Source organism: Pseudomonas sp. AU12215, assembly GCF_001675465.2.
GTDB classification, from domain to species: Bacteria; Pseudomonadota; Gammaproteobacteria; order Pseudomonadales; family Pseudomonadaceae; genus Pseudomonas; species Pseudomonas nitroreducens.
Genome location: NZ_MACM02000186.1, coordinates 114,650 through 170,609 on the forward strand (window position 1 = coordinate 114,650; position 55,960 = coordinate 170,609).

The window sequence follows — 55,960 nt, forward strand, 5'->3', positions numbered from 1 at the left end:
CCTGGAAGTAATCCAGCGCCTTCACCACCCGTGAGCGCTCGGCGCCATGGCGGCTGTAGAGTGTGTCGAAGTCCAGGGTCGCCCAGGTTCGCGCGCGGGCCGAAGTGGTGAGGATGGCTTCGACGAACTGCCGCCGCTCGCCCTCAAAGTGGCTCAGCAGCGCGGAGGAATCGATCAGCAGCTTGTAGCGATATTCGGCGAAATAGGCGAAGCGTGGCGCGATGATGCCGCGTAGCTCCAGCTGCACCAGCAGCGTCTTGAGTGGCAGCTGGCGGATGTTCGACTGGTCCGACAACGGCACCAGCATGGTCTCCCACTGGCCATTCGGCGCCTGGCGGATGTCCTCCATTACGCTGCGGATGCCTTCACGCTCGGGTGTGTCGCCGTAGACGAAGTTCTCCAGCACGTTGAGGCTGTCGCGGTTGGCCAGCACCAGGCATTCCGAGCGCTGGCCGTCGCGCCCGGCGCGGCCGATTTCCTGGCTGTAGTTCTCCAGCGACTTGGGCAGGTCGTAGTGCACTACCTGGCGGATGTCGCTCTTGTCGATGCCCATGCCGAAGGCGATGGTGGCGACGATGCAGTTCAGCCGGCCCTCCATGAAGCGGCGCTGGATACTCTCGCGCTCCGGGTGTTCCATCCCGGCGTGGTAGGCACAGGCGGGAATACCGCGCTCGGCCAGATGCGCGGCGATCTCCTCGGCGGTCTTCTGCTGGGTGACGTAGACGATGGCCGGCCTGCCCGGACGCTCGCGCAGCCACTCCACCAGCCGGGCACGGCGAGCGGCGCTGGAGATCGGCTCTACCTGCAGGTCGAGGTTGGCTCGGTAGAAACCGGTGGTGACCACGTCGCTCTCGGCGATGGCGAACTTGCTGCGCATGTCGGCGATCACCGCGGGCGTCGCCGTGGCGGTGAGCAGCAGCACCTGGGGAATGCGGAACTGCTTCTGATAGTCCGGCAACTTCAGGTAGTCGGGGCGGAAGTTGTGGCCCCACTCCGAGATGCAGTGCGCCTCGTCCACCACCAACAGGGAAATCGGCACCTCGCTGATGAAGTGGCGGAAGCGCTCGTTCTTCAGGCGTTCGACCGAAATCATCAGCACCTTCAGCTCGCCGCTACGCGCGCGGGCCATGGTCTGCGCGGTCTGCTCGCGGCTCTGCGCCGAATCGATGCTCGCGGCGGCGATGCCGTGGCGGGCGAGGAAGGCGAGCTGGTCCTGCATCAACGCCAGCAGCGGCGAGACCACCAGCGTCAGGTGCGGCAGCAGTAGCGCAGGCAACTGGTAGCACAACGACTTGCCCGAGCCGGTAGGAAAGATCGCGGCAGCCGAGCGCCCGGCCAGCACTGCGCTGACCGCCGCCTCCTGGCCGGGGCGGAACTGGCGGAAACCGAAGACGCGTTCGAGGGTGTCGCGCATGTGGATAACTCCCTTGCCTGTCATGGACGATGACTTGAGCCTAAGGATGTCTGTTGTAGGAGCGAGCTTGCTCGCGAACAGCCAAACGCCGGTTGCCGAGGCCGAATCCATTCCTCATGGATAACGGCATTGCCCCACACCCTTGTTGGGCACAGGCTCGCTCGTACGCAGAGCACCAGGAGCATGACCGATCCCAGGCACCAATGAAAAAGCCGCCCGAAGGCGGCTCTTTCCAGAACAGGCTCGCTTACAGCTGCGGGCCGGCGTTCTTGATGGCGTCGCTCACGTCGAACTTCTTGAAGTTCTCGATGAACTTGCTGGCCAGGCCCTTGGCAGCTTCGTCGTAGGCAGCCTTGTCTTCCCAGGTGTTGCGCGGGTTGAGCAGGTTGGTCTCGACGCCCGGAACGACCTTCGGTACGTCCAGGTTGATGATGTCCAGGTGCTCGGTCTCGGCGCCGACCAGAGCGCCGCTCTGGATGGCGGCGATCACGCCACGGGTGGTCGGGATGTTGAAGCGCTTGCCGACGCCGTAGCCACCGCCGGTCCAGCCGGTGTTGACCAGGTAGACCTTGGAACCGAAGGCCTGGATGCGCTTGATCAGCAGCTCGGCGTAAACGCCAGCCGGACGCGGGAAGAACGGTGCGCCGAAGCAGGTGGAGAAGGTCGACTTGATGCCGCCGCCCGAACCCATTTCGGTGGAACCCACCAGCGCGGTGTAGCCGGACAGGAAGTGGTAGGCCGCCTGCTCGTTGTTCAGGATCGACACCGGCGGCAGAACGCCGGTCAGGTCGCAGGTCAGGAAGATCACGGCATTCGGCTCGCCGCCGAGGTTCTTCTCGGAACGCTTCTCGACGTTTTCCAGCGGGTAGGCCGCGCGGGAGTTCTGGGTCAGGCTGTCATCGGCGTAGTTCGGGGTGCGGTTTTCGTCGAGGACGACGTTTTCCAGCACGGCGCCGAACTTGATGGCTTTCCAGATGACCGGCTCGTTCTTCTCGGACAGGTCGATGCACTTGGCGTAGCAGCCGCCTTCGATGTTGAAGACAACGCCTTCGCCCCAGCCGTGCTCGTCGTCGCCGATCAGGTAGCGGCTTTCGTCGGCGGACAGGGTGGTCTTGCCGGTGCCGGACAGGCCGAAGAACAGGGTCACGTCGCCGGCTTCACCGATGTTGGCGGCGCAGTGCATCGGCAGCACGTCTTTTTCCGGCAGCAGGTAGTTCTGCACGCCGAACATGGCCTTCTTCATTTCACCGGCGTAGCGCATGCCGGCGATCAGCACTTTCTTCTGGGCGAAGTTGAGGATCACGCAGCCATCGGAGTTGGTGCCGTCACGCTCGGGCACGCACTCGAAGTTGGCGACGTTGAGCACCTGCCACTCTTCGCGGCCGGCCGGGTTGTACTGCTCGGGCTCAATGAACAGTGCGCGGCCGAACAGGTTCTGCCAGGCAGTGGCGGTGGTCATCTTGACGGCCAGGTAGTGATCCGCGGCGGAACCTACATGAACGTGGGAGACGAAGTGTTCCTGGGCGTTATTGAACGCCTGGACACGGTCCCACAGGGCATCGAACTTGTCGGCCGGGAACGGACGGTTGATGGCGCCCCATGCGATGGAATCCTTGCTGCCCGGCTCTTCGACGATGAAACGGTCGGCAGGCGAGCGGCCGGTGCGGTGGCCGGTTTTCACGACCAGCGAGCCGTTGTCGGCGAGTTCGCCTTCGCCGCGGCGAATGGCTTCTTCAACCAGTTGGGCAACGCTGATATCGGTGTAAACGGCTTTGTTGGCTTGCGTCATGTGGGTCCCCGTCGGCCGAAGCCGAGTCCTCCAAACATTGCGTAGTGACTTCTGATTCCCACTACCGCGGAAAAAAGTCGCGGGATTATGCCAGAAAAGAACTGTTCTCGTGCAGCCTCTGATCTGGCGAGAGCGCCATTGGTTCGGCTATCGGACAAATCGAAGCGGTCAATGGCGGGTTTCTGACGGCGTCTGGCTTCCGCCACCCGAGAACAGCTGGGCAACGTCGGAGCCGTCGAAACGGTAGCGCTGGTTGCAGAACTGGCAGTCGATGACGATTTCGCCGTCCTCTTCGGCCAGCAGACGCTCGGCGTCGTCCTGCCCAAGACTGACCAGCGCATTGGCCGAGCGTTCCCGGGAACAGCTGCAACGGAATACCAGCGGCTGCGGCTCGAACAGGCGCACGTCGTCTTCGTGGTACAGGCGATGCAGCACGGTGGGATTGTCCAGGCCCAGCAGTTCCTCGGCGGTGAGGGTATCGGCCAGGGTGGTGACGTGCTGCCAGCTGGCTTCCCGCGACTCGATGTCGCGCTGGCGGTCCGCTGGCAATTGCTGCAACAGCAGGCCGCGGGCGCGGCGGCTGTCGGCGTTGAGCCAGAAGCGGGTCGGCAACTGCTCGGAGGTGGCGAAGTAGGTCGACAGGCACTCGGCCAGGGTCGCGCCCTCCAGCGGCACGATGCCCTGGTAGCGTTTGCCGTTCTTCGGATCGACGGTGAGCGTCAGCACGCCATGGGGCATCAGCTCGGCAAGGCCGGCGGCGTCACCGATGGCCTCGGCGTCGTAGCGGGCCAGGCCACGCACTTCACGAGCACTGGAACACTCCACCATCAGCAGCGGAACGGCGCCGGCGGAGCGCGCCTGCAGCACCAGCAGACCGTCGAATTTGAGAGTGCCGCAAAGTAGCGCGGCCGCGGCTAGCATTTCTCCCAGCAGTTGGGCGACCGGCTGCGGATAGGGGTGCTTGGCCAACACTTCGGCATAACTGCGGTCGAGCTCCACCAGCTCACCGCGAACATCGGTGTTGTCGAACAGGAAACGCTGACTTTGATCGATCTGAGACATGCTGGGCACAACGCTGCGATAGGCACAAATAAATGACAAGTTGATGGCAAAGGCCTATAAAGCGCGCTTTGTCGTATCCGGCAACCCGGAACCGTTGTCAGAAGGGGGAATCGATTTTATGGACAAAACCACGCCGTTCCAAGCCACCTGGTCCTGGAAGCCCTTCATCGCCTGTCACCTGATGGCCCTCGCCCTGCTTCTGCTGTGGCTCTGGGAGCCTACTCGCAGTGCGATGGACCTGTTCGATTTCAGCCTGTTCAGCCTGCTCAACCAGCCGCTGGCGACCAACGAAGCCTGGCGCCTGACCTGGGCCGTGGCCAGCACCCGGCCGTTCGACCTGCTGGTCGGGGTGATCCTGCTGCTTCTGCTGATCCGTGGTGACTGGATCTTCAAGGCCAGCCAGGCCCGCGCCGCGACTTTCGGCTTTTTATGCGCAGCCGTGGTTCTGGTGGTGGTCCGCATCCTTTACGCGAAGATTGCCCACAAGCTGGGCTGGCAGCATGCAAGCATTTCCAGCATTGCGCCGGATGCCGTGCGCCTGGAGCACTTCTTCCCGCAGTGGGAAGACACGCCCTTCGAGGTGAAGGACGAGTCGGCCCGCAGTTTCCCTGGCGACCACGCCTCGGTGTTGCTGATCTGGGCGCTGTTCCTCACCCTGTTCGCCCGCACCGCCCTGCAATGGGTGGTGATCTGGGGCCTCGCGCTGCTGTTCATGCTGCCGCGCCTGGTAGCCGGCGCCCACTGGGGCCAGGATGACTACATCGGCGGCGTGCAGATGGCGCTGGTGGCCCTGGCCTGGAGCTGCTTCACGCCCTTCGCCGCCGTGGCCAGCGCCGCGCTGGTTCGCTGGACCGATCCGCTGTTCCGCCTGGCGGCGAAAATACCGCTGCTCAAGCGCCTGAGCGTCGTCGCGGCCTGAGGGCCGTTCACCCCCGGCGAGGCGCCTGCGGCCCTCGCCGGCTGCTCACTCCTGATCGCGGAAGCTGAACAGCTGGCGACGCTGCTTCTTGGTCGGCCGCCCGTCGGTCTGCACGCCCAGCGCGCCGGCCTTGCGCATGGCAGAAGCATCCTCGCGGCGCTTCACGCTGTCGGCGGTCTCTTCGTAGAGCAACTGCGCCTCAGGTGCGCCACGACGCACCATCGACAGCGCCTTCACCACGACCGTGCGCTCGTCGAAGCCGGTGCGGATCACGTATTCGTCGCCAACCTTGGGTTCCTTACCCGGCTTGCAGCGCTCGCCCCGGCAATGCACCTTGCCACCGTCGATGGCTTCCTTGGCCAGGGAGCGGGTCTTGTAGAAGCGCGCCGCCCACAGCCACTTGTCCAGGCGGACCTTGTCGTCGTCTTTCTCGCTCACGTCACAACCTCGTCATGCGGGCCTGCGAGTGTACCGTGCACCCCGCTGGCGGGGCACAACCGGCCTGACTAGAATGCCGGCAAACGCCGGGGACGCCTGCCTTGAAGACTTTCGACCAGCTGTCGGTAATTGGTCTGCGCGAATGGATCGCCCTGCCCGAACTGGGCATGGTGGGCCTGCGCGCGAAGATCGATACCGGCGCCAGCACCTCCACCCTGCATGCCAGTGACATCGTGCCGTTCCAGCGTGGCGGCCAGGACTGGGTACGCTTCATCGCCCACCTGGGTACCCAGGTGCAGCGCCGCCACCGCTGCGAAGCGCCGGTGGTGACGATGAAGACCATCAAGAGCTCCAACGGCCAGGCCCAGACCCGCTACGTGATCCGCACGTTGCTGGCCCTCGGCGATCGCGCCTGGTCAGTGGAATTCACCCTGGCGTGCCGCAAGACCATGCGCTACCGCGTGCTGCTAGGCTCCAAGGCGCTGGTTCAGGGCCAGCTCGTGGTCAACCCCGGCCTCACCTACGTACAAGACAAACCCCTCATCATGGTTCCCGCCACCCTTCCAGGTGATCAATGAAAATTGCTGTGCTGTCGCGCAATCCGCGTCTGTATTCCACCCGTCGGCTGGTGGAGGCCGGGCAGCAACGCGGCCACGAGATGGTGGTGATCGACACCCTCCGCGCCTACATGAACATCGCCAGCCACAAGCCGCAGATCCACTACCGCGGCAAGCCGCTGGAAGGTTTCGACGCGGTGATCCCGCGCATCGGCGCCTCGGTGACCTTCTATGGCTGCGCCGTGCTGCGCCAATTCGAGATGATGGGGGTATTCCCGCTCAACGAATCGGTGGCCATCGCCCGCTCCCGCGACAAGCTGCGCTCGCTGCAACTGCTGTCGCGCAAGGGCATCGGCCTGCCGGTGACGGGCTTCGCCCATTCCCCCGATGACGTACCGGACCTGATCGAGATGGTCGGCGGCGCGCCGCTGGTGATCAAGCTGCTGGAAGGCACCCAGGGCATCGGCGTGGTGCTCTGCGAGACGGAGAAGGCCGCCGAATCCGTGCTTGAGGCGTTCATGGGGCTCAAGCACAACATCATGGTGCAGGAGTACATCAAGGAAGCCGGTGGCGCCGATATCCGCTGCTTCGTGGTCGGCGACAAGGTGATCGCATCGATGAAGCGCCAGGCCGCAGCCGGCGAGTTCCGCTCCAACCTGCACCGCGGCGGCAGCGCCAGCCTGATCAAGATCACCCCCGAGGAGCGCATGACCGCCATCCGCGCCGCCAAGGTGATGGGCCTGCACGTCGCCGGCGTCGACATCCTGCGCTCCAACCATGGGCCGTTGGTGATGGAAGTGAACTCCTCGCCGGGCCTGGAGGGCATCGAGACCACCACCGGCAAGGACATCGCCGGGGTGATCATCGAGTACCTGGAGAAGAATGGCGGGCCGCACCTGGCGCGGACCAAGGGCAAGGGGTGAGCCGGGGCGCATGCGTCATCCCGGCGAACAACTGGCCAGGGATGGTCAGGCCGGGGATTCCGACGGGCACAATGTCTCGGCAGGGATGTCCACTCAGACGCCTCATAAAGCACCCCGACCCTCAAACTGAACCACTGCACGCCTTTGAATGCCCCTATGCCCAAATCACCGCGCTTCTCCGAACTCCAATGGTCGCCCATCGAACGCCGTGTCGCCCTGGTAGCGCCAGCCTCGGCCATCGCAGAAGAGGTGCTGGAAGCCACGCTGCGTCAACTTGAAGTGCTGGGCGTGGACTACCACCTGGGCACCCACGCCGACGCACGCTATCGCTACCTGGCCGGCACGCCTGAGCAACGCCTGGAAGACTTCCACACCGCCTTCGAGCTGGACGGCGTCAGCGCCGTCTGGTGCCTGCGTGGCGGCTACGGCTGTGGACAACTCATCCCGCAACTGGACTGGCAACGCCTCAAGGCAGCCTCACCGCGCCCGCTGATCGGCTTCTCGGACATCTCCATTTTGCTCAGCGCTTTCCACCGCCAGAGCCTGCCAGCGATCCACGGCATGGTCGCCACCGGGCTGGGCCTGCAACCGCTGAGCGCGCCCAGCGAGCAGCGTGAGCGCCTGGCTTCCCTGGCCTCGATCAGCCACGTACTGGCCGGCGGCCCCGGCAAGCTGGCGACACAGCATCTGGCGGGGCCGAAGACAGCGGTGGAAGGCGAATTGATCGGCGGCAACCTCACCGCACTGGCCTGCATGGCCGGCACCGCCGGTGCGCTGTATGTGCCTGATGGCGCGATCCTGATCCTCGAGGACGTCGGCGAGCCCTACTACCGAATCGAACGCAGCCTCTGGCAGCTGCTCAACAGCCTGAACGGCGCGCGCCTGGGCGCGATCTGCCTCGGCACCTTCACCGATTGCCCGCGCAAGGGCGTGGCCCACAGCCTGGAAGAAATCTTCGCCGAGTACGCTGCGCGGTTGGGCGCCCCGCTCTACCACGGCCTGCCCAGCGGCCACGGTGCGCACAACCGCGCCTGGCCCTACGGGCGCAGGGCGGTGCTGGAAGGAAAATCCCTGCGCTGGGATTAGAGTCTGTTTACGATCTCGCGAGCTAGAGCAGAACAAGGCGAGGACAGCTGAGAAAGCGGAGTTGACTGCAGTCAATGAGCACTTCTCGGCTGGCCTCAACACAGTTATGCCGACGCGCAGCAGATCGCAAGCAGGCTCTCAATGCGCGTCGCGCGGCAGCAGCAGGCCCAGCGGCAGGCAGACGCGCGCTTCCACGCCACCACCCTCGCGGTTGCGCAGCTCGATGCTGCCGCCGTGCTGTTCGGCGATACGCTTGACGATCGCCAGCCCCAGGCCGGTGCCCTTGCCGCCGCGCGCTTTGTCGCCACGGAAGAAGGGGTTGAAGATGTTGTCCAACTCCTGCGGATCGACGCCCGCGCCACGGTCCAGCACGCTGAGCACCACGTAGGGCGCACCGCCGCCACCGGCGACGTGGGCCGCCACTTCGACCTTGCCACCGCCGTGGTTGAGGCCGTTCTCGATCAGGTTGCCGAGCAGACGCTTGATCGATACGCGACGGAAGCGGAACAGCGGCAGCGTCTCCAGGCACAGGCGCACACGATTGCCGGTCTGGTTGAACGCGTCGGCCACTTCGCGGATCAGGTCGGCGAGGTCGCCCTCCTCCACCGGCTCGTCGCGGCCATCGCGGATGAAGGCGAGGAACTGGTCGAGGATGGCATCCATGTCCTCGATGTCACGCACCATGTCCTCGACCATCTCGCGGTCGCTTTCGGGCATCAGCTCCAGCGACAGGCGCAGACGCGTCAACGGCGTGCGCAAGTCGTGAGAGACGCCGGCCAACATCAGCTCGCGCTCACGCCCGGCCTGCTCGACATCGTCGGCCATCTGGTTGAAGGCGCGGTACACCTCGGCCATCTCGCTGGGTGTTTCCTGCCCCAGCGGCAGGCGCACGCTGCGCCCCTTGCCGAACTCGCGGGAGGCGAAGACCAGGCGCTTGAGCGGCTGGCTGAGCTGCCGCACGAAGATCCACGCCGCCGCGGTGGACAACAGGCCGATGCCGAGGAACCAGCCCAGCACGCTCCAGATCTGCTGGCCGCGCAGTGGGTGCGGGTAGAGCGGTACGCCGATCCAGCCATCGCCCAGGGTCGGCGCGCGCACCCAGAGCATCGACGGATGATGGATGCGCAGGCGCGTCTCGGTGTCGATGCCCAGCTCCATGCGCATCTGCCGCTGGAAGATTTCCGTGTACGGCCAGTGCACTTCCTCCGGCTGCCCCTGCTCGTGGGGTGCCCACTTCAGCCCGGCAGACTGGGCGATCGCTTCGCGCGATTTCTCGTCGGCCGCCCAGTAGGCGCGCACGGTCAGCGCTGCGCCGTGGCTGTACTGGCGGTCGACCAGCATGTCTTCGTTCATCAGCAGGTAGACCAGGGTCAGAGCCTTGGAGAACAGCACGACAATGAGCACCAGCCAGAGGGTGCGGGCGAAGAAGCTTTGCGGGAACCAGAGGGGTGTCTTCAAGAAGGCGTTACCAGGGAAACACAAACGGCCGGGGCGAAGGGCTTCGCCCCGGCGAGGTCGATCACTTGCGAGCGGCGCCGTCCGGTACGAATACGTAGCCCACGCCCCAGACGGTCTGGATGTAGCGCGGCTTCGACGGATCGGGCTCGATCAGCCGGCGCAGGCGGGAAATCTGCACGTCGATGGAGCGCTCCAGGGCATCCCACTCGCGGCCGCGGGCCAGGTTCATCAGCTTGTCGCGGGTCAGCGGCTCGCGGGCGTGCTGTACCAGGGCCTTGAGCACGGCGAACTCACCGGTGGTGAGCATGTGCACTTCCTCGCCCTTCTTCAGTTCGCGGGTCGCCAGGTGCAGTTCATAGTCGCCGAAGGTGACGATCTCGTCTTCGCCCGCCGGCGCGCCCGGTACCAGCGGCGCCTGGCGGCGCAGCACGGCCTTGATCCGCGCCAGCAATTCGCGCGGATTGAAGGGTTTGGCCAGGTAGTCGTCAGCGCCCTGTTCCAGGCCGGAGATGCGGCTGGATTCGTCGCCCTTGGCGGTGAGCATGATGATCGGGATCTGGTTGTTCGACTCGCGCAGGCGCTTGCACGCCGAGAGACCATCCTCGCCGGGCATCATCAGGTCGAGCACCACCAGCTGGAACAGTTCGCGGGCCAGCAGGCGGTCCATCTGCTCGGTGTTTTCGACGGCGCGGACGCGATAACCCTGCTCGTCGAGGAAGCGTTCGAGCAGACGGCGCAGGCGCGCGTCGTCATCGACCACGAGGATCTTTTCGCCTTCGGGCAGGGTGGCAGCGTTGCTCATGGAAACTCCCAGAATCTGATTCGGCGGGCATTATCGCCCAGCAGCCGCGCATCACGGCTTGTCCATTGTTAGCAGATTTTTCCCCGACCAGCCGCCCACCCGGTGAAATTGTCGTGGGTATAATGCGGCGCTTTTGCGGCGGGGCGTTGTCACAGAGCCTGTCGTGAGGCCGGAACTCCGGTCCTGACGTCCCGTAATTCGATTGTTTTGTCAGGTGGATTCATGGACAGCATCAACACCCGTATCGCCGAAGAGCTTTCCGCACTGCCCTCCGGCCGCGTTCAACCGCAGCAAGTCGCCGCTGCCGTCGCCCTGCTCGACGAAGGCTCCACCGTCCCCTTCATCGCCCGCTACCGGAAAGAAGTCACCGGCAGCCTGGACGACACCCAGCTGCGCATGCTCGAAGAGCGCCTGCGCTACCTGCGCGAACTGGACGAGCGCCGCGGCGCGATTCTCGCCAGCATCGAGGAACAGGGCAAGCTGACCCCGGAACTGGCCCGTGAGATCAACCTGGCCGACACCAAGACCCGCCTCGAAGACCTCTACCTGCCCTATAAGCAGAAGCGCCGCACCAAGGGCCAGATCGCCCTGGAAGCCGGCCTGGGCGAACTGGCCGACGCGCTGTTCGCCGACCCGAGCCTGACCCCGGAAAGCGAAGCCGCGCGCTTCGTCGATGCCGAGAAGGGCTTCGCCGACACCAAGGCCGTGCTCGAAGGCGCCAAGTACATCCTCATGGAACGCTTCGCCGAGGACGCCACGCTGCTCGACCGCCTGCGCAGCTTCCTCAAGGACAACGCCACCCTCACCGCGCGCATGGTGCCGGGCAAGGAAACCGAAGGCGCCAAGTTCAGCGACTACTTCGAGCACGACGAACCGCTGAAGAACGCCCCATCGCACCGTGCACTGGCGATCTTCCGTGGCCGCAACGAGGGCATCCTCAGCGTCGCCCTGAAGGTCGGCGAAGAACTGCCGGGCACCTCGCACCCTTGCGAAATCATGATTGGCGAGCGCTTCGGCGTGAGTAACCAGGGCCGCGCCGCTGACAAGTGGCTCTCCGAAGTGGTGCGCTGGACCTGGAAAGTCAAGCTTTACACCCACCTGGAAACCGACCTGCTGGGCGAGCTGCGCGAAGGCGCCGACCTTGAGGCGATCAACGTGTTCGCGCGCAACCTGCACGACCTGCTGCTGGCCGCTCCGGCCGGCCCGCGCGCCACCCTGGGCCTGGACCCGGGCCTGCGCACCGGCGTGAAGGTCGCCGTGGTCGATGCCACCGGCAAGCTGCTGGACACCGCCACCGTCTACCCGCACGCGCCGAAGAACCAGTGGGACCAGACCATCGCGGTGCTCGCCGCGCTGTGCGCCAAGCACCAGGTGGAGCTGATCGCCATCGGCAACGGCACCGCCAGCCGCGAGACCGACAAGCTGGCCGCCGAACTGATCAAGAAATACCCGGCGCTCAAGTGCACCAAGATCATGGTCAGCGAGGCCGGCGCTTCGGTGTACTCGGCCTCCGAACTGGCCGCCAAGGAATTCCCGGAGCTGGACGTGTCGCTGCGCGGCGCCGTGTCCATCGCCCGTCGCCTGCAGGACCCGCTGGCCGAACTGGTGAAGATCGAGCCGAAATCCATCGGCGTCGGCCAGTACCAGCACGACGTGTCCCAGTTGCAGCTCGCCCGCAGCCTGGACGCGGTGGTGGAAGACTGCGTGAACGCCGTCGGTGTGGACGTCAACACCGCCTCCGCCGCCCTGCTGGCGCGCATCTCCGGCCTCAACAGCACCCTGGCGCAGAACATCGTCGCGCACCGCGACGTTAACGGCGCCTTCAAGACCCGCGACGAACTGAAGAAAGTCAGCCGCCTGGGCGAGAAGACCTTCGAACAGGCCGCCGGCTTCCTCCGCGTGATGAACGGCGACAACCCGCTGGACGCCTCCGCGGTGCACCCGGAAACCTACCCGCTGGTGCAGCGCATCGCCGCCGACACCGGCCGCGACGTGCGCTCGCTGATCGGCGATTCGGGCTTCCTCAAGCGCCTGGACCCGAAGAAGTTCACCGACGAGCAGTTCGGCCTGCCCACCGTCACCGACATCCTCAAGGAACTCGACAAACCCGGCCGCGACCCGCGCCCGGAGTTCAAGACTGCCGAGTTCCAGGAAGGCGTCGAGAGCCTGAAGGACTTGAAGCCCGGCATGGTGCTCGAGGGCGTGGTGACCAACGTCACCAACTTCGGCGCCTTCGTCGACATCGGCGTCCACCAGGACGGCCTGGTGCACATCTCCGCGCTGTCGGAGAAGTTCGTCAAGGACCCGTACGAAGTGGTCAAGGCCGGCGACATCGTCAAGGTCAAGGTCATGGAAGTGGACATCCCGCGCAACCGCGTCGGCCTGTCCATGCGCATGAGCGACACCCCCGGCGAGAAGGTCGAGGGCCAGCGTGGCGGCGGCCGCCCCGGCAACGGCGCGCCGCGTGGCGAGCGCAGCGCTCCGCGCCAGCAGGAGAAGGCCCCGGCGAACAATGCCATGGCCTCGCTGTTCGCCAACGCCAAGCAACTGAAGAAGAAGTAAGGAAGGTCCATGAGCGAGATGCCCGCCCGCGAGCTGATGATCAGCCGCTTCAGCGACACCCTTGGCGTGCAGCCGATCCGTGTCGCCGACGGCGAAGCCGAGGTGCTGCTGCCGATGGCCGAGCACCTGCGCAATCGCGGCAACGTCATGCACGGCGGCGCGCTCTTCACGCTGATGGACATGACCATGGGCCTGGCCTGCTCCAGCGCCCATGGCTTCGACCGACAGAGCGTCACCCTGGAATGCAAGATCAACTACATCCGCGCGGTCGCCGAGGGCGAAGTGCGCTGTGTAGCGAAAGTCCTGCATGCCGGGCGGCGCTCGCTGGTGGTCGAGGCCGACATCCACCAGGGCGACAAGCTGGTCGCCAAGGGACAAGGCACCTTCGCCCAGCTGTAATTCGCGCCGTGACAACTGACCTATGCTGTACGCCGGAGCCCCGGATTTGCGGGCGCCGGCGCAGCGCCTCGATGAAGCCAGGCGACCACGCCGGTTGTGTTCTCCCCTTGTAGACCGCCCAGTCCACCCCCATAGTGGGGCGATTGCCGTGTGAAGGACTTCCAACTTGAGCGACCAACTTTCCCGCCGCCTGGCCCTGCTGGGCGATGCCGCCAACCTGTCCCTGCTCACCCAGTGCCTGCACGGTATCGAGCGCGAATGCCTGCGCGTCGACGGGCACGGCAAGCTTGCCCTGACCCCGCATCCGCGCGCCCTGGGCTCGGCACTGACCAACCCGCAGATCACCACCGACTACTCCGAGTCGCTGCTGGAGTTCATCACGCCGACTTCGACCAGCGTCGAGAAGACCCTGGAAGAACTGGATGAAATCCACCGCTTCGCCAGCGGCAAGCTCGACGGCGAATACCTGTGGAGCCCGTCCATGCCCTGCGAGTTGCCGGATGAAGAGACCATCCCGATCGCTCGCTACGGCAGTTCGCACATCGGCCGCCTGAAGTACGTCTACCGCAAGGGCCTGGCCCTGCGTTACGGCAAGACCATGCAGTGCATCGCCGGCATCCACTACAACTTCTCCCTGCCCGAAGGCATCTGGGAGCTGCTGCGCCAGGACGAAGGCAGCGAGAAGAGCGCGCGGGACTTCCAGTCGCACCGCTACATCGCGATGATCCGCAACTTCCGCCGCTACAGCTGGCTGCTGATGTACCTGTTCGGCGCCTCGCCGGCGCTGGACGCCGGCTTCCTGCGCGGCCGCCCGCACGGCCTGGAAGCCTTCGACGAACACACGCTCTACCTGCCCTACGCCACCAGCCTGCGCATGAGCGACCTGGGTTACCAGAACAACGCCCAGGCCGGCCTCACGCCCTGCTACAACGACCTGGACAGCTACATCGACAGCCTGCGCCGCGCGGTGAGCACGCCGTACGCGCCGTACGAGAAGGTCGGCACCAAGGTCGATGGCGAATGGGTGCAGCTCAACACCAACATCCTGCAGATCGAGAACGAGTACTACTCGAGCATCCGCCCGAAACGCGTCACCTACACCGGCGAGCGCCCGATCCAGGCGCTGATGGCCCGTGGCGTGCAGTACGTCGAGGCGCGCTGCCTGGACATCAACCCCTTCCTGCCGCTGGGCATCGACGTCACTGAGGCGCGCTTCCTCGACGCCTTCCTGCTCTACTGCGCGCTGTCCGACAGCCCGCCGCTGGGCGGTTGCGAGTGTGGCGCGGCCACCAGCAACTTCCTCAAGGTGGTCAAGGAAGGTCGTCGTCCCGGCCTGAAGCTGGAGCGCGCAGGCCAGCAGCTCGAGATGAAGGACTGGGCGAACGCCCTGCTCGACGGCATCGCGCCAATCATCGAACTGCTCGACCGCGCCAACGGTACGGGCCTGCACGCGCAGAGCCTGGCCGAGCAGCGCACCAAGGTTGCCGACGCCAGCCTGACGCCGTCGGCGAAGGTCCTGGCGGAGATGCGCGAGCGCGGCGAGAGCTTCGAGGCCTTCGCCCTGCGCTACAGCCGCCAGCATGCCGCCACCCTGCAGGGTGAGCCGCTGCCGGCCGAGGAGCAGGCGCGCTTCGAGAGCATGGCCAGCGAATCCCTGGCCGAACAGGCGGAGCTGGAGAAGCAGCCCGAAGGCGATTTCGACACCTTCGTCGCCGCGTATCAGGCGAGCATCCTGGGCCTGCTCAGCGTCTGACGGTGCAAGAAATCGCTGACATGCAGCTCATAGAGTTCTGATCGGCAACCTGCGAGTGCGGGGGGAGAATCCTCCCTCCCTGCGGATCGTCCGGCCCCGGCCGGCGCGATCCGCGCAAGACCTCGCAGGAAAGCGCGCATGTCCCCCCACTCTCCCTCCTGGACACTCCATCAGCTGGAAGTCGCCTACCGGCAAGGCTACCTGGAAGCGCTGCTCGGCCGCGCCCCGCGCTGTCCGCCACATGAGATTCTGGCGGCCAGCTGGGAAGCCGGCTGGCGCGACGGCGGCGAGCGACTGCGCCAGCAGCAGGAACAGGCCAGGCCCTGCGCAGAGCCAGGCCAGGCGCCGCGGCTGAGCGTGCAGATCAGGCATTCGGTATCCGGTAAAGACCGGGTCTGATCAGAGCGTCTTCTCGAATACCTGGGAATTGCGCTGGTAGTTGTACAGCGACGCCCGCGCCGCCGGCAGGCGCTCGACGCTGCTGGGCTGGAAGCCACGCTCACGGAACCAGTGGGCCGTGCGGGTGGTGAGCACATAAAGGGTTTTCAGTCCCAGGTTGCGCGCGCGCTGTTCGATACGCTCCAGCAGGTCGTCGCCGCGTCCGCCGTGGCGGTACTCCGGATTCACCGCCAGGCATGCCAGTTCGCCCGCGTCGGAATCGGCAATGGGATAGAGCGCCGCGCAGGCGATGATCAGCCCTTCGCGCTCGACGATGCTGAACTGCTCGATCTCGCGCTCCAGCACCTCGCGGGAACGACGCACCAGGATGCCCTGCTCTTCCAGCGGACGGATCAGCTCCAGCAGTCCACCAACGTCCTCGATACCCGCTTCGCGCAGTTGCTCGAACTGCTCCTGCGCCACCAGGGTGCCGTTGCCGGTGCGGGTGAAGAGTTCCGACAGCAGCGAGCCATCCTCGGTGTAGCTGACGATATGGCTGCGCCGCACACCCGCGCGGCAGGCCTGGGCGGCGGCGTCGAGCAACTCGCCCTGATAACTCGACCCGAGGCGCTCCAGGTGCGCCGGCACCTGCTGCGGGCGCAACTCGCGCACCAGCTTGCCGGCCTCGTCCATCAGGCCGCGCTCGGCCCCGTAGAGAATCAGTTTGTCCGCGCCCAGGTCGATGGCCGCGCGCATGGCCACGTCCTCGCAGGCGAGGTTGAAGATTTCCCCGGTGGGGGAATAACCCAGCGGCGAGAGCAGGACGATGCTGCGCTCGTCGAGCTGGCGATTGATGCCCTTGCGGTCGATCCGGCGGACTTCGCCGGTGTGGTGGTAGTCGATGCCATCGACTACGCCGATCGGCCGTGCGGTGACGAAGTTGCCCGAGGTCACGCGCATGCGCGAGCCCTGCATGGGCGAGGCGGCCATGTCCATCGACAGGCGTGCCTCGATGGTGATGCGCAGGCTGCCCACCGCGTCGATCACGCAGCCCAGGGTCGGCGCATCGGTCACCCGCAGGCCGCGATGGAAACGCGGCGCCAGCCCGTGCTGGGCCAGACGCGCCTCGATCTGCGGACGCGAGCCGTGCACCAGCACCAGGCGCACACCCAGGCTGTGCAGCAGCACCAGGTCGTGGACGATATTGCCGAAATTGGGGTCTTCGACGCCCTCGCCGGGTAGCATCACCACGAAGGTGCAGTCCCGGTGCGAGTTGATGTAGGGGGAAGCGTGGCGCAGCCAGTTGACGTAGTCGTGCATTGCTTGAAAAGCCTGTCGTTCGAGTGGGCGGAAATCTGTCGGATGCGGCCGAAAGGCGGCCAGTGGCGGCGCGGTTATCGTCGTCGCAGGAACATCGACAGGTTTCTCCTCTTGGGTACGTTGGGCCCGCTTTCCGGGCGCTCTACAGGCAACTGCCTACACAGGGCTATTTATAGACAGTAATGACGGATCAATCCGCGTAGCAACGCTACGGTCGGCTCAATGCGGTCCAGTTCAAGGTGTTCATCGGGCTGGTGGGCACAGGCGATGTCGCCGGGGCCCAGCACCAGGGTCTGGCAGCCGAGCTGCTGAAGATACGGTGCTTCGGTGCCAAAGGCTACCGCTTCCGCCGTGTGCCCGGTCAGACTTTCGGCGAGTCGCACCAGCTCGCTCTGCGCCGGCTCCTCGAAGGGCGGCACGGCAGGGAAAAGCGGTGCGTAATCGATCTTCACGGCGTGGCGCTCGGCAACCGGCCTCAGCCGCTCGCGAATGCTCTGGCGCAGGGCTTCCGGGGCCATTCCCGGCAGCGGGCGCAGGTCGAACTCCAGGGCGCACTGGCCGCAGATGCGGTTGGGGTTGTCGCCGCCGTGGATGCAGCCCAGGTTGAGCGTCGGCTGCGGCACGCTGAACTGCGGGTTGTTGAACTCCTGCTGCCACTGGCTGCGCAGGCCCTGCAGTTCGCCCATCACCGCCTGCATGGCCTCCAACGCACTGCGTCCCAGGCTCGGGTCGGAGGAATGGCCGCTCTGCCCGAGGATGTCGATGCGCTCCATCATCACGCCCTTGTGCAGGCGGATCGGCTTGAGGTTGGTCGGTTCGCCGATCACCGCGGCGCGCCCCAACGGCCGCCCCGCGTCGGCCAGCGCACGGGCACCGGCCATGGAGCTTTCCTCGTCGCAGGTGGCGAGGACGATCAGCGGCTGCCTGAACGGCTGCTCCAGCAGCGGCAACAGCGCTTCGATGGCCAGGGCGAAGAAGCCCTTCATGTCGCAGGCGCCTAGGCCGAACCAGCGCCCGTCGCGTTCATCCAGGCCCAGCGGGTCGCTTTTCCACAGGGCCTCGTCGTAGGGCACGGTATCGGTATGCCCCGCCAGTACCAGGCCGCCGGGGCCGCTGCCCAGGGTCGCGATCAGGTTGAACTTGCCCGGTGACACCGGCTGCATCTCGCAGGCGAAACCCAGGTCCACCAGCCAGTTGCCGAGCAACTCGACCACCGGGCGATTGGACTGGTCCAGCGCGGGCTGGGTACAGCTGACGGAAGGAACCGCGATCAGCTCGGCAAAGCGTTGTTTCAGGGGCGGCAACGGCATGGCGTCCTCCGAAGATGTGCTCCCACTATGGACCATGCCACGCTGCGGTAAAACCTCGCGGCTCCCGGCAGGAACGCCGAAGTCCTGTAGACTGCATGACTTTGAAGTCTTTTTCGCGCCCGTCGTTCCGTCCTTCCTACAGCAGGTCGGGAATCCGGGCGCGGCCGCTCTGAACCGGACCCCCGCCATGCAGAAAGAAACCGAAATCAAATTGCGCGTCAGCCGCGAGACCCTCGAAGCCCTGCGCGATCACCCGGCGCTGAAGAAGCGCAACAAATCCGGCTGGGAGCCCCGCGAGCTGTTCAACCAGTACTACGACACCCCTGGCCGCGATCTGGCCCGCGCCCGTGTGGCGCTGCGCATGCGCAAGGATGGCGAGCAGTTCATCCAGACCCTGAAGACCCGCGGCCAGAGCATCGCCGGCCTGTCCGAGCGCAACGAATGGGACTGGTACCTGGAGAAGAACAAGCTCGATATCAAGAAGCTCGACGACCAGTGCTGGCCAGCCGCCCTGGCGGACCTGGACAAGAAGACCCTGAAGCCGATCTTCAGCACCGACTTCACCCGCCAGCGCGCCGAGATCGCCTGGGGCCGCGGCAAGACCAAGGTGGTGATCGAGGCCGCGCTCGACCTGGGCAAGGTCGTCGCAGGCAAACAGGAAGAGGATATCTGCGAACTGGAGCTGGAACTGCGCCAGGGCGAGCCCGAGGCGCTGCTGGACCTGGCCATCGAACTGGCCGCCGACCTCGCGCTGATGCCCTGCGACATCAGCAAGGCCGAGCGCGGCTACCGCCTGTTCGACCCGGCCAGCTACAGCATCCAGCCCGACACCCAGAAGCTGCTGCATGAAACCCCGCTGGACGGCGCCTTTGCCGCGCTGTCCTGGTCGCTGCTGGGCAGCAGCCAGCGCCTGGCCGAGCAATACCGCTTCAATGGCCACTGGAGCCTGCTGGAAAGCTGGCTGCAGCAACTGCTCGACCTGCGCGCTTTGCTCGGCAGTCTTGGCCAGGCCGTGCCGCGCGCCACCACCCGCGAACTGCGTACTGCTCTCGACGCGCTGATCGCCGACTGGCAACCGCGCATCGAACAGGCTCGCGATGACGAGGCGCTGCGCCAGCAGATGCCGGCAGTCTTCCGCGAGGAACTGGCGAATGTGCGCTGGGGTCAGTTCTCCCTGAGCACCTCGCGCTGGCTGCTGGGCAAGGCCTGGACCGCCGAGCGCAACGACCGTGCCAACCGGCTGGGCGGCTCCGCCGTCGGCAAGTGGCTGCAGCGCACCCTGGCCGAAGAGGCACAGGCCATGCCGCTGCAACGCGCCCAGCAGTTGCCCGAGGTACTCGCCGACCAGCTGCCGCGCCTGCAGCGCATGCTGGTCTGGCTGCGCCTGGCGCGCAGCGTACTGGAGCTGCCGGAAACCGACCGCCTCTACGGCGAACTGGCCAAGCTGCAGGAGCTGCTCGCCACTCCCGAGGCCGAGGGGCGCCTGGATGCCCTCGCGGCCCAGGCCCATACTGTGCTGACCCTCAAGCCGTGGAAGGCGCTTTTGAAATAAGCTGGCCCGGCGACGTCGCGGGCCTGTCGACCCGCCATTGAAGTAGGGAGTCTGCATGTCCGTCTTTGCCCCTTCCGCCCAGGACCGTCCGCTCGACCTGGGCGACATCCTGCGCGAGCTGGTCACCCAGGGCCGCGTCGCCCAGGATGACGCCGAGCAGTGCCTGGCGATCCGCCGCAGCGCGGTGAAGAACCAGCAGCACCCGCTGGAGTTCCTCGCCGCGCAGCAGGTCGAGGATCGCCAGCGGCCGGGGCACAAGCTGGACCTGGATACGCTGGTGAGGTGGCTGGCGGACTACGCCGGGCAGCCCTACCTGCGCATCGACCCGCTGAAGATCGATGTCGCCGCGGTCACGCCGCTGATGTCCTACGCCTTCGCCCAGCGCCACCATATCCTCGCGGTCGCGGTAGCGCCGGACGAAGTCACCATCGCCAGTGCACAGCCCTTCGTGCACGCCTGGGAGAGCAACCTCACCCACGTTCTCAAGCGCCCGATCAAACGCGTGGTGGCCAACCCCGCGGACATTCAGCGCTTCACCGTCGAGTTCTACCGTCTCGCCAAGTCGGTGACCGGTGCCAGCTCGGCGGACCAGAAGATCAGCGGGGTCGGCAACTTCGAGCAGTTGCTCAACCTGGGCGCCAGCGATCAGGAACCCGATGCCAACGACGCGCACATCGTCACCATCGTCGACTGGCTGTTCCAGTACGCCTTCCAACAGCGCGCCAGCGATATCCATATCGAACCGCGCCGCGAGCAGGGCACGGTGCGCTTCCGCATCGACGGCGTGCTGCACAACGTCTACCAGTTCCCGCCGCAGGTCAGCATGGCGGTGGTCAGCCGCCTGAAATCCCTGGGGCGCATGAACGTCGCCGAGAAGCGCAAGCCGCAGGACGGCCGGGTGAAGACCAAGACCCCGGAAGGCGCCGAGGTGGAGCTGCGCCTGTCCACCCTGCCCACGGCCTTCGGCGAGAAGATGGTGATGCGGATCTTCGATCCCGAGGTGCTGCTCAAGAGTTTCGACCAGCTCGGCTTCTCCCCCGACGACCTGCGCCGCTGGGAAAGCATGACCAGCCAGCCCAACGGCATCATCCTGGTCACCGGCCCCACCGGTTCGGGCAAGACCACCACGCTCTACACCACGCTCAAGCAGCTGGCGACCGATGAGGTGAACCTCTGCACCATCGAGGACCCGATCGAGATGATCGAGCCCTCGTTCAACCAGATGCAGGTCCAGCACAACATCGACCTGACCTTCGCCAGCGGCGTGCGCGCCCTGCTGCGGCAGGACCCGGACATCATCATGGTCGGCGAGATCCGTGACCTGGAAACCGCCGAAATGGCGATCCAGGCGGCACTCACCGGCCACCTGGTACTCTCCACGCTGCACACCAACGACTCGCCCACCGCCATCACCCGTCTGCTGGAACTGGGCGTGCCCTACTACCTGATCCGCGCCACCGTGCTCGGCGTCATGGCCCAGCGCCTGGTGCGCACGCTCTGCCCGCACTGCAAGGCGCCGATGGAGCTGCACGAGGAAGACTGGCAGGAAGTCACCCGCCCCTGGAACGCCCCGTTGCCCACCGGCGCGCAGCAGGCCGTCGGCTGCCTGGAATGCCGCGACACCGGTTACCGCGGACGCGCCGGCGTGTACGAGATCATGCTGCTGACGGAGTCGCTGAAGGAGCTGATCACCGCCGACACCGACCTCATCCCGCTGCGCCGCCAGGCCTTCAAGGAAGGTATGCGCAGCCTGCGGCTGTCCGGCGCGCAGAAGGTTGCGGCGGGCCTGACGACCATCGAGGAAGTCATGCGGGTGACCCCGCAGAGCGAACAGAAGTAGCCCCTCTGGACGCCACGGCGGCGCAGGTCGCGCCGCCACCCAGCCTCAGCCTTGAGCCCGCGCAGGGTCCATGGCCATCTCCAGCAGACGACGATAGGCGCTGACCCCACTGCGGGTGTCAAAACGTTGTGCAGTGAGACGGGCCATCTGGCGCAGGCCGGCATGCGCCGACGGATTGTGCAGGACCTCGAGCACGCGCTCGGCCAGGTCGTCGACGGCGAAGAAGTCCACCAGATAGCCATTCTCTCGATCGCGAACCACCTCGCGGACCGGTGCCGTGTCGGAGGCGACCAGCAGGCAGCCGCACGCCATGGCCTCGAGCATCGACCACGACAGGACGAAGGGGTAGGTCAGGTAGACGTGTGCACAGGAAACCTGCAGCGCTTTCACGTAGGTGGCATAGGGAACCTTGCCAAGGAAGTGCACGCGTGAGCGGTCCAGCCTCACCTCCTCGAGCATGCGCGTGCGCCAGTTGGGCGCCCCCTGGGGAGGCATGCCGTAGCTCACCTCGTCGCCCCCCAGTATCAGGACCTGTGCCCGCGGATGGCGGTCGAGAATCTGCGGCAACGCGCGCATGAAGTTGTGGAAGCCCCGATAGGGCTCCAGATTGCGCGCCACGTAAGTCACCACGGGATCGCCAGCCCTGAGCACCTGCCCGGAGGGTAGGCGCAAGGAACCTCGCGGGTCCGGGCGCAGCATATCGAGGGGAATACCTTCGTGAGCCACCTGGATTTTCTCCCGGTATGCCAGCGGATGCAGGCCGCGCTGCCACGGGGTGGGGCTGATGCCCAGGTCGCAATGCTCCAGGTTAAGCAGGTGCAGGGCATTGCGCGTCCGGCTGCGAGCACACTCGTCGAAACTCGACGGAAACTCCGGATCGAAATTGATATCCGCCCCCTCCATGGCGCCGTAGTACTCGCAGAAATGCATCAGCGGAACATCCGGGTAGACGTCCTTGGCATACAAGGTTTCTCCCCAGCCCGGGTGCGCCAGGATCACGTCCGGGCGATAGCCAGTGCCGCGCAGTTGCAGCAACAGCCTGGCTACCTGCTGACCATGCAGGACGGCGTCCTCGACGGTGTACAGATAGTGGTGGATCTGCGGGGAAACCGCCCGGCTGGGGCTGTAGCGCAGCGTACGTACCCCCGGCACACCCCGTGCCGTATCACGGGCAATGGCCAGCAGCTGGCAGCGACTGTCCTTGAGCAGACCGTGTGCCAGGTGGAGGAACTGGCCAGGAAAGTTCTGGTGGATGAGCAACAATTTCACGACAACACCGGCTCCATGAGCCCCGCACGCCGCGCATCGACGGATAGATTGCGATGGAGCCGGGCGGGACCGACCTCCGCGCTGATAGGATGATCCGAAGGGTGTGCAGAGTCCGCTGTCCGTGCCGCCGCGCTCAATCAGAAGTCTGGAAGCAGGGGCACGGATATTTCTTAATGCGCCCTCTCACTGGCGAAATCCCGGGAAGTTGCGGGGACTATGCTTATCCAGTCGGCCGGCTCTGCAGCCTTATACTGATGCCCTGCAGCAAACCCGTCCGTCTTGCACCACAAGGAGTTCTTCACATGGAAATCGGCAGTGTTGCCCTGCTCTTCGTCATCCTCGCCATCGTCATCGTGCTCATGGGGTTCAAGGTCGTTCCCCAGGGCTTCGAATGGACCATCGAGCGCTTCGGTCGCTATACCGTCACGCTCAAGCCGGGCCTGAGCATCATCATTCCGGTGGTGGATCGCGTCGGCCAGAAGATCAACATGATGGAACGCGTGCTGGACATCCCGCCGCAGGAGGCGATCAGCGCCGACAACGCCATCGTCGAGATCGACGCGGTGTGCTTCTACCAGGTAGTGGACGCGGCACGCGCCGCTTATGAGGTCAGCGGGCTGGAAAATGCCGTGCGCAACCTGGTGATGACCAACATCCGCACCGTGCTCGGCTCCATGGAGCTGGACCATATGCTCAGCCAGCGCGACTCGATCAACGAGCGCCTGCTGCGTACCGTCGATGAAGCCACCGCGCCCTGGGGCCTGAAGGTCACCCGTATCGAGATCAAGGACATCAGCCCGCCGGCCGACCTGGTGGAAGCGATGAGCGGACAGATGCGTGCCGAGCGCCTCAAGCGCGCGCAGATTCTCGAAGCCGAAGGCAAGCGCGCCGCCGACATTCTTACCGCCGAAGGTGAGAAGCAGGCACAGATCCTCAAGGCCGAAGGCCAGCGCCAGGCCGCCTTCCTCGAAGCCGAGGCCCGCGAGCGCCAGGCCGAGGCCGAAGCCAAGGCGACCCAGGTGGTTTCCGAGGCCATCGCCACCGGCAACGTGCAGGCGATCAACTACTTCGTCGCGCAGAAGTACGTCGACGCGCTGGGCAAGCTGGCCAGCTCGAACAACAGCAAGATCGTGCTGATGCCGCTGGAAGCCAGCCAGGTGATCGGCTCGGTCGCCGGCATCGGCGAGATCGTCAAGGCCACCTTCGGCGACACCAAGGGCCGTAGCTGATGGCCGCCTTTCTCCAGAACCTCGGTTTCTGGGACTGGCTGGGCCTGGGCATCGTCCTGCTGATCCTGGAGATCTTCGGCGCCGGCGGCTACCTGCTGTGGATCGGCATCGCCGCAGCGCTCACCGGCGTGCTGTCCTTCCTCGTGCCGGGGCTCGACTGGGTCTGGCAGTGCCTGGCCTTCGGCGTGCTGGCGATCCTCACCGCGCTGTACTGGTGGAACCACCAGCGCATCAACAAGCGCACAGCCGAACCGTCCAGCCTGAATCGCCGCGGCAGCGAACTGGTGGGCCGGCAGTTCGCCCTGCATGACGCCATCGTCGGCGGGCGCGGCAAGGTCCGCGTCGGCGACAGCGTCTGGCTGGTCAGCGGGCCGGACCTGCCCGTGGGCGCGCAGGTGCGCGTGATCGGGCAGGACGGTGTCCTGTTGCTGGTGGAACCCGTCTGAGCCAGTACCTGTAGGAGCGAGCTTGCTCGCGAACCAAACCCCGCAGCGGAGTCTGTTCGCGAGCAAGCTCGCTCCTACAAAGCTCAATAAAAAAGCCCGCCAATCGGCGGGCTTTTTCATTCAGGCAATGCTCAGCTCGCGGCCGGCTGCGCCGGGGCGCGACGATAGGCCCAGACCATCAGCGCGATGCCGCCCAGGACCATCGGCACGCACAGCACCTGGCCCATGGTCAGCCAGCCCCACGCCAGGTAGCCCAACTGGGCATCCGGCACGCGGACGAACTCGACGATGAAGCGGAAGATGCCGTAGCACAGCACGAACAGGCCGGACACCGAGGCAGTCGGGCGCGGCTTGCGGGTGAACAGCCAGAGCACGACGAACAGTGCCACGCCTTCCAGCGCGAACTGGTACAGCTGCGACGGGTGGCGCGGCTCCGGGCCGCCGGTGGGGAAGATCATCGCCCAGGGCACGTCGGACACCTTGCCCCACAGCTCGCCGTTGATGAAGTTGCCGATACGTCCGGCGCCCAGTCCGATCGGCACCAACGGCGCGATGAAGTCCATCAGCTGGAAGAAGCTCTTGTTGTTGCGCTTGCCGAACCACCAGGTGGCCAGCATCACGCCGATCAGGCCACCGTGGAACGACATGCCACCCTTCCACACCTCGAAGATCAGCGTCGGGTTGGCGATGTACTCGTCCAGGTTGTAGAACAACACGTAACCCAGGCGACCGCCCAGGACCACGCCGCACGCCACCCAGAACACCAGATCGGAGAGTTTCTCCTTGGTCCAGGTCGGGTCGAACTCCTTCAGCTTGCGCGAGGCCAGCAGCCAGGCGCCGCCGATGCCGATCAGGTACATCAGGCCGTACCAGTGGATTTTCAGCGGCCCGAGCGCTACGGCAACCGGGTCGATCTGTGGATAAGGCAGCATCCGCTTCTCCTAGCAGGAACTCAGATCAGGAAACTCAAACCCACGCTGAACAGCAGCAGGGCAAACAAACGCTTCAGGACCTTGGCCGGCAGGCGATGCGCCAGCCGCGCCCCGATGCGGGCGAAGAACATACTGGTAACGGCGATGCCCAGCAGCGCCGGCAGGTAGACGAAGCCCAGGCTCAGCTCCGGCAGCTTGGCGTTGTGCCAGCCGACGACGATGAAGGATATCGCGCCGGCGATGGCGATCGGCAGGCCGCACGCCGAAGAAGTCGCAACCGCCTGTTGCATGGAGACGCCACGCCAGGACAGAAACGGCACAGTCAGCGAACCGCCGCCGATGCCGAAGATCGCCGAAGCCCAGCCCACCAAGCCGCCCGCCACGCCAAGGCCGAAGCGGCCCGGCAGGTCGCGCCCGCCCTTGGGCTGGAGCCCGAGGGCCATCTGGATCGACACCAGAATGGCGAAGGTACCGATGATCTTCTGCAGCACCGGCCCCTGAATCTTCGACGCGGTCAATGCGCCCAGCGCGCTGCCGACCAGGATGCCGACGGTCATCCAGGCGAACACCCGCCAGCGCACGGCGCCACGGCGGTGGTGTTCGAGAATCGAATTGATCGACGTGAAGATGATGGTCGCCAGCGACGTCCCGACCGCCATCTGCGTCAGCACATCGGGCGAGAAGCCGTGGGCGGTGAAGCTGAACACCAGGGCCGGAACGATGATCAACCCACCGCCGACGCCGAACAGGCCGGCGAGCACGCCAGCACAGGCGCCAAGCACCAGGTAGAGCACGAACTCCATGGGCAACCTCGGGCAACAAAGCGGGCATGGTAGCCGAAGGCTCCCGGGCGCTCCAGCCACTCCGGGACATCGGCGGATGTTGATAGACTGCCGGCACACTACGGAGTTCGCCCCATGTGCCTGATCGTCTTCGCCTGGCGCCCCGAGCACGCCACGCCCCTGATCGTCGCGGCCAACCGCGATGAATTCTATGCCCGCCCGACCCTGCCGCTGGCGGCCTGGGAGGAGTATCCCGGCGTGTATGCCGGCCGCGACCTGGAGGCCGGCGGCACCTGGATGGGAGTGGCCGCGGGTGGGCGTTTCGCCGCCCTGACCAACGTGCGCGATCCCGGCCAGCCGATCGGCCCGCGTTCCCGTGGCGAGCTGGTAGCGGCTTTCCTGCAAGGCCAGCAGTCGCCGCTGGAATACCTGCAGCAGGTTGCCCGCCGCGCTTCGGACTACAGCGGCTTCAACCTGCTGGTCGGCGACGTTGCACAACTGTGCTACTTCAATCCCCGCGTCGGCGCGCCTGTGGCGGTGGCTCCGGGGGTGCACGGACTGTCCAATGCAGCGCTGAACACGCCCTGGCCCAAGCTTCTTACCGCGCGAGACGCTCTGGAGGCAGCGTTGGAGAAGCCTGATACCGGCTCCCTGGTCGCGCTACTGGCGGACAATCGTCAGCCCAGTGAAGCCGAGTTGCCGGACACCGGCGTCGGCCTGGCCACCGAGCGCCTGCTGTCCAGCGTGTTCATCGCCAGCCCGAACTACGGCACCCGTGCCTGCACCGCGCTGATCGTCCACGCGGACGGCCGTCGCGAGCTGCTCGAACACAGCTTTGGTCCCAGTGGCGCACGCCTGGGCGAGGTTTCCCTCATCGTCTAGCAGACAACGATACAGTCGCGCTGACGCTTGGCGCGGTAGAGCGCGTCATCCAGGCGGCGCAGCATCGCCATCAGGTCCTCGCCGGGCTGCATCTGGGTCACGGCGAAGCTGGCGGTGAGCTGGGTCGGCAACGAAACATCCGCCCGGCGCAGGCTCAAGCGCAGGCGCTCGGCCAGCTCCCGTGCCGCCTCGGCTTCGGTCTCGGGCAGCAGCACGATGAACTCCTCGCCACCCCAGCGGGCAAAGCAATCCTCTTCACGCAGGCGCCGCCGCACCACCTCGGCCACCGCCACGAGCACGCGGTCGCCGGCCTGGTGGCCGAGGCTGTCGTTGATGCGCTTGAAGTGGTCGAGGTCGAACATCATCAGTGAGCAACCGTGATGGTGCCGCTGCAGGCGCTGCCATTCGGCGTGCAATTGCTGCTCGAAGCGCCGCCGGTTGGCGATCTGGGTCAGCGGATCGATCTCGGAAAGGCGCAGCGCGACCGCAGCCTGCTCGGCCAGTGCCTGGTTGGCCTGGCGCAAAGCCTCCGTACGCGTCTGCACCAGCAGCTCCAGGCTCAGGTTGAGCTGGTGCAGTTCGTGGTTCTTGTCCTGCAGTGCCAGTTCCGCCAGCTTGCGCTCATGAATATTGCGGTGCGCGCCGATCATCCGCGTTGGCTTGCCGTCCCCGTCGAACTCGAAGAAGCGCCCGTGATCGCTGACCCACAGGTAGCTGCCGTCCAGGCAGCGGCAGCGATACTCCTCGCGGTAGACGCCGCTGCGACCCTCGACATAGGCATCGAAGGCGAACATGACCCGGCCGAAATCCTCGGGATGTATGATCTCGTGCCAGGTAGCGACGTTTTCCGGGAGGCTGTCGGGGTCGTAGCCGAGCATGGCGTACCAGCTCGGGCTACGGGTGACGTGGTTGCTGCGGATGTCCCAGTCCCAGATGCCGTCGCTGACGATGCTCAGGGCATAGCGCAGGGTGCGGGCGCTGCTATCGGCCTCCGTGCAAGGCGTGACGTCGAGCTCTTCCATAAGCATCGTCCTGGCCGGCGTGCCGGCCGAGTCATCGTCTGACCTTCCGGAAATGCACGGCTCCGGAAGGCGGCTTTCGCTGGCGTCAGGCCTGGATGGTCGCCGCCGGGTTGATCACGCGGCCCAGGCCGAGATTGCGCAGGGCCAGGTGCAGCGAGCTGTGGATAACCTGAGGGTTGTCGAAGGTCATCAGTTGGCCAAGCAGCTCGCGGGCCTTGGACAGAGTCATCTGGCGCAGCAGCCATTTCACCTTGGGCAGGTTGGTCGCGTTCATCGACAGGGAATCGAAGCCCATGGCCATCAGCAGTACGGCAGCCGCCGGATCGCCGGCCATTTCGCCGCAGATGCTCACCGGCTTGCCTTCGTCGTGCGCGCCGTTGACCACGATCCGCAGTGCTTGCAGCACGGCCGGGTGCAGGTAATCGTAAAGATCGGCGACCCGTGGGTTGTTGCGGTCGACCGCCAGCAGGTACTGGGTCAGGTCGTTGGAACCGACCGATACGAAGTCCACCTGACGCGCCAGCTCACGTATCTGGTACACCGCAGCTGGAATCTCAATCATCATGCCGATCGGCGGCATGGGGATATCCACGCCTTCGTCGCGCACTTCGCCCCAGGCGCGGTGAATCAGGTGCAGCGCCTCTTCCAGCTCATGGGTGCCGGAGATCATCGGCAGCAGGATGCGCAGGTTGTCCAGGCCCTCACTGGCCTTGAGCATGGCGCGGGTCTGCACCAGGAAGATTTCCGGGTGGTCGAGGGTGACGCGGATGCCGCGCCAGCCGAGGAAGGGGTTGTCTTCCTTGATCGGGAAGTAGGACAGCGCCTTGTCGCCGCCGATGTCCAGGGTGCGCATGGTCACCGGCAGCGGGTGGAAGGCGGAGAGCTGCTCGCGGTAGATGGCGAGCTGCTCCTTCTCGCTGGGGAAGCGGTCGTTGATCATGAACGGCACTTCGGTGCGGTACAGGCCGACGCCTTCTGCACCGCGCTCCTGGGCGCGCGCCACGTCCGCCAGCAGGCCGGTGTTGACCCACAGCGGCATGCGATGACCGTCCAGGGTCTCGCAGGGCAGCTCGCGCAGCGCGGCCAGGCCCTTGCTCAGTTCCTTCTCTTCGGCGACCACTTCGCCGTACTGCTTGACCAGCTGCGGCGACGGGTTGGTGTAGATCTCGCCGTGGTAGCCGTCGACGATCAGGTCGATGCCGTCGACCTTGGAGTACGGCAGGTCGACCGCGCCCATGACCGTGGGAATGCCCATGGCGCGAGCGAGAATGGCCACGTGGGAGTTGCCCGAGCCGAGCACCGAGATCAGGCCCACCAGCTTGCCCTCGGGCACTTCGCCGAGCATCGCCGGCGACAGTTCTTCGCTGACGATGATGGTCTGGTCCGGATAGGTCAGCGTCTGCTTACGCTCTTCCTGCAGGTAGGCGAGGATGCGTCGGCCGATGTCCTTGACGTCGGAGGCACGCTCGCGCAGGTAGGCGTCGTCCATCAGCTCGAAGCGCTGCACGTGCTCCATGACCACCTGGCGCAGAGCGCCCTGGGCCCATTGGCCGGTGCGGATGATGCGTTTGACTTCGAGGCCGATGGAGGCGTCGTCGAGCATCATCAGGTAGACGTCGAATAGCGCGCGCTCTTCCTTGCGCAGCTGGGTGGCCAGCTTGCTGGACAGGTTGCGCATGTCTTCGCGGACCGATTCCAGCGCCTGCTTGAAGCGCTCGATTTCGGCCTCGACGTCGTCGATGGGTTTGTCCGGGACGACTTCCAGGTCGGCCGGCGGCAGCACCACCACGGCCTTGCCCACGGCCACGCCGGGGGCGCCGGGAACGCCGACGAACTTGGCTTCGCTGATGCCCTTGCCCATCTTGCCCAGGCCACGGATCGAACCGGTGGCCTCGGCGTGGGCGATGACGCCGGCGAGCTGCGCACTCATGGTGACGAGGAAGGCTTCCTCGCCTTCGTCGAACTGGCGCTTTTCCTTCTGCTGTACGACCAGAACGCCCATCACCCGACGGTGGTGAATGATCGGTGCGCCGAGGAAGGAGGCGTAGCGTTCCTCGCCGGTCTCGGCGAAGTAGCGGTAACGGGGGTGTTCGGAGGCGTTCTCGAGGTTCAGCGGCTCCTCGCGGGTGCCGACCAGGCCGACCAGGCCCTCGTTGGGCGCCATGCTGACCTTGCCGATGGAGCGCTTGTTCAGGCCTTCGGTGGCCATCAGCACGAAGCGGTTGCTCTCCGGGTCCAGCAGGTAGACCGAGCACACCTGGGTGCCCATCGCCTCCTTCACGCGCTGCACGATGATGCCCAGCGCCGCCTTGAGGTCCTTGGCGGAGTTCACTTCCTGGACGATCTTACGCAGCGTGTTGAGCATGGCTCGGGGTCTAACTCCTTGAACTTCGTGCTAGTCGCGCGCCAGCAGGCGCGGTGCCAATTCCTTCAGAGCCCGGCGGTAGACCTCGCGTTTGAAGGTCACGACCTGGCCCAGCGGGTACCAGTAGCTCACCCATTTCCAGCCGTCGAATTCGGGCTTGCCGGTCACGTCCATGCGTACCCGGCTTTCCTCGCCGGTCAGGCGCAGCAGGAACCACTTCTGTTTCTGCCCGATGCACAACGGCTGGCTGTTGGTACGCACCAGGCGTTGCGGCAGGCGGTAACGCAGCCAGCCCCGGGTACAGGCGAGGATCTTGACGTCCTGCTCTTCCAGGCCGACTTCTTCGTTCAGTTCGCGGTACAGCGCTTCCTCAGGGGTTTCGCGGGCGTTGATACCACCCTGGGGAAATTGCCAGGCTTCCTGGTTGATGCGCCGTGCCCACAGAACCTGTCCGACATCGTTGCAAAGGATGATGCCGACATTGGGGCGAAAACCATCGGGATCGATCACGGCGGTACATCCTCGAAATCGCGTGTGCCCGCATTGTTCCACAAAGCTTGTGACAGCGGCAACGCGGGCTGCGGCGTCCTGTGCTGGGTGGGCAAAAGCCGTTACTCTAGGCGACTTTTCGGTATTGGCAACTGGCGGTAATCCAACGTGCGACTGGCTCTCTTCGATCTCGACAACACCCTCCTGGCCGGCGACAGCGACCATAGCTGGGGCGAATGGCTGTGCCAGCGCGGACTGGTGGACGCTGGCGAGTATCAGGCGCGCAACGACGCCTTTTATGCCGACTACGTCGCCGGCACCCTCGACGTGTTCGCCTACCAGGCGTTCACCCAGGCCATTCTCGGCCGCACCGACCTGGCGCAGCTGGCCGTCTGGCATCGCCAGTTCATGGAAGAGGTGATCGAGCCCATCATCCTGGCCAAGGGTGAAGCGCTGCTGGCCGAACACCGCGCTGCAGGCGACAAGCTGGTGATCATCACCGCTACCAATCGTTTCATCACCGCTCCCATCGCCGAGCGCCTGGGCGTGGAAACCCTGATCGCCACCGAGTGCGCGATGCAGGACGGCCGTTATACCGGCCAGACCTGCGGAGTGCCCTGCTTCCAGGGCGGCAAGGTGACACGCCTGAACAGCTGGCTCGAGGAATCCGGCCTGACACTGCACGACGCGTACTTCTACAGCGACTCGCGCAACGACCTGCCGCTGCTCGAGCAGGTCGCCAACCCGGTGGCCGTCGACCCGGACGACACCCTGCGCGCCACCGCAATCGAACGCGGCTGGCCGGTGATCAGCCTGCGCGGCTGAGCCGTCAGTAGCCCTTGTTGACCATCAGGTGGAAGATCGCCAGGAAGGCCAGGAACGCCGGCCAGCCCAGGGCGAACCACCAGCGCATATAGAGGAAGGCTTGCGGCGGCAGCGCCGTGCCTTCCCGATGCGCCGCTTCGGCCATGTCGCGTACGCGGATCTGCAGCCAGACCACCGGCAGCCAGCAGGCGCCGGCGAACACATACAGCCCAAGGCTCCACAGCAGCCAGCCCGAATCCAGCGGCCAGCCGGCCATATGCGCCATGGCGATGCCGCTCAGCGGCTGAAAGACCGCCGTGGTGGCGATGAACAGCCAGTCGGCGGTGACCAGGTGGCGGAAGGTGATGCGGATCGCTTCCAGGTTGCCGCTGCGCCAGGCGCGCCAGCTGTAGTAGGCCGAGCCCAGCCCGGTGCCGAACAGCAGTGTGGAGGACAGGATGTGCAGGGTCTTGAGCAGCAGGTAAAGGTTCACGCGGCGGGCATCACACCGGCTTGCTGATCATCAGCACCAGAATGGCGACCACGCTCAGCAGCGCCAGCGCGAAGAAGGCCAGGCCGAACTTCCACTGCCGTGCTGCCCCCATGGAGATCGGCTCGCCACTGCTCTGCGCCACCAGCGCTAGGTCGCGGATGCGCCACAGGCGGGTGGTGAACAGCAGCCAGAAGATCGTGGCGACGATCAGCAGGCAGGCACTGCCCAGCAGCCAGGTCTGCCCCAGCGGCCAGCCAACAGTCTGCACCATGCGATAACCGGTGACCGGCAGGCTGGCGACGCTGCCGGCGACCAGCACCCAGCCGATCAGGCCGATGCGCTGCAGCGCCTTGGCGATCAACCCGGCGTCGCCGCTCCGCCAGCTGCGCCAGCCGTACCAGGCCAGGCCGATGATGGCCAGGAACGGCAGCACTGCGGCGATGCCGTGGAGGATGCGGAAGGTCTGCAGGCTTTCCATTTCAAGTCCCTGTGATCGATGCGGCTTTCCGACAAGCCTAGCAGCAGTCGCGCCGCCTCTGCCTGACCTCAGCCGAGGAACAGGCGATAGGCCGGGTTGTCCGTTTCGTCCCAGTAGGGGTAGCCGATCTCTTCCAGTGCGGCCGACACCAGGTGGCGCTCATCCTCCGGCACCTGCAGGCCCGCCACCACGCGACCGTCGGCGGCGCCGTGGTTGCGGTAGTGGAACAGGGTGATGTTCCAGCGGCCACCCAGGCGGTTGAGGAAGTTGAACAGCGCGCCGGGACGCTCGGGGAATTCGAAGCGGAACACCTGCTCGCCCGAAACCCGCGGCGAATGGCCGCCGACCATGTGGCGGATGTGCAGCTTGGCCAGTTCGTTGTCGGTCAGGTCCAGCACCGGGAAGCCCTGCTCCTGCAGTTGCTGCACCAGCGCCGCGCGCGGGTCGTTCTCCGGGTGCGTCTGCACGCCGACGAAGATGTGCGCTTCGCTGTCGGTGTTGTAGCGGTAGTTGAACTCGGTGATCTGGCGCTTGCCGATGGCCTCGCAGAAGGCCTTGAAACTGCCTGGGCGCTCCGGGATGGTCACGGCGATGATCGCTTCGCGCTTCTCGCCCAGTTCGGCGCGCTCGGCCACGTGGCGCAGGCGGTCGAAGTTGATGTTGGCGCCCGAATCGATGGCGACCAGGGTCTCGCCCTTCACGCCTTCGCGCTCGACGTAGCGCTTGATCCCGGCCACCGCCAGCGCGCCGGCCGGTTCGGTGATGGAGCGGGTGTCGTCGTAGATGTCCTTGATCGCCGCGCAGATCTCGTCGGTGCTGACGGTGATGACTTCATCGACATGGTCCTTGCACAGCTCGAAGTTGTGCTTACCGATCTGCGCCACGGCGACCCCGTCGGCGAACAGCCCGACCTGGCCGAGCACCACGCGCTCGCCGGCGGCCATGGCAGCCTGCAGGCAATTGGAGTCGTCCGGCTCGACGCCGATGACCTTGATCTCCGGACGCAGGTATTTGACGTAGGCGGCGATGCCGGCGATCAGGCCGCCGCCGCCGACGGGCACGAAGATCGCGTCGATGCGGCCCGGGTTCTGGCGGAGGATTTCCATCGCCACGGTGCCCTGGCCGGCGATCACGTCCGGATCGTCGTAGGGATGGATGTAGACGTAACCCTTCTCTTCCACCAGCTTGAGCGAATGCGCCAGCGCATCGGGGAAGGCATCGCCATGCAGCACGGCCTTGCCGCCGCGGGCGCGTACGCCCTGGACCTTCAGCTCCGGAGTGGTACGCGGCATCACGATGGTCGCCTTGATGCCCAGTTCGCGGGCGGCCAGCGCCACGCCCTGGGCGTGGTTGCCGGCGGACGCGGTGACGACGCCGCGGGCGAGTTCTTCCGGGCTCAGCTGCGCCAGCTTGTTGTAGGCGCCGCGAATCTTGAAGGAGAACACCGGCTGCAGGTCTTCGCGCTTGAGCAGAATCTGGTTGCCCAGGCGCTCGGAGAGCTGGCGGGCGGGCTGCAGGGGCGTTTCCACGGCAACGTCGTAGACACGCGAGGTGAGGATCTTCTTGACGTAGTTTTCGAGCATCGGAAGGGCTATATCGGCGGCTTTTCGAGGAATCGCGAGTCTACTCCAGCCGGCGCGGCGCGGGCCACCGAACAATCCGTGCGGAAACGACCAGAACAGTTGCCCGGCGGCGCAACACCGGCGCGTCATCGGCCGCTATAATCCGCCCACTCGAACTTTCTCCGGCGCCGTTGCGCCCTTCCAGGTAAGAAGACCCTTCGCCATGAACCAGGATCAGCTCAAGCAGGCTGTGGCCCAGGCCGCCGTCGACCACATTCTTCCGCACCTCGACAGCAAGAGCATCGTTGGCGTCGGCACCGGCTCCACCGCCAACTTCTTCATCGACCTGCTGGCCCAGCACAAGGCCGAGTTCGACGGCGCCGTGGCCAGCTCCGAAGCCACCGCCCAGCGCCTGAAGGGCCACGGCATCCCGGTCTACGACCTGAACACCGTCAGCGAGCTGGAGTTCTATGTGGACGGCGCCGACGAGACCAACGAGCGCCTGGAGCTGATCAAGGGCGGCGGCGCCGCACTGACCCGCGAGAAGATCGTCGCTGCTGTGGCCCGCAAGTTCATCTGCATCGCCGACGGCAGCAAGCTGGTGCCGATCCTCGGCGAGTTCCCGCTGCCGGTGGAAGTCATCCCCATGGCCCGCAGCCACGTCGCCCGCCAACTGGTGAAGCTGGGCGGCGACCCGGTGTACCGCGAGGGCGTGCTGACCGACAACGGCAACATCATCCTCGACGTGCACAACCTGCGCATCGACAGCCCGGTGCAACTGGAAGAGGCGATCAACAACATCGTCGGCGTGGTCACCAACGGCCTGTTCGCCGCCCGCCCGGCCGACCTGCTGCTGCTGGGAACCGCCGAAGGCGTGAAGACCCTCAAGGTTTGACACCCTCAGGCGCCATCCGCCGGATGGCGCCTTCCAGAGCCTCTGCTGCCGTCTACGCTGGGATGACCTCAAGCCCCAACGGAGACGCAGCATGGCCGCCAAATACCATCTGAAAAAGGCCAGTGATGGCCAGTTCCACTTCAACCTGCACGCCAGCAATGGCGAGATCGTCCTGACCAGCGAGCTGTACAAGGCCAAGACCTCGGCCATCGACGGCATCGAGTCGGTGCGCAAGAACTCGCAGCGCGAAGGTGCCTTCGAGGTCAAGGTCGCCACCAACGGCAAGCACTACTTCGTGCTCAAGGCCACCAACGGCCAGGTCGTCGGGCAGAGCCAGATGTACGCCAGCAAGGCCACCGCCGATGCCGGCATCGCGGCGGTCAAACGCTACGCGGGGGATGCGCCGATCAGCGACGACACCTGATCGCGCACCGTTTCGGTGAGCGTTCTCACACAGCCGCCTTGCACGGCTGGCACAGTCGCCGGCCGTGTATCAACATTGTTACAGTGGCGCGACACCCTCGGTCACTGACGCGTCAAATTCCGCCCATCTCCGGCGAACCGGCCTGCATCCTGCTTTCCTCCGGCGCACGCATCGAAGACCGATGCGATTCCAATCGACACAGAGGAAAGTGCCGTGTTCAAACCTTTAGCCGTTGCGGTCAGCCTGGGATGCGCCGCGTTTTCGATCGACGCCAGCGCCTATGAGTACGGGGATTACGCCGAGGACACCCTCGACACCCTGATCAACGATTACCCCGGCCGTTACCGTGGCACCGCCAGCTTCGCCGGCGCCACCGCGCTCATGCAGTCGCGCCTGGGCTTCGGCTACCAGACGCAGATCCAGGACTTCACCTGGGCCGGCAACCGCCGCTCGCAGAACGTCATCGCCAGTGCCCCAGGCAGCAGCGGCCAGTACGTGGTGCTGGGCGCGCACTATGACACCTACTACGGCCGCCCCACCCTGCAGGGCCTGGACGACAATGGCTCAGGCGCAGCCGTACTGACCGAGATCGCCCGCAACCTGGGCGGCATCGAGCTGGAGAACGGTTTGGAAGTGGTCGGCTTTGGAGCCGAAGAGGAAGGTCTGCGCGGTTCGCGCGCCTACGTCGCTTCGCTCAGTGAGGAACAGCGCAGCAACCTGCTGGGCATGATCAACCTCGACAGCCTGATCACCGGCGACAAGATGTACGCCCACGCCGGCTTCAACAGCGTCGACAACCCTGCGTTGGGCGCTTACCGCGCCCAATTGCTGCGCATCGCCCAGGAGCTGAAGATCCCGCTGTTCACCAACCCTGGCCTGAACGAGGAATACCCCGCGGGTACCGGTTGCTGCAGCGACGGGGAAAGCTTCGAGGGCCTGAACGTCCCGGTGCTGTTCATCGAAGCCACCAACTGGGAACTGGGCGACCTGGACGGCTACGAACAGACCGACAACCCCGCCATCCCCGGCGGCGCCACCTGGCACAATCCGGCGCTGGACAACGAACAGGTACTCACTGGCGCCTTCGGCCAGGAGCGCATCGACCAGCGCCTGCGGGATTTCTCGCGCCTGCTCACGCGCCTGGTGCTGGAATTGACCAACGCCGACCTGCTCGCCTCCACCGCCTCCGGCGGCGCCATGGCGCGGCAGATGGAAGACCAGTTGCAGCGCCAGCACCTGGCCCTGACCCGCCTGCATGACCGCCGTTGGCTCAGCCTGCTGGGCAGCTCGCGCCCGGTCGGCAGCTTCGACGGCGCCGTTGGCGTGGAAGGTGAAACCACCCCCGAGAGCGGTTTCGACATGCCCGGCGACCCGCGCTCACACCGCGCCGGGGTGAACCTGCTGGGTGATTATCGCGCCAGCGAGGCACTGACCGTTGGCGGCAGCCTGAGCTTCCAGCGCAGCCGCGACAACCTCGACCATAGTGCACGACTGGAAGCGGAAACCTGGCAGCTCGGCCTCTACGGCCTGCTCAACGACGGCGGCCCGGCCTGGCTGGGCGGCGAGCTGAGCGCCGGCTACGCGGACTTCGACAGCAAGCGCGCGGTGTACCTGAAGGCAAAGAGCGGCCCGGTGCTGCTCGACCAGCGCATCGACGGCGACACCAACGCCTGGTTCTGGGGCGCGCGGATCGACGGCGGTTACGACTTCGACATCGCCGGCATCAAGACCGGGCCACAGGGCGGGCTGGACTATGTGCACTACAAGATCGACGATTTCAACGAGGATGACGACCTGCGCACCGCGCTGGGCTACGAGAAGCAGGACTATGACTCGGTTGAAGCCAGCCTTGGCTGGGGCCTGCGCGGCGAGCTGCCGCTGGGTAACCGCATGGCCGTGCAGCCGTACGCCAGCGTGCGCTGGGTGAGGGAATTGGCCGATGGCCGCCTGGACGACATCGCGCTGACCGCCCTGGGCGATGGCCGCACCCGCGTCGCCGACCTGGGCGGCGTGGACAAGGACTTCGGCCGTGCCCAGGCCGGTGCCCTGCTGGCGGTCACCGAGCAGTTGGGCGTGTTCGCCGAGGCCAACTCGCGCTTCGCCCACAGCGAGGGCAGCCAGGCGTCCTATTCCCTCGGCGTGCAGTGGCAGTTCTGATCGCGGGACAGCGAGGCGCCCTCAGTGCGCCTCGCGTTTCTTGAATACGTAGAAGAGGTTGGGCTCGCTCACCAGGTACAGCGTGCCCTGGTCGTCCATGGCGATACCTTCGGCCTGCGGCACGCTGCGACGCAGGCCGCTCATGCCGCGCAGCAGCGACAGCGAACTGATCGGCTCACCATCGGCGCTCAGCTCCAGCACCAGCCGGGACTCGTCGGACAGCGCCAGCAGGTGGCCGCTGCGCTCGTCGTACTGCAGGCTGGAAAGATCGCGGACGAACAGGTTGCGATTGTGCTGGAGGTCTTCCACCACGTGGACGGCGATGGGCTGCTCGGACTGCTCGTAAGGGAAGCCGCGCACTTCGTAGATATGCACAGGCTTGCGCTCCTTGGCGACGAACAGCCGCTTGCCGACCGAGTCGTAGGCCAGCCCCTCGAAGCCACTGTTACCGCCACGCCCGAGGGCCAGGGCGAGTTGCTGGGCGTCTTCGATGCGCAACTCCCTGGTGTCGTCGCGCAGCTCAACACGGATCAGGCGCTGGTGGGTTTCGTCGGTGATCACATAGACGTTGCGACTGATGTATTCGATCGCCTCGGTATCGCCGAAACCGTGCAGCTCGATCCTGCGCAGCACCTCGCCTTCGAGCGACAGCTCGACGAGCTCGTTCTGCTTGTTGGTGACGGTGAAGAGGGTCTGCCGATCCGGGTCGTAGGTCAGCGCCGAGACATTTTCCTCCAGCCCCTTGATCGGCTGCGCCTCCAGCACGACACGGTAGTCGGGCAGCCAAATGGATTTGTCCTGCCACAGCGCAGCATGGCGCCACTCGTTGAACTTGAACCAGGCGCGCTCGTAGACGCGGAAGCTCTGGCCCAGCGCGAGCAGCATGGCCAAGGCAAGCAGCGCCAGCAGCAGGAACAGACGACGGGGCTTGAGCAAACGACGCATGGAGGACTCTGGGTGGGGTTGGCATGGCAGATTGGCAGCAGCGCCTGAAGCCAAACTTAAAGGCCACCAGAGCTTGCGGGCAGGCTAGAGTCAGGTTAGCGCAAGTCTGTCCTGTGTTTCTTTTGCAAGAGGCTACAAGAGGCGTATCGATGGCCCAGCATCTGCTCCCCGAACAACGCCAGCAGGCGACCCTGCACACCGTGGTGCTGGCGACCGAGGTGCTGCACCACGCGGGCGTGCCGCGCCCGAAGCTGCTGGAAGGCAGCGGTATTGGCGAAGCGGACCTGCTGACACCGGAAAAGCTGATCACCCACGCCCAGGAGCTGCGGGTCTTCGCCAACGCCCTCAACTGCCACCACGACCCGGCGCTGGGCCTCTACCTGGGCCTGCGCATGCATGTCTCGGCTTACGGAATCCTGGGTTACAGCATGCTTGCCAGCCGCACCCTGCGCGATGCGCTGCAACTGGCGCTGTCCTTTCCCGAGCTGCTGGGTACCTACTTCCGCCTGGCGCTGACGCCGCAGGGCGATGAGGTGCACCTGACTGCCGACGGCTACCGCTACGCGCCGGAGCTGACGGTGTTCAACACCGAACTGTGCCTGACCTCGCTGCTGACGGTGATCCGCGACCTGCTCGGCGAATCGGTGCGCCCGCGCCGGCTGCTGCTCGCCTACCGTCCGCCGCTGCACGCGGAGACCTACACCGAGCGCCTCGGCTGCCCGGTGGATTTCGGCGCGCCAACCAGCGCGCTGTGCTTCAGCCCCGGCCTGCTGGATCGCCCGCTGCCACTGGCCGACCCGGTCAGCTGCCACAACGGCGTGCAGCAATGCCTGCGCATGAGCGCCACGCTCAGCAGCCGCGGCGACATGATCGACCAGTTGCGCGAGCACCTGGCCAGCCACCTGCAGGACACCGCCAGCCTGGACACCGTGGCGCGCCACCTGCACCGCTCCACCCGTACCCTGCGCCGCCACCTGCAGCAGCAGAACACCAGTTATCAACAGGTGCTCGATGAAGTGCGCTTCGACCGTGCGCGGCAACTCCTCAAGGACACCGACCTGCCGATCTACCTGATCGCCGAGCAGTTAGGTTATAGCGAGACGGCCAGCTTCCGGCATGCCTTCCAGCGCTGGAGTGGGGCGAGTCCGAGCCTGTATCGGGGCTAGGTGCAGACCGGCGCCCCCTCTCCCTAACCCTCTCCCTGAAGGGAGAGGGTTAGGGAGAGGGCAAAGCCAGTCCACGCGCCGGAGCCGATCGGTTCGCGAGCAAGCTCGCTCCTACAAAAAGTCCGGCAGACGACACACCGCTGACGCCCGAAATCCAGCGTTCCAGGCGCCATTTTCAACTTGGCCTGATTTATCCCTTATTGGCCTGATCTATCGTTCTGCGCATCCCGGCGCTTGGTCATTATCAATCCGCAGCTAGGTGAAACGGCCCTAGAAACCGTAAAACCTCAACAATAACAACTGCTTAACTGCATGGTACGAGCATGACCAGCGCGATCACCATCGAGCGGATATGCATGGAGTTCGGTACACCCGGACAAGGCCTCAAGGCCCTGGACGACGTGTCACTGGAAATCCGCGCCAACGAATTCTTCACCCTCCTCGGCCCGTCGGGCTGCGGCAAGACCACCTTGCTGCGACTGATCGCCGGCTTCGAACAACCCTCCTCCGGCAGCATTCGCCTGTATGGCGACGCGATGGAAGGCCTTCCGCCCTTCAAGCGCCCGGTCAATACCGTCTTCCAGAGCTATGCCCTGTTCCCGCACATGACCGTGGCGGAGAACATCGCCTTCGGCCTGGAAATGCAGGGCAAGCAACGCAGCGACATCGACGCCACCGTGCAGAAGATGCTCGACCTGGTGCGCCTGCCCGACGTCGGCAAGCGCCGCGCCGACCAGCTCTCCGGCGGCCAGCAACAGCGCATCGCTCTAGCTCGCGCGCTGGCCAGCAGGCCCAAGGTGCTGCTGCTCGACGAATCCCTCTCGGCACTCGACTTGAAGCTGCGCAAGGAAATGCAGATCGAGCTCAAGCGCCTGCAGCACGAGACCGGCATCACCTTCATCTTCGTCACCCACGACCAGGAAGAAGCGCTGACCATGTCCGACCGCATCGCGGTAATGAGCCGCGGCAAGGTCATGCAGATCGGCACGCCCACCGAGATCTACGAGGCACCGGTCAACCGCCTGGTGGCCGACTTCATCGGCGAGACCAATTTCCTCGAAGGCGAATCCAGCGGCGATAGCGTACGCCTGGCCGACGGCCAGACGCTGCCGGCCGCCACCACCCTGCCCGGCAAGGTGACCCTGGCGATCCGCCCGGAGCGCACCGAGCTGGCGCAGGACGGCCAGCTCGAAGGCGTAGTCGAGAACATCGTCTACGTCGGCACCGACACCGTGTACCACCTCAATGTCGCCGGTCAGGGCGGCTTCCGCGTACGTCAGCAGAACCGCGACGGCGCTCTTTCCACCCACGCGCCCGGCGCGCGGGTGCGGGTCCGTGTTCCCGCCACCGCCATCCGGGTGCTGGCCGAATGAGTACAACACTACGCGCGCAAGCGGAACGCCAATCACTGTTCAAGCGCCTGGCCCTGACCAGCCCGGCGATGATCATGCTGGTGGTGTTCCTGGTCCTGCCGCTGGGCATCATGTTCGCCGTGTCGGTCCAGGCACCGGGGGACTATGGCGGCGTGAAATGGGGCCAGCACACCGTCGAGGCCTACATCAATTTCCTCTGGGAGCGCGACCTGGACGACAGCCTGTCGTTCAACGCCGACTACCTGGGCATCTTCCAGCGCTCGTTCTGGCTGTCGATCCTGACCACCCTGGGCTGCGTGCTCATCGGCTTCCCCACCGCGCTGTACCTGGCGCTGCAGGACGAACGCCGGCGCAACCTGCTGCTGTTCCTGGTCACCGTGCCGTTCTGGACCAACCTGCTGGTGCGGGTCTACGCCTGGATGCTGCTCCTGCGCAACGGCGGGCTGATCGACGAAGGGCTGCACGGGCTGGGCTTCTCCGACGCATCGCTGGGCATTCTCTACACCGACAACGCGGTGATCATCGGCCTGCTCTACACCTACCTGCCGTTCATGGTCCTGCCCATCTACACCAGCCTGGAGAAGATGGACTGGCGCCTGGTGGAAGCGGCCTTCGACCTGGGCGCCAACCGCTGGAAGGCGCTGAAGCGGATCATCATTCCGCTGGCCATGCCCGGCATCGTCGCCGGCTGCATCCTGGTATTCATTCCCTCGCTGGGCAGTTACATCATTCCCGAGCTGCTGGGGGGCGGTAAGTCGCTGATGATCGGCAACCTGATCCAATTGCAGTTCGGCACGGCGCACAACTGGCCGTTCGGCGCGGCGCTGTCCTTCGCCCTGCTCGCCTTCGTGCTGCTGGCGATGCTGATCTACAGCATGCGGTTCAAACAGGGCGCGTCGGGAGGTCATCCATGAAGTCGGCCAACCCGCTGTGGAAGTTCACCGGGGTCCGGCCCGCCGCCTGGCTGTTCTTCGCCTTCCTCTATATCCCGATCTTCGTGCTGGTGGTGCTGAGCTTCAACAGCGGCCAATCGGCCACGCTGTGGGAAAGTTTCAGTCTGAAATGGTACGCCGTGGTGGCGGACGATCCGGAAATCCTCCGCGCAGCGAAGAACTCGCTGATCGTCGCCACCCTGGCCACCGTCGTCGCCACCACCCTGGCCACGCTCGCCGCGCTAGGCATGCGCGGTCGCACATTCCGCGGGCAGACGCTGATGAGCGGCGTACTGGGCCTGCCGCTGCTGGTGCCGGAGATCGTCACCGCCGTGGCGACGCTGATGTTCTTCGCCTTCATCGGCCTGAAGCTGTCGCTGTTCACCATCCTGCTGGCGCACATCGTGTTCTGCATTCCCTTCGCCTACCTGCCGATCCGCGCCCGTCTCGAAGGCATGGACCCACGGCTGGCGGAAGCGGCGGCGGACCTCTATGCCTCGCCGTGGAAGACCTTCTGGAAGGTGACCTTCCCGCTGCTGACGCCGGGGATCGTGTCCGGGGCGATGCTGGCGTTCATCATCTCGATGGACGACTTCGTCATCACCTACTTCGTCGCCGGTGCCGGTGCCACTACCCTGCCGGTGTATATCTTCAGTTCCATCCGAATGGGGATTTCCCCGAAGATCAACGCCATATCTTCAATAATACTGTTGATTTCCATCGCGTTCGTTGCGTTGTCGTACTACGTCGGCCAGCGTCGCCGCTGACCTCCTGCCGCCAATCAAAACAACATTGCAAGGAGCTTCACCGATGAAATTCCGCCGTACCCCCATCGCCCGCACGCTCGTCGCCGCCAGCCTGCTGCTGGCCGGCAGCGCCCATGCCGACGGCACCCTGCACTTCGCCAACTGGTCCGACTACTTCCCGCCGGAACTGTTGAAGAAGTTCGAGAAGGACACCGGCATCCACGCCACCCTGGACTCCTACGACAGCAACGAAACCCTGCTGGCCAAGCTGAAGGCCGGCGGCGGCGCGTACGACGTGGTCGTACCGTCGGACAGCTTCATCGAGATCTTCGTCAAGGAAGGCCTGCTGCAGAAGCTCGACAAGTCGCAGCTGCCGAACCTGGCCAACCTCAAGGACAAGTTCAAGACCCTGACCTACGACCCGGGCCACGACTACTCCGTGCCCTACCTGTGGGGCACCACCGGCTACAGCTACGACAGCGCCAAGGTGCCGGGCGGCAAGCTGGATGAAAGCTGGAAGCCGTTCTTCGAGCCGCCGGCGGAGCTGAAAGGCAAGGTGGTGGCGCTCAACTCCATCGAGGAGCTCTATGCCCCCGCGTCCTACTACCTGGGCGTCGACGAATGCACCGAGGACCCGAAAGAGGCGGCGAAGATCCAGGACCTGCTGCTCAAGCAGAAACCCATGCTGGCCATGTACAACAGCGACGGCACCATCGAGCGCATGGCCGCCGGCGAGGTCTCCATGCACCAGCAATGGAACGGCGCCTTCCACCGCGCCCACGCCCAGCGCGCCAGCCTGGTCTACGTCTATCCCAAGGAAGGCGTGCGCCTGTTCATCGACAACCTGACCATTCCCAAGGACGCCACCAACATCAAGGAGGCCCACGCCTTCCTGAACTGGATGATGCAGCCCGAGAACATCGCCCTGGCCTCCAACTTCGCCAAGTACAACAACGCGATCGAAGGCTCGGACAAGTTCATGGACAAGGAGCTGTTCGACGACCCGGCGATCAACACCCCGGCGGACAAGCTGGATCGCCTGAAGCCCTTCAAGCTCTGTTCGCCCAAGGCGCTGCAACTGCGCTCCAAGGTCTGGACCAAACTGAAGAAATGACCCACAGGTCACCCGGCGCGGAGGTGCGCGCCGGGTGATTCTGACAGCCATTTTGGCCATTTCGATCCCTTTTTGACCCTTTGCAGGGTTCTGCCCGGCACCCCTGGTTGCTAGAGTCGGGCGGCTCGCGCAGGGAGCGGCTGGAAAGGCGGCCAGCCCCTGCACCATCGCAGATGGCGCAGGGATTTCCCGAGGGAACGCGAGCGCGTTATCCACAAGAACAAATGCCCCGAGAACGCCCATGACCAGCTTTTGCGTCACCCTGCAACACACACCCTCATTCCTCGCGCGTCGTCATCGCTGCGGCTGAGCCGTAAACCGATGACTTCAGGACGGCCACCGAACGCCGCCCGCCCGCAAGACAACAACAATCGCGAGGACTCCCCCATGGCCAGCCAACACAGCGCCAGCACAGCTCACACCCAACAGGGCACCCCGGCCAACGCCGACGCCCGCCTGAAACGCGTCCTGGGCCTGCCCGCCCTGGTCTTCTTCGGCCTGGTCTACATGGTCCCACTGACCATGTTCACCACCTACGGCGTGGTCACCGAGATGACCGGCGGCCGAACTGCCAGCGCCTACCTGATCACCCTGCTGGCGATGCTGTTCACCGCCGCTTCCTACAGTTTCATGGTGCGCAAGTACCCGATCTCGGGTTCTGCGTATTCCTACACCAGCCTGAGCTTCGGCCCGGTGGTCGGCTTCCTGTCCGGCTGGTCGCTGCTGCTCGACTACCTGTTCCTGCCGATGATCAACTACCTGCTCATCGGCCTGTTCATGAACATCGCCTTCCCGGAAATCCCGGCCTGGGTGTTCGTGGTCGCCTCCATCGCCCTGGTGACAGTGCTCAACGTGGTCGGCATCAGCCAGGTGGCCGGCATGAGCAACGTCATTGTCGGCGCGCAACTGGTGTTCATCGTGGTGTTCGTGATCATGTCGATCAAGACACTGGCCGGCGGCGCGGCGATCGACTTCAGCCTGCCCTTCGTCGGTGACGGCACCCAGCCCGGCTTCGCCCCGCTGATGGCCGGCGCCGCGGTGTTGTGCCTGTCGTTCCTGGGCTTCGACGCGGTCTCGACCATGGCCGAGGAAACCCGCGACGCCCGCCGCGACATTCCCCGCGCGATCATCATCACCACCGTCATCGCCGGCATGATGTTCACCCTGCTGGCGATCATCAGCCAGCTGGTGTTCCCCGGCAGCGTGTTCCAGAACGCCGACTCGGCGGCCAACGAAGTGATGCTCAAGGCCGGCGGCCAGTTCCTCGGCAACTTCTTCACCTCCGCCTATATCGCCGGTTGCATTGGCTCGGCGCTGGCATCCCAGGCCTCGGTATCGCGCATCATCTTCACCATGGGCCGCGACGGCATCCTGCCGCGCAGCCTGTTCGGCACCTTGCACGCGCGCTTCCAGACGCCGGTGGTGGCGATCCTGGTGGTCTCGGCGATCTCGTTGCTGGCCATCGTGCTGGACCTGACCACGCTCGCCTCGATGATCAGCTTCGGCGCGCTGGTGGCCTTCTCCGTGGTCAACCTGGCGGTGATCCGCACCTACCTGGGCGTGGAGCGCCGTCGCGGCGCGAAGAACGTCCTGCTGTACGGCGCCATCCCGTTCATCGGCCTGTGCCTGACCCTGTGGCTGTGGACCAGCCTCTCGCAGATGACCCTGATCGTGGGCCTGAGCTGGTTCGCCGTCGGCTTCGCCTACCTGGCGGTGCATACCGGCGGCTTCCGCCGCAAGGCACCGAGTGTGAATTTCGAGGAAAACGCCTGAAAGCCCGTTGACGATCTCGCGAGCTAGAGCAGAACAAGGCGAAATCGGTGGAGGGAGCGGAATTTACACGCAGTAAATGAGCATCCCGAGACCGATTTCAACGCAGTTATGCCGACGCGCAGCAGATCGTAGACAGGCCGAGATAACCGGAACCTAACCGGGCGCCTTGTGCGCCCTCAGGAGCGCGTGATGTTGACGATCTACACCGACGACCATCGCTTGCACCACGGTCAGCACGAGCTGATCGGCGGCCAGTTCACCCCCTGCTTCGAAAAGCCCAGCCGCGCCGACATGGTGCTGGACCGGGCCAAGGCGGTGAAACTGGGCGACATCCAGGCCCCACGCGACTTCGGCCTGGAACCCATCCTGAGGGTGCACAGCGAAGGCTTCGTGCGGTTCCTGCAACACGCCTGGCGTGACTGGCTGGCCACCGGCCGCACCCACGACATGCTGCCGATCTGCTGGCCGACCCGCCGCCTGCGGCAAAAAGAGCCGGACAGCATCGACGGCCGCCTGGGCTACTACAGCCTGGACGCGGGCGCACCGATCACCGCCGGCACCTGGCAGGCGGTGCTCAGCTCGGTGAACGTGGCGATGACCGGCCAGGCCGAACTGGCCAAGGGCGCGCGCTCGGTGTTCTCGCTCTGCCGTCCGCCGGGCCACCACGCCTCGGCGGACTTCATGGGCGGATACTGCTTCTTCAACAACGCCGCCATCGCTGCCCAGTCGATCCTCGACCAGGGCGCGAACCGCGTGGCCATCCTCGATGTCGACTACCACCACGGTAACGGCACCCAGGACATCTTCTACGACCGCGCCGACGTGCTGTTCACCTCGATCCACGGCGACCCGCGTTTCGAGTATCCGTACTTCCTCGGCTACGCCGACGAGAAGGGCCAAGGCGTTGGCGAAGGCTTCAACTTCAACTATCCGCTGGCCTCGGGCAGTGACTGGTCGGTCTGGAGCCTGGCATTGCAGGCGGCGATCCGGCAGATCTCGGCGTACAAGCCGGACGTGCTGATCGTGTCGCTGGGCGTGGACACTTACAAGGAAGACCCGATCTCCCAGTTCAAGCTGGACAGTCCGGACTACCTGCGCATGGGCGAGGCAATCGGCAAGCTCGGCCTGCCGACCCTGTTCGTCATGGAAGGGGGTTATGCGGTGGAAGAGATCGGTATCAATGCGATCAACGTATTGCAAGGCTTCGAAAGCATCGGCTGACGCACTCGAAAGCAAAAAAGCCGCGCCGGGGATGGGGTTCCCGGCGCGGCTTTTTTTATCGAGAGCGGATTACTGGAGGATTTCCACGCGATCCACATCGATATCGGTGGGCTTCTGCTTGTGGTGGTCAACCTCACCCGTCAGGCGCACCTTGGTGTTCTCGGAGACCGAAGTACCCGCTGGCCAATCGTCGTGGTCGATCTCGACCTGGATGCTGCCGGTGGCGTCCTTGAACTCGTAGTGCTCGCTGCTGATGCGCTTGGTGATGGTGCCTTCGAGCACGACCTTGGTGTCATCGGCGGCGGCCTGGGCCTGCTTCACCGTGGTGATCGGGCCGGCAGCGGCGGCGGCGGGCTGGGCATCGCTGCCCGGGCCGGTGTAACCGCCAGCGGCGAAGGTGACGGTGGAGAACAGGCCAGCGGCGGCGATCAGCGGGAGGTGAGTCAGTTTCATGGAAGTGCCTCCTTGGGCGTTTTCGATGGGCTCAGCTTAGTGCCGACGGCTGAAACCATCCTGAATCGGGACTTAATCCAAGCTTAAGACCGCAAACGCCCGCATTGCTCCGATCTAAATCAGTTCCCCTCGCCGGACTGCGCCTCGCGCTTGAACACGTAGAAGAGGTCAGGCTCGCTGACCATGTAGATGGTGCCCTGCTCGTCGATGGCGACGCCCTCGGCACGCGGGATCCGATCATCCAGGCCGTTGAGTCCCCCGAGCAGGCTGATGAAGCTGATCGGCTCGCCCTTCTCGTCAAGCTCCAGCAGCAGGTGCGACTCCGCCGACAGCACCAGGGTATGGCCGGTGCGCGGGTCGATGCTCAGCGCCGAGACGTTGGTCATCAGCAGATCACTGGGCAGGGGCTGGAGCGCACCGTTCAAGCTGGCCCCGCCGTCGCTGGCGAGGCTGAACAGCGCCAGCGGGTCACGTTCCTGGCCCAGCACCAGGCGATGCTGCCGTGGGTCCCAGGCGATACCCTCGATGCCCTTGTTCTTCTTGCCGCGCGGGCCGAGATCGAAGCTGGACAACTTTGCGGTGCTCAGCTCGCGGGTCTGCGGGTCGACATGGAAGATGGTCAGGGAATTCTGGCGCTCGTCGGTCACGGCGATATTGCCGTTTTCCAGCACCGCCACGCCTTCCGGGTTCGACATGCCCAGCAACGGAATCACCCGCAGCACATCCCCGGTGAGCGACAGTTCGGCCAGCAGCGGCTTCTTGCCGGTCACGGTGAACAGGGTGCGGGTCACCGGGTTGTAGGCCAGGTCGGAGGTCTCCTGCCCCTCGATGCCGCCCTTGAGAGGTTTGGCCTGGATGACCGCCCGGTAACCGGGCAACCAGATGCTTTGCGAGCGCGCCTGAGTGCTGGTGTCCTGCTCGCGCAACCAGAGACGCGCACGGTCATCCCAGTGGAAGCGGGATGTCAGGTAGCCGAGCACAATCAGGATGAACAGCAAGGCCAGCAACAGCCAGCGAGGACGAAGGACGGACATGGTCATGGCGACTCTTGTTGATCAGCACGGGCAAGGCATCCCGCAACAAGCGAAGGCCGCACAATCGGCGGCCTTCGGCGGGACAACGGAGTTAAAGCACGCGGCTTTCGAATCGGCTGGCGCCGGGAAGTTCCAGCACCACGTCACTGCCGCTCTTGAGCGGGCCGACACCGACCGGCGTGCCGGTGGACACCACGTCGCCCGGCTGCAGCGAGAAATGGCCGCAGATGTGCTGGATCAGCGGCACGATGGGGTTGAGCATGTCGCGGCTGTTGCCGTCCTGACGGACTTCGCCGTCGATGGTCAGGCGGATGCCGATGTCCGTCGGGTCCGGGAAGTGGTCGGCGCTGACGAAGGGCGCCAGCACGAAGGCGCCGTCGAAGGACTTGGCCAGTTCCCACGGCAGGCCCTTTTCCTTCAGCTTGGCCTGCACGTCGCGCAGGGTCAGGTCCAGGGCCGGGGCGTAGCCGGAAATGGCGTCCAGCACTTCCTCGGCACTCGGCTTGCGCGACAGCGGCTTGCCGATCAGCACGGCGATTTCCGCCTCGTAATGCACCGAGCCGCGGTCCTCGGGAATGGAGAAACCGCCAGCCTGGGAAACCGTGCAGGAACCGGGCTTGATGAACAGCAGCGGCTCGGTCGGCACCGGGTTGTTCAGCTCCTTGGCGTGCTCCGCGTAATTGCGGCCGACGCACACCACCTTGCCCAGGGTGAAATGGATCGGGGTGCCATCGACGTACTGATGCTGGTAACTCATGACCGACTCCTGCAACGGATGGAAGAGATGATCCGCGCGGGGCTCGTGATCCCGCACAGTTGCCCGCATCCTGCCGGCGTACGCGCCACTTCCCGTGACGCTGACGTGCGAAGGGCCGGCCCCTCTATCCCAGAGAACCGGCCCTTCTGGATACCGCAGCTTATTCGGCGAAGATCTTGCCGGGGTTCATGATCCCGTTCGGGTCGAACACCGCCTTGACCGCCTTCATGTAGCCGATTTCAGCCTCGGAGCGAGAGTAACCCAGGTAATCGCGCTTGGTCATGCCCACGCCGTGCTCGGCGGAGATCGAGCCGTTGTACTTCTGCACGGTCTCGAACACCCACTTGTTGACGGTCGCGCACTTGGCGAAGAACTCGTCCTTGCTCAGGTTCTCGGGCTTGAGGATGTTCAGGTGCAGGTTGCCGTCGCCGATGTGGCCGAACCACACCACTTCGAAGTCGGGGTAGTTGGCTTCGACGATGGTATCGATGTCCTTGAGGAAGGCCGGGACCTTGCTCACGGTGACCGAGATGTCGTTCTTGTACGGCGTCCAGTGGGAGATGGTCTCGGAGATGTACTCGCGCAGCTTCCACAGGTTCTGCAGCTGCTGCTCGCTCTGGCTCATCACGCCGTCCAGCACCCAGCCCTGCTCTACACAATGTTCGAAAGTCGCCAGCGCCTCGTTGGCCACTTCCTCGGTGGTCGCTTCGAATTCCAGCAGCGCGTAGAACGGGCAATCGGTCTCGAAGGCCGGCGGTACGTCGCCACGGGCCATGATCTTGGCCAGGGCCTTGTCGGAGAAGAACTCGAAGGCGGTCAGGTCCAGCTTGCTCTGGAAGGCATGCAGCACCGGCATGATCGAATCGAAGTCCGGGGTGCCGAGGACCATCGCGGTGAGGTTCTTCGGCTGGCGCTCCAGGCGCATGGTGGCCTCGACCACGAAGCCCAGGGTGCCTTCGGCGCCGATGAACAGCTGGCGCAGGTCGTAGCCGGTGGCGTTCTTGATCAGATCCTTGTTCAGCTCCAGCAGGTCGCCCTTGCCGGTGACGACCTTCATGCCGGCCACCCAGTTGCGGGTCATGCCGTAGCGAATGACCTTGATCCCGCCGGCATTGGTGCCGATGTTGCCGCCGATCTGGCTGGAACCGGACGATGCGAAGTCCACCGGGTAATAGAGGCCGTGTTCTTCGGCGAAGGTCTGCAGCTGCTTGGTGATCACGCCCGGCTGGCAGACCGCGGTGCGGTCGAATTCGTTGAATTCGACGATCTTGTTCATGTAGTCGAAGGCCACGACCACTTCGCCATTGGCAGCGACGGCAGCGGCGGAGAGCCCGGTACGGCCACCCGAGGGAACCAGCGCGACCTTGTGCTCGTTGGCCCAGCGGACGATGGCCTGGACCTGCTCGGTGCTCTTGGGGAAGGCGATCGCCAGGGGTGCCGGGGCGAAATGCTTGGTCCAATCCTTGCCGTAGGTGTCGAGGGAATCGGCGTCTGTCAGCAGCTTCCCGGCATCCAGCAGGGGCTTGAGCGATTCGATCAGGGCGTCGCGGGTCATTGGAGGAACTCTCAAATGGTTCATGGTCGTCCTGAGAACAGCTCAGGTCGCAACCGGGCAAGGAAAAGGGAGAACATGCTAGCATACGCACCCCACGCAGATCGCCACCTGGCGCCAAGCTTGGCACCGGCCGGTCCGGCCTGAGCTGTTCAATTTCTCGCCACATCCCGGGACTACAGGTTCAAAGCAGATGAGCAAGACTTCTCTCGACAAGAGCAAGATCAAATTCCTTCTCCTTGAAGGCGTGCACCAGAACGCCGTCGACACCCTCAAGGCGGCCGGCTACTCCAACATCGAGTACCTCAAGACCGCACTGTCCGGTGACGAGCTGAAGGAAAAGATTGCCGATGCCCACTTCATCGGTATCCGCTCCCGCACCCAGCTGACCGAAGAAGTCTTCGACGCTGCCAAGAAGCTGATCGCCGTTGGCTGCTTCTGCATCGGCACCAACCAGGTCGACCTGAACGCGGCCCGCGAGCGCGGCATCGCCGTGTTCAACGCGCCCTACTCCAACACCCGCTCGGTCGCCGAACTGGTGCTGGCCGAAGCCATCCTGCTGCTGCGCGGCATCCCGGAAAAGAACGCCTCCTGCCACCGTGGCGGCTGGATCAAGTCCGCCGCCAACTCCTTCGAGATCCGCGGCAAGAAACTGGGCATCGTCGGCTACGGCTCGATCGGCACCCAGCTCTCGGTCCTGGCCGAAGCCTTAGGGATGCAGGTGTACTTCTACGACGTCGTGACCAAGCTGCCGCTGGGTAACGCCCAGCAGGTCGGCAACCTGCACGAGCTGCTCGGCATGTCCGACATCGTCTCGCTGCACGTGCCGGAACTGCCGTCCACCCAGTGGATGATCGGTGAGAAGGAAATCCGCGCTATCAAGAAAGGCGGCATCCTGATCAACGCCGCCCGCGGCACCGTGGTCGAGCTGGACCACCTGGCCGCCGCGATCAAGGACGAGCACCTGATCGGCGCTGCCATCGACGTGTTCCCGGTCGAGCCCAAGTCCAACGACGACGAGTTCGAAAGCCCGCTGCGCGGCCTGGATCGCGTGATCCTGACCCCGCACATCGGCGGCTCCACCGCCGAAGCCCAGGCCAACATCGGCCTGGAAGTGGCCGAGAAGCTGGTCAAGTACAGCGACAACGGTACCTCGGTATCTTCCGTCAACTTCCCGGAAGTCGCCCTGCCGTCGCACCCGGGCAAGCACCGCCTGCTGCACATCCACGAGAACATCCCGGGTGTGATGAGCGAGATCAACAAGGTGTTCGCCGACAACGGCATCAACATCTCCGGCCAGTACCTGCAGACCAACGACAAGGTCGGCTACGTGGTGATCGACGTCGACGCCGAATACTCGGACCTGGCGCTGGAGAAGCTGCAGCACGTCAACGGCACCATCCGCAGCCGCGTGCTGTTCTAAGCGCAGCCCGGTCAGAAAAAAGGAGGCTTCGGCCTCCTTTTTTCATGCCTGGAGAAAGATCACTTCACATTGACGGTGATCTGCTGCGACTCCACCGGCGGGTCGAACGGCACGTGGTTCTTGTCGCCTACCAGCAGTTGCAGGGTGTGCTTGCCCGGCGGCAGCGTCACCTGGGTCTCGGTCTGGCCCTTGCCGAAATGCTTGATCTGGTCGGTCATCGGCAGCGGCAGGTTCATCACCGGCTGCTCCTTGAGGTCGATCAGCAGGTGGTGGTGGCCGGTGGCTGGCGAGTCCACGCCCGCCGGCGCGACGCCCATGCCCTTGAGGCCGAATTTGACGGTGAAGGTCTTGTCCACCGTGGCACCGTCGACAGGCTCGATGAAGTACACCTTCGCGCCTTCCGGAGCTGGGGTACGCGGGATATCGGCGGCAACGGCAGAGGTGCCGGCGAGCAGCGCGGCAAGGCCCAGGCAAGGCAGCAGGGTTCTCATGTTCTTCTCCTTCTACATGGAAATCGAAAGGCGAAGGACCCGCTCAGGCCGGCCTTGCCTCACGCATGGAACGCACAAGCATAGGCGCCGCGGCGCGAGGCTCAAGCAAAATAGTGCATCTTCGAGTGACGCAGAGTGCTCTAGCCTCCGGCTTCCAGCCCGGCCAGGCAGACGGCGGCGGCATCCAGCTCTTCCTCGCTGAACACCAGAACGCCCATGCGCTTGAGCGCAGCGGCGGTCACACCTTCGCCAACGACCTTCCGCCCGCTGAAGCTGCCGTCATAGTTCTCGCGGTTGCCGCAGGAGGGGCTGCGCGCCTTGAGCACCGCCAGTCGGATATCGTGGCGACGCACCAGTGCCATGGCTTCCTCGGCGCCGAGCAGGAAGGCGTCGCTGACGTCCTCGCCGTCCACTGTCACCACCGGCCGAACACGTTCCAGAACGGCCATGCCCTGGCCGCCGGGGATCTCCGCCGGAGCGCGGGGCGTCGGCAGGCCGCCGGCGACTTCCGGGCACAGCGCCACCACCCGCCCCTGGTCCAGCCAGCGCGATAGCAGGTCGAACGGCCCGTGCGCACCGCCGTCGTAACGGACGCGATGGCCAAGCAGGCAGCGGCTGACGAGAACCTTCTGCATGGGCGAATCACTCCCTTTTGGAAGGGGACAGACTAGCCGCTCGCCGTTTGGCGGTCACGCCGGGTAACGCAACTTTCATCGGACCGTGTGTCGCAACAGGTTTCCGCCCCGCCGAAAGTCGGGTTCTTGAGCGGCTCGCCGGCCGTCGGCACTGTGCTGAAACACAACCTTCGACGGGAACAGCCGCCCGGCACTGGCTGCCCCGCAGGCAGCCGCCCAGACTCGCGCATCGGCCAATCGCCATGGAGCCTCCCTCATGCCTCGCTTCTTGCTCTGCACCGCCACCTTCGCTGCGCTGTCCTACCTGCCCTTGGCTTTCGCCGAGCTCCAGGCGCTGGACAACGAACACTTGGGCGCCGTCACCGGCCAGGACGGCATCAGCATCCGCACCGACGTGCTGGCGCACATGGACAGCGTGGCCTGGAAGGACGACGGCGGCAGCGTCTCGCTGCGCAACGTGTTCATCGACAACGGTTGCGTGAATGCCGGCGACTGCCCGGACGGCCGCGGTGGCAACCTGCCCTACGGCCCCGCCCAACTGGGCCTGAGCCTGCCGATCTTCGGCATCGAGCAACCGACCCTGCAGGTGGATGTGGTGCAGGGCGCTGGCGGCCAGCAGCAACTGGCACTGACCCTGCCGGATCTCACCACCATCAACCAGCAGCTGAATGCGAGCGGCCTGCCGTCGCAGACCATCCGGATGCGGGTGACCGGCGACCTTTACGTGGGCGGTGGACGACTGGGAACCATCGAGGTGCGCGATATCCAGGACATCAGCGGCACACTGAAGATCTGGGGGCACTGACCCCACACGGACGCCTCAGAGCGGAGCGTCACCGCGGCGGCGGAACCAGCCGGTGAGCGAGAGGCGCTCGTGACTGGCCGGCAGCACCTCATGGGGGAATTCGCCGGAGAGGAACACCACCAGCCGGCCGGCCAGTGGCGGCAGGTCCAGCGTCCGTTCGTCGGGGAAGTACATGCGTAGTTCGCCGCCCTGCTCCACCGACCAATCCCGATTCAGGTAGAACACCGCCGAGACAGTGCGACGATCGTCGTCGCGGAAGCGATCGAGATGCTTCTGATAAAAGGCGCCCGGCGGGTAGAGCGCGAAGTGCCCTTCGAAGTCTTCCAACCCCAGGTACAAGGAGCGATTGATCTGCCGGCGCAACTCGTCCAGCGCCCCCAGGTAAAGGTCGCAGGCCTTGGACTGGCCGGGCTCGAGCCACTGGATGCGGTCGCCGCGAATACCTTCGCGCACGGCCTGCCCATCGCCCCGGCCGATGGCCGCAGCGGCCAGCTTGCCGGCTGCGTCACGGGCACGGCATTCCGTCGCCAGCTCAGCGATCAGGGCATCGGGAAGGAAGGCGTCCTGCTGCGACCAGCCCTTCTCGGCGAGGTCGTCAACGATGTTTTGCAGGAGGGGGCCTTGCATGAATGGAGAAGGGGCGTCGAAATGCATCGCGTATTGTAACGTCCGGCGCCAGTGTCTCGACAAGCGGGGCAAGCCTTGCCGACAATAGCCCCCGGCGAGCGAACCCTGCCGCCCAAAAGGAGTTGCAATGCGCGTACTGCTGGCCCTCACCCTTCTTGTACTGGGCATGCCTGCCCTGGCCGACAACTACCAGCGCCTGTACCAGGCCGCCGGCTGGCCGGAACAGCGAGCGCACTTCAATGACGCCCTGCACGCCGCGCAGAAGCGTTACCAGGGCAATCTGCCGCCGGCGCTGTACCAGACGCTGGTGGACAACAGCAACCAGCGCTTCGCCCCCGCCGACATCGACCAGCGCGCCCTCAACGGCCTGCGCCAGAACCTACCGGACAGCTCCGCGGCGGTGAACTTCTTCGAATCCCCGCTGGGCCGCAAGGTCGCCGGCGCCGAGACCCTGGCCACTCGCAGCGACCAGTTGCAGAAGTACGCCAACGGCCTGCCACGCCAGCAGGCCAGCGATGCGCGCAAGCAGATCGCCCACCGCCTGAGCCAGGTGCTGCCGGCCCGCGAAGCCGGTGCCGAAGTGAGCCTGGCGCTGGCCAGCGTGGCCGCCGACAGCCTCAGCCAGATGCTCCCCGGCCTGCTCGGCGGCGGCACTACCCAGGGCATGCTCGAAGGCCAGCGGCAGAAGCTGATGGGGCAGATTGGCGCCGATCTCGACAACACCCTGCTGTACGTCTATCGCGGTCTGAGCGATGCCGAGCTGGGCCAGTTCGCCGATTTCAGCGAGTCGCCAGCCGGGCGCGAATATTACCGCGCCGCACTGGCCGCCCTTAAGGCCGGATTAAGCGTTTCCTCCAGCGGGCAATGATAGGAATAACCTTACCGTCCTAGCGGACCACTCCGAGAAGCGCTCCCCCTAGAATGGCGCCCGCTGTACAGAGGGTGGCGCCTGAGGATCATGGCGCATGGAGTGAAGGACACACCCTCGACTACAGCGACTTCCACGCCCCGCGTCCCCCCGGCTATGCCATCCGCTCACTGAGAAAATCGAAGTAACGTCTGCGCAGCGTCTCGCTCTCGTTCGCCAGGTGGTGACGCGCGCCGGTCAGCAGCAGGCATTCG

General features: G+C 65.2%; 53 protein-coding genes (2 of these 53 cut by a window edge). 27 read left to right on the forward strand and 26 right to left on the reverse strand.

All coding sequences use genetic code 11. The annotated features are described in order from the left end of the window. The 3 genes from A9513_RS32900 to hslO form a co-directional block, all read right to left on the reverse strand. Positions 1-1,414 carry the 5' portion of an ATP-dependent DNA helicase RecQ gene (locus A9513_RS32900; protein ID WP_065086534.1) on the reverse strand. Its footprint begins 512 nt before the window's first position, so 1,414 of the gene's 1,926 nt are visible here — the first part of the coding sequence; it begins with the start codon at positions 1,412-1,414; its stop codon lies beyond the left edge, outside the window. A 247-nt stretch (positions 1,415-1,661) separates the two neighbouring features. Continuing rightward, positions 1,662-3,203 (reverse strand): phosphoenolpyruvate carboxykinase, encoded by a 1,542-nt coding sequence (locus A9513_RS32905; RefSeq protein ID WP_024762192.1) that lies wholly within the window; start codon positions 3,201-3,203, stop codon positions 1,662-1,664. A 168-nt stretch (positions 3,204-3,371) separates the two neighbouring features. Beyond that, entirely contained in the window at positions 3,372-4,265 is an 894-nt protein-coding gene (gene hslO / locus A9513_RS32910; protein WP_038803544.1) for an Hsp33 family molecular chaperone HslO, read from the reverse strand. Between the two features lie 118 nt (positions 4,266-4,383). Between hslO and A9513_RS32915 the strand changes: the two genes are divergently transcribed. Next, positions 4,384-5,184, forward strand: a complete 801-nt coding sequence (locus tag A9513_RS32915) for a phosphatase PAP2 family protein (RefSeq protein ID WP_024762191.1) — start codon at positions 4,384-4,386, stop codon at positions 5,182-5,184. A 45-nt stretch (positions 5,185-5,229) separates the two neighbouring features. Here the strand turns inward: A9513_RS32915 and A9513_RS32920 are convergent, their stop codons facing one another. Then, on the reverse strand, positions 5,230-5,622 hold the full coding sequence (locus tag A9513_RS32920) for an RNA-binding S4 domain-containing protein (protein ID WP_065086535.1): 393 nt from the start codon (positions 5,620-5,622) through the stop codon (positions 5,230-5,232). Positions 5,623-5,756: 134 nt separating this feature from the next. Here A9513_RS32920 and A9513_RS32925 point away from each other — a divergent pair, with 134 nt between their 5' ends. The 3 genes from A9513_RS32925 to A9513_RS32935 all read left to right on the forward strand — a co-directional run bounded on the left by A9513_RS32925 (position 5,757) and on the right by A9513_RS32935 (position 8,188). After that, positions 5,757-6,200, forward strand: coding sequence for an ATP-dependent zinc protease (locus A9513_RS32925; protein ID WP_255302917.1), 444 nt, complete (start codon positions 5,757-5,759; stop codon positions 6,198-6,200). After that, complete coding sequence (gene rimK, locus A9513_RS32930; protein WP_038803545.1) at positions 6,197-7,102, forward strand: 30S ribosomal protein S6--L-glutamate ligase; 906 nt, start codon at positions 6,197-6,199, stop codon at positions 7,100-7,102. Before A9513_RS32925 ends, rimK begins: the two co-directional genes overlap by 4 nt. 156 nt (positions 7,103-7,258) lie before the next feature. Continuing rightward, positions 7,259-8,188, forward strand: coding sequence for an LD-carboxypeptidase (locus A9513_RS32935; protein ID WP_065086536.1), 930 nt, complete (start codon positions 7,259-7,261; stop codon positions 8,186-8,188). A 138-nt stretch (positions 8,189-8,326) separates the two neighbouring features. Here A9513_RS32935 and A9513_RS32940 read toward each other — a convergent pair whose 3' ends face one another. Both A9513_RS32940 and ompR read right to left on the reverse strand, forming a co-directional pair. After that, positions 8,327-9,646: an ATP-binding protein gene (locus A9513_RS32940; RefSeq protein ID WP_024762187.1), complete on the reverse strand. Its 1,320-nt coding sequence runs from the start codon at positions 9,644-9,646 to the stop codon at positions 8,327-8,329. 61 nt (positions 9,647-9,707) lie between these two features. Then, entirely contained in the window at positions 9,708-10,448 is a 741-nt protein-coding gene (gene ompR / locus A9513_RS32945; RefSeq protein ID WP_024762186.1) for a two-component system response regulator OmpR, read from the reverse strand. Between the two features lie 222 nt (positions 10,449-10,670). Here ompR and A9513_RS32950 point away from each other — a divergent pair, with 222 nt between their 5' ends. The 4 genes from A9513_RS32950 (at position 10,671) to A9513_RS32965 (ending at position 15,561) form a co-directional block, all read left to right on the forward strand. Then, positions 10,671-13,010, forward strand: a complete 2,340-nt coding sequence (locus A9513_RS32950) for a Tex family protein (protein WP_065086537.1) — start codon at positions 10,671-10,673, stop codon at positions 13,008-13,010. A 9-nt stretch (positions 13,011-13,019) separates the two neighbouring features. Beyond that, complete coding sequence (locus tag A9513_RS32955; RefSeq protein ID WP_052239101.1) at positions 13,020-13,409, forward strand: PaaI family thioesterase; 390 nt, start codon at positions 13,020-13,022, stop codon at positions 13,407-13,409. Between the two features lie 166 nt (positions 13,410-13,575). Then, positions 13,576-15,162, forward strand: a complete 1,587-nt coding sequence (gene gshA, locus A9513_RS32960; RefSeq protein ID WP_065086538.1) for a glutamate--cysteine ligase — start codon at positions 13,576-13,578, stop codon at positions 15,160-15,162. 138 nt (positions 15,163-15,300) lie between these two features. Continuing rightward, the gene (locus A9513_RS32965) at positions 15,301-15,561 is read left to right on the forward strand and encodes a hypothetical protein (RefSeq protein ID WP_065086539.1); all 261 of its coding nucleotides are present in this window, start codon (positions 15,301-15,303) and stop codon (positions 15,559-15,561) included. On the opposite strand, the gene argA is transcribed toward A9513_RS32965, so the two are convergent. Next, positions 15,562-16,860 carry an amino-acid N-acetyltransferase gene (gene argA / locus A9513_RS32970; RefSeq protein ID WP_024762181.1) on the reverse strand — a complete coding sequence of 433 codons (1,299 nt, stop codon included), beginning with the start codon at positions 16,858-16,860 and terminating at the stop codon, positions 15,562-15,564. A 170-nt stretch (positions 16,861-17,030) separates the two neighbouring features. Beyond that, on the reverse strand, positions 17,031-18,170 hold the full coding sequence (argE, locus tag A9513_RS32975) for an acetylornithine deacetylase (RefSeq protein WP_065086540.1): 1,140 nt from the start codon (positions 18,168-18,170) through the stop codon (positions 17,031-17,033). A gap of 187 nt (positions 18,171-18,357) precedes the next feature. Between argE and A9513_RS32980 the strand changes: the two genes are divergently transcribed. Both A9513_RS32980 and A9513_RS32985 read left to right on the forward strand, forming a co-directional pair. Next, positions 18,358-19,722 carry an inorganic triphosphatase gene (locus A9513_RS32980; RefSeq protein WP_038803547.1) on the forward strand — a complete coding sequence of 455 codons (1,365 nt, stop codon included), beginning with the start codon at positions 18,358-18,360 and terminating at the stop codon, positions 19,720-19,722. A gap of 55 nt (positions 19,723-19,777) precedes the next feature. Then, a complete protein-coding gene (locus A9513_RS32985; protein ID WP_037012496.1) occupies positions 19,778-21,562 on the forward strand; it encodes a GspE/PulE family protein in 1,785 nt (594 codons plus the stop codon). 45 nt (positions 21,563-21,607) lie between these two features. On the opposite strand, the gene A9513_RS32990 is transcribed toward A9513_RS32985, so the two are convergent. Next, a complete protein-coding gene (locus A9513_RS32990) occupies positions 21,608-22,831 on the reverse strand; it encodes a glycosyltransferase family 4 protein (RefSeq protein ID WP_065086541.1) in 1,224 nt (407 codons plus the stop codon). A 302-nt stretch (positions 22,832-23,133) separates the two neighbouring features. On the opposite strand from A9513_RS32990, the gene A9513_RS32995 reads away from it, so the two are divergent. Beyond that, entirely contained in the window at positions 23,134-24,060 is a 927-nt protein-coding gene (locus A9513_RS32995) for an SPFH domain-containing protein (RefSeq protein ID WP_054908101.1), read from the forward strand. After that, entirely contained in the window at positions 24,060-24,506 is a 447-nt protein-coding gene (locus A9513_RS33000) for an NfeD family protein (RefSeq protein ID WP_024762177.1), read from the forward strand. The genes A9513_RS32995 and A9513_RS33000 overlap by 1 nt, the downstream gene beginning before the upstream one ends. Positions 24,507-24,637: 131 nt before the next feature. On the opposite strand, the gene lgt is transcribed toward A9513_RS33000, so the two are convergent. Further along, entirely contained in the window at positions 24,638-25,438 is an 801-nt protein-coding gene (gene lgt / locus A9513_RS33005; RefSeq protein WP_024762176.1) for a prolipoprotein diacylglyceryl transferase, read from the reverse strand. Between the two features lie 20 nt (positions 25,439-25,458). Further along, on the reverse strand, positions 25,459-26,241 hold the full coding sequence (locus tag A9513_RS33010) for a sulfite exporter TauE/SafE family protein (RefSeq protein WP_024762175.1): 783 nt from the start codon (positions 26,239-26,241) through the stop codon (positions 25,459-25,461). Positions 26,242-26,355: 114 nt separating this feature from the next. On the opposite strand from A9513_RS33010, the gene A9513_RS33015 reads away from it, so the two are divergent. Then, positions 26,356-27,102 carry an NRDE family protein gene (locus A9513_RS33015; protein WP_065086542.1) on the forward strand — a complete coding sequence of 249 codons (747 nt, stop codon included), beginning with the start codon at positions 26,356-26,358 and terminating at the stop codon, positions 27,100-27,102. On the opposite strand, the gene A9513_RS33020 is transcribed toward A9513_RS33015, so the two are convergent. The 3 genes from A9513_RS33020 to A9513_RS33030 form a co-directional block, all read right to left on the reverse strand. Further along, complete coding sequence (locus tag A9513_RS33020) at positions 27,099-28,124, reverse strand: sensor domain-containing diguanylate cyclase (RefSeq protein WP_065086543.1); 1,026 nt, start codon at positions 28,122-28,124, stop codon at positions 27,099-27,101. The two genes, A9513_RS33015 and A9513_RS33020, sit on opposite strands and share 4 nt — an antisense overlap. Before the next feature lie 85 nt (positions 28,125-28,209). Next, entirely contained in the window at positions 28,210-30,489 is a 2,280-nt protein-coding gene (ptsP, locus tag A9513_RS33025) for a phosphoenolpyruvate--protein phosphotransferase (RefSeq protein WP_024762172.1), read from the reverse strand. A 30-nt stretch (positions 30,490-30,519) separates the two neighbouring features. Then, positions 30,520-30,999, reverse strand: coding sequence for an RNA pyrophosphohydrolase (locus A9513_RS33030; protein ID WP_017520843.1), 480 nt, complete (start codon positions 30,997-30,999; stop codon positions 30,520-30,522). Positions 31,000-31,146: 147 nt separating this feature from the next. On the opposite strand from A9513_RS33030, the gene A9513_RS33035 reads away from it, so the two are divergent. Then, positions 31,147-31,803 (forward strand): HAD family phosphatase, encoded by a 657-nt coding sequence (locus tag A9513_RS33035; protein ID WP_065086544.1) that lies wholly within the window; start codon positions 31,147-31,149, stop codon positions 31,801-31,803. Positions 31,804-31,807: 4 nt separating this feature from the next. On the opposite strand, the gene A9513_RS33040 is transcribed toward A9513_RS33035, so the two are convergent. The 3 genes from A9513_RS33040 to ilvA all read right to left on the reverse strand — a co-directional run bounded on the left by A9513_RS33040 (position 31,808) and on the right by ilvA (position 34,336). Further along, on the reverse strand, positions 31,808-32,275 hold the full coding sequence (locus A9513_RS33040; protein WP_065086545.1) for a DUF2269 domain-containing protein: 468 nt from the start codon (positions 32,273-32,275) through the stop codon (positions 31,808-31,810). A gap of 10 nt (positions 32,276-32,285) precedes the next feature. After that, positions 32,286-32,753, reverse strand: a complete 468-nt coding sequence (locus tag A9513_RS33045) for a DUF2269 family protein (protein WP_065086546.1) — start codon at positions 32,751-32,753, stop codon at positions 32,286-32,288. Between the two features lie 68 nt (positions 32,754-32,821). Beyond that, on the reverse strand, positions 32,822-34,336 hold the full coding sequence (ilvA, locus tag A9513_RS33050; RefSeq protein WP_065086547.1) for a threonine ammonia-lyase, biosynthetic: 1,515 nt from the start codon (positions 34,334-34,336) through the stop codon (positions 32,822-32,824). A 202-nt stretch (positions 34,337-34,538) separates the two neighbouring features. Between ilvA and rpiA the strand changes: the two genes are divergently transcribed. From rpiA to A9513_RS33065, 3 genes are all read left to right on the forward strand, one after another. After that, positions 34,539-35,210 carry a ribose-5-phosphate isomerase RpiA gene (rpiA, locus tag A9513_RS33055; RefSeq protein WP_024762169.1) on the forward strand — a complete coding sequence of 224 codons (672 nt, stop codon included), beginning with the start codon at positions 34,539-34,541 and terminating at the stop codon, positions 35,208-35,210. A 91-nt stretch (positions 35,211-35,301) separates the two neighbouring features. Beyond that, positions 35,302-35,634, forward strand: a complete 333-nt coding sequence (locus tag A9513_RS33060; RefSeq protein ID WP_024762168.1) for a YegP family protein — start codon at positions 35,302-35,304, stop codon at positions 35,632-35,634. A gap of 213 nt (positions 35,635-35,847) precedes the next feature. Continuing rightward, positions 35,848-37,791: an autotransporter outer membrane beta-barrel domain-containing protein gene (locus tag A9513_RS33065; RefSeq protein ID WP_065086548.1), complete on the forward strand. Its 1,944-nt coding sequence runs from the start codon at positions 35,848-35,850 to the stop codon at positions 37,789-37,791. Positions 37,792-37,812: 21 nt separating this feature from the next. Here A9513_RS33065 and A9513_RS33070 read toward each other — a convergent pair whose 3' ends face one another. Further along, entirely contained in the window at positions 37,813-38,736 is a 924-nt protein-coding gene (locus A9513_RS33070; RefSeq protein ID WP_065086549.1) for an SdiA-regulated domain-containing protein, read from the reverse strand. A 149-nt stretch (positions 38,737-38,885) separates the two neighbouring features. Between A9513_RS33070 and A9513_RS33075 the strand changes: the two genes are divergently transcribed. The 7 genes from A9513_RS33075 (at position 38,886) to A9513_RS33105 (ending at position 47,061) form a co-directional block, all read left to right on the forward strand. Next, positions 38,886-39,902: an AraC family transcriptional regulator gene (locus A9513_RS33075; RefSeq protein WP_065086550.1), complete on the forward strand. Its 1,017-nt coding sequence runs from the start codon at positions 38,886-38,888 to the stop codon at positions 39,900-39,902. 323 nt (positions 39,903-40,225) lie between these two features. Further along, a complete protein-coding gene (locus A9513_RS33080; protein ID WP_065086551.1) occupies positions 40,226-41,275 on the forward strand; it encodes an ABC transporter ATP-binding protein in 1,050 nt (349 codons plus the stop codon). Beyond that, positions 41,272-42,189, forward strand: coding sequence for an ABC transporter permease (locus A9513_RS33085; protein ID WP_024762163.1), 918 nt, complete (start codon positions 41,272-41,274; stop codon positions 42,187-42,189). The genes A9513_RS33080 and A9513_RS33085 overlap by 4 nt, the downstream gene beginning before the upstream one ends. Beyond that, entirely contained in the window at positions 42,186-42,974 is a 789-nt protein-coding gene (locus tag A9513_RS33090) for an ABC transporter permease (RefSeq protein WP_065086552.1), read from the forward strand. Before A9513_RS33085 ends, A9513_RS33090 begins: the two co-directional genes overlap by 4 nt. Before the next feature lie 43 nt (positions 42,975-43,017). After that, a complete protein-coding gene (locus tag A9513_RS33095; RefSeq protein ID WP_024762162.1) occupies positions 43,018-44,067 on the forward strand; it encodes an extracellular solute-binding protein in 1,050 nt (349 codons plus the stop codon). A gap of 387 nt (positions 44,068-44,454) precedes the next feature. Continuing rightward, positions 44,455-45,840 carry an APC family permease gene (locus A9513_RS33100; protein ID WP_065086553.1) on the forward strand — a complete coding sequence of 462 codons (1,386 nt, stop codon included), beginning with the start codon at positions 44,455-44,457 and terminating at the stop codon, positions 45,838-45,840. Positions 45,841-46,029: 189 nt separating this feature from the next. Then, entirely contained in the window at positions 46,030-47,061 is a 1,032-nt protein-coding gene (locus tag A9513_RS33105) for a histone deacetylase family protein (RefSeq protein WP_017520827.1), read from the forward strand. A 69-nt stretch (positions 47,062-47,130) separates the two neighbouring features. On the opposite strand, the gene A9513_RS33110 is transcribed toward A9513_RS33105, so the two are convergent. The 4 genes from A9513_RS33110 to A9513_RS33125 form a co-directional block, all read right to left on the reverse strand. Next, the gene (locus tag A9513_RS33110; RefSeq protein ID WP_024762160.1) at positions 47,131-47,514 is read right to left on the reverse strand and encodes a NirD/YgiW/YdeI family stress tolerance protein; all 384 of its coding nucleotides are present in this window, start codon (positions 47,512-47,514) and stop codon (positions 47,131-47,133) included. A gap of 119 nt (positions 47,515-47,633) precedes the next feature. Then, positions 47,634-48,554: an SdiA-regulated domain-containing protein gene (locus tag A9513_RS33115; protein WP_065086554.1), complete on the reverse strand. Its 921-nt coding sequence runs from the start codon at positions 48,552-48,554 to the stop codon at positions 47,634-47,636. A gap of 85 nt (positions 48,555-48,639) precedes the next feature. Further along, the gene (locus tag A9513_RS33120; protein ID WP_024762158.1) at positions 48,640-49,305 is read right to left on the reverse strand and encodes a fumarylacetoacetate hydrolase family protein; all 666 of its coding nucleotides are present in this window, start codon (positions 49,303-49,305) and stop codon (positions 48,640-48,642) included. A 160-nt stretch (positions 49,306-49,465) separates the two neighbouring features. Then, entirely contained in the window at positions 49,466-50,860 is a 1,395-nt protein-coding gene (locus tag A9513_RS33125) for an FAD-binding oxidoreductase (RefSeq protein WP_024762157.1), read from the reverse strand. A gap of 190 nt (positions 50,861-51,050) precedes the next feature. Here A9513_RS33125 and serA point away from each other — a divergent pair, with 190 nt between their 5' ends. Then, positions 51,051-52,280 (forward strand): phosphoglycerate dehydrogenase, encoded by a 1,230-nt coding sequence (gene serA, locus A9513_RS33130; protein WP_024762156.1) that lies wholly within the window; start codon positions 51,051-51,053, stop codon positions 52,278-52,280. Between the two features lie 59 nt (positions 52,281-52,339). On the opposite strand, the gene A9513_RS33135 is transcribed toward serA, so the two are convergent. Together A9513_RS33135 and A9513_RS33140 are read right to left on the reverse strand one after the other, a co-directional pair. Then, positions 52,340-52,771, reverse strand: coding sequence for a DUF4399 domain-containing protein (locus A9513_RS33135; protein WP_024762155.1), 432 nt, complete (start codon positions 52,769-52,771; stop codon positions 52,340-52,342). A gap of 140 nt (positions 52,772-52,911) precedes the next feature. Beyond that, positions 52,912-53,406 (reverse strand): DUF523 domain-containing protein, encoded by a 495-nt coding sequence (locus A9513_RS33140; protein ID WP_037015473.1) that lies wholly within the window; start codon positions 53,404-53,406, stop codon positions 52,912-52,914. A gap of 256 nt (positions 53,407-53,662) precedes the next feature. Here A9513_RS33140 and A9513_RS33145 point away from each other — a divergent pair, with 256 nt between their 5' ends. Further along, entirely contained in the window at positions 53,663-54,211 is a 549-nt protein-coding gene (locus A9513_RS33145) for a DUF6160 family protein (protein WP_024762154.1), read from the forward strand. 15 nt (positions 54,212-54,226) lie between these two features. On the opposite strand, the gene A9513_RS33150 is transcribed toward A9513_RS33145, so the two are convergent. Beyond that, on the reverse strand, positions 54,227-54,865 hold the full coding sequence (locus A9513_RS33150) for a 2OG-Fe(II) oxygenase (protein ID WP_083196264.1): 639 nt from the start codon (positions 54,863-54,865) through the stop codon (positions 54,227-54,229). 100 nt (positions 54,866-54,965) lie between these two features. Here A9513_RS33150 and A9513_RS33155 point away from each other — a divergent pair, with 100 nt between their 5' ends. Continuing rightward, positions 54,966-55,706 (forward strand): hypothetical protein, encoded by a 741-nt coding sequence (locus A9513_RS33155; RefSeq protein WP_024762152.1) that lies wholly within the window; start codon positions 54,966-54,968, stop codon positions 55,704-55,706. Between the two features lie 154 nt (positions 55,707-55,860). On the opposite strand, the gene A9513_RS33160 is transcribed toward A9513_RS33155, so the two are convergent. After that, positions 55,861-55,960, reverse strand: the end of a protein-coding gene (locus tag A9513_RS33160) for an alpha/beta hydrolase (protein ID WP_065086555.1). Its footprint extends 839 nt past the window's final position; only the last 100 of its 939 coding nucleotides appear in the window; its start codon lies off the right edge, out of view; its stop codon occupies positions 55,861-55,863.

What these genes read in the sequence shown, in the direction of transcription:
- A9513_RS32905 (WP_024762192.1), bottom strand. Translation starts at nt 3,203, where the DNA reads ATGACGCAAGCCAACAAAGCCGTTTACACCGATATCAGCGTTGCCCAA.
- hslO (WP_038803544.1), bottom strand. Translation starts at nt 4,265, where the DNA reads ATGTCTCAGATCGATCAAAGTCAGCGTTTCCTGTTCGACAACACCGAT.
- A9513_RS32915 (WP_024762191.1), top strand. Translation starts at nt 4,384, where the DNA reads ATGGACAAAACCACGCCGTTCCAAGCCACCTGGTCCTGGAAGCCCTTC.
- rimK (WP_038803545.1), top strand. Translation starts at nt 6,197, where the DNA reads ATGAAAATTGCTGTGCTGTCGCGCAATCCGCGTCTGTATTCCACCCGT.
- A9513_RS32935 (WP_065086536.1), top strand. Translation starts at nt 7,259, where the DNA reads ATGCCCAAATCACCGCGCTTCTCCGAACTCCAATGGTCGCCCATCGAA.
- ompR (WP_024762186.1), bottom strand. Translation starts at nt 10,448, where the DNA reads ATGAGCAACGCTGCCACCCTGCCCGAAGGCGAAAAGATCCTCGTGGTC.
- A9513_RS32950 (WP_065086537.1), top strand. Translation starts at nt 10,671, where the DNA reads ATGGACAGCATCAACACCCGTATCGCCGAAGAGCTTTCCGCACTGCCC.
- A9513_RS32955 (WP_052239101.1), top strand. Translation starts at nt 13,020, where the DNA reads ATGAGCGAGATGCCCGCCCGCGAGCTGATGATCAGCCGCTTCAGCGAC.
- A9513_RS32965 (WP_065086539.1), top strand. Translation starts at nt 15,301, where the DNA reads ATGTCCCCCCACTCTCCCTCCTGGACACTCCATCAGCTGGAAGTCGCC.
- argA (WP_024762181.1), bottom strand. Translation starts at nt 16,860, where the DNA reads ATGCACGACTACGTCAACTGGCTGCGCCACGCTTCCCCCTACATCAAC.
- argE (WP_065086540.1), bottom strand. Translation starts at nt 18,170, where the DNA reads ATGCCGTTGCCGCCCCTGAAACAACGCTTTGCCGAGCTGATCGCGGTT.
- A9513_RS32980 (WP_038803547.1), top strand. Translation starts at nt 18,358, where the DNA reads ATGCAGAAAGAAACCGAAATCAAATTGCGCGTCAGCCGCGAGACCCTC.
- A9513_RS32985 (WP_037012496.1), top strand. Translation starts at nt 19,778, where the DNA reads ATGTCCGTCTTTGCCCCTTCCGCCCAGGACCGTCCGCTCGACCTGGGC.
- A9513_RS32995 (WP_054908101.1), top strand. Translation starts at nt 23,134, where the DNA reads ATGGAAATCGGCAGTGTTGCCCTGCTCTTCGTCATCCTCGCCATCGTC.
- A9513_RS33000 (WP_024762177.1), top strand. Translation starts at nt 24,060, where the DNA reads ATGGCCGCCTTTCTCCAGAACCTCGGTTTCTGGGACTGGCTGGGCCTG.
- lgt (WP_024762176.1), bottom strand. Translation starts at nt 25,438, where the DNA reads ATGCTGCCTTATCCACAGATCGACCCGGTTGCCGTAGCGCTCGGGCCG.
- A9513_RS33010 (WP_024762175.1), bottom strand. Translation starts at nt 26,241, where the DNA reads ATGGAGTTCGTGCTCTACCTGGTGCTTGGCGCCTGTGCTGGCGTGCTC.
- A9513_RS33015 (WP_065086542.1), top strand. Translation starts at nt 26,356, where the DNA reads ATGTGCCTGATCGTCTTCGCCTGGCGCCCCGAGCACGCCACGCCCCTG.
- A9513_RS33020 (WP_065086543.1), bottom strand. Translation starts at nt 28,124, where the DNA reads ATGGAAGAGCTCGACGTCACGCCTTGCACGGAGGCCGATAGCAGCGCC.
- ptsP (WP_024762172.1), bottom strand. Translation starts at nt 30,489, where the DNA reads ATGCTCAACACGCTGCGTAAGATCGTCCAGGAAGTGAACTCCGCCAAG.
- A9513_RS33045 (WP_065086546.1), bottom strand. Translation starts at nt 32,753, where the DNA reads ATGGAAAGCCTGCAGACCTTCCGCATCCTCCACGGCATCGCCGCAGTG.
- ilvA (WP_065086547.1), bottom strand. Translation starts at nt 34,336, where the DNA reads ATGCTCGAAAACTACGTCAAGAAGATCCTCACCTCGCGTGTCTACGAC.
- rpiA (WP_024762169.1), top strand. Translation starts at nt 34,539, where the DNA reads ATGAACCAGGATCAGCTCAAGCAGGCTGTGGCCCAGGCCGCCGTCGAC.
- A9513_RS33060 (WP_024762168.1), top strand. Translation starts at nt 35,302, where the DNA reads ATGGCCGCCAAATACCATCTGAAAAAGGCCAGTGATGGCCAGTTCCAC.
- A9513_RS33070 (WP_065086549.1), bottom strand. Translation starts at nt 38,736, where the DNA reads ATGCGTCGTTTGCTCAAGCCCCGTCGTCTGTTCCTGCTGCTGGCGCTG.
- A9513_RS33075 (WP_065086550.1), top strand. Translation starts at nt 38,886, where the DNA reads ATGGCCCAGCATCTGCTCCCCGAACAACGCCAGCAGGCGACCCTGCAC.
- A9513_RS33080 (WP_065086551.1), top strand. Translation starts at nt 40,226, where the DNA reads ATGACCAGCGCGATCACCATCGAGCGGATATGCATGGAGTTCGGTACA.
- A9513_RS33085 (WP_024762163.1), top strand. Translation starts at nt 41,272, where the DNA reads ATGAGTACAACACTACGCGCGCAAGCGGAACGCCAATCACTGTTCAAG.
- A9513_RS33090 (WP_065086552.1), top strand. Translation starts at nt 42,186, where the DNA reads ATGAAGTCGGCCAACCCGCTGTGGAAGTTCACCGGGGTCCGGCCCGCC.
- A9513_RS33095 (WP_024762162.1), top strand. Translation starts at nt 43,018, where the DNA reads ATGAAATTCCGCCGTACCCCCATCGCCCGCACGCTCGTCGCCGCCAGC.
- A9513_RS33100 (WP_065086553.1), top strand. Translation starts at nt 44,455, where the DNA reads ATGGCCAGCCAACACAGCGCCAGCACAGCTCACACCCAACAGGGCACC.
- A9513_RS33105 (WP_017520827.1), top strand. Translation starts at nt 46,030, where the DNA reads ATGTTGACGATCTACACCGACGACCATCGCTTGCACCACGGTCAGCAC.
- A9513_RS33110 (WP_024762160.1), bottom strand. Translation starts at nt 47,514, where the DNA reads ATGAAACTGACTCACCTCCCGCTGATCGCCGCCGCTGGCCTGTTCTCC.
- A9513_RS33115 (WP_065086554.1), bottom strand. Translation starts at nt 48,554, where the DNA reads ATGACCATGTCCGTCCTTCGTCCTCGCTGGCTGTTGCTGGCCTTGCTG.
- A9513_RS33120 (WP_024762158.1), bottom strand. Translation starts at nt 49,305, where the DNA reads ATGAGTTACCAGCATCAGTACGTCGATGGCACCCCGATCCATTTCACC.
- A9513_RS33125 (WP_024762157.1), bottom strand. Translation starts at nt 50,860, where the DNA reads ATGACCCGCGACGCCCTGATCGAATCGCTCAAGCCCCTGCTGGATGCC.
- serA (WP_024762156.1), top strand. Translation starts at nt 51,051, where the DNA reads ATGAGCAAGACTTCTCTCGACAAGAGCAAGATCAAATTCCTTCTCCTT.
- A9513_RS33135 (WP_024762155.1), bottom strand. Translation starts at nt 52,771, where the DNA reads ATGAGAACCCTGCTGCCTTGCCTGGGCCTTGCCGCGCTGCTCGCCGGC.
- A9513_RS33140 (WP_037015473.1), bottom strand. Translation starts at nt 53,406, where the DNA reads ATGCAGAAGGTTCTCGTCAGCCGCTGCCTGCTTGGCCATCGCGTCCGT.
- A9513_RS33145 (WP_024762154.1), top strand. Translation starts at nt 53,663, where the DNA reads ATGCCTCGCTTCTTGCTCTGCACCGCCACCTTCGCTGCGCTGTCCTAC.
- A9513_RS33150 (WP_083196264.1), bottom strand. Translation starts at nt 54,865, where the DNA reads ATGCATTTCGACGCCCCTTCTCCATTCATGCAAGGCCCCCTCCTGCAA.
- A9513_RS33155 (WP_024762152.1), top strand. Translation starts at nt 54,966, where the DNA reads ATGCGCGTACTGCTGGCCCTCACCCTTCTTGTACTGGGCATGCCTGCC.